At 72.7% G+C, this 57,671-nt stretch carries 50 protein-coding genes (1 of these 50 running past the window's edge); 32 read left to right on the forward strand and 18 right to left on the reverse strand.

Features of this window, described 5'->3' with window-relative positions; genetic code table 11:
• Positions 1–463: Hsp70 family protein (locus K7G61_RS08695; RefSeq protein WP_225846119.1), on the forward strand; the 463-nt coding region annotated here is incomplete at its 5' end.
• Positions 460–1,119, forward strand: coding sequence for a nucleotide exchange factor GrpE (grpE, locus tag K7G61_RS08700; RefSeq protein ID WP_225846120.1), 660 nt, complete (start codon positions 460–462; stop codon positions 1,117–1,119). The genes K7G61_RS08695 and grpE, both read left to right, overlap by 4 nt.
• A 418-nt stretch (positions 1,120–1,537) precedes the next feature.
• Here grpE and K7G61_RS08705 read toward each other — a convergent pair whose 3' ends face one another.
• On the reverse strand, positions 1,538–1,900 hold the full coding sequence (locus tag K7G61_RS08705; RefSeq protein ID WP_225846121.1) for a hypothetical protein: 363 nt from the start codon (positions 1,898–1,900) through the stop codon (positions 1,538–1,540).
• Positions 1,901–2,477: 577 nt separating this feature from the next.
• On the opposite strand from K7G61_RS08705, the gene K7G61_RS08710 reads away from it, so the two are divergent.
• Complete coding sequence (locus K7G61_RS08710) at positions 2,478–4,673, forward strand: glycosyl hydrolase family 18 protein (protein WP_308190609.1); 2,196 nt, start codon at positions 2,478–2,480, stop codon at positions 4,671–4,673.
• A gap of 87 nt (positions 4,674–4,760) precedes the next feature.
• Here K7G61_RS08710 and K7G61_RS08715 read toward each other — a convergent pair whose 3' ends face one another.
• On the reverse strand, positions 4,761–5,903 hold the full coding sequence (locus K7G61_RS08715) for a glycosyltransferase (RefSeq protein WP_225846122.1): 1,143 nt from the start codon (positions 5,901–5,903) through the stop codon (positions 4,761–4,763).
• Complete coding sequence (locus tag K7G61_RS08720) at positions 5,900–8,779, reverse strand: CDP-glycerol glycerophosphotransferase family protein (protein WP_225846123.1); 2,880 nt, start codon at positions 8,777–8,779, stop codon at positions 5,900–5,902. Before K7G61_RS08720 ends, K7G61_RS08715 begins: the two co-directional genes overlap by 4 nt.
• A 466-nt stretch (positions 8,780–9,245) precedes the next feature.
• On the opposite strand from K7G61_RS08720, the gene K7G61_RS08725 reads away from it, so the two are divergent.
• Complete coding sequence (locus K7G61_RS08725) at positions 9,246–11,177, forward strand: PIG-L family deacetylase (protein ID WP_225846124.1); 1,932 nt, start codon at positions 9,246–9,248, stop codon at positions 11,175–11,177.
• 338 nt (positions 11,178–11,515) lie between these two features.
• Complete coding sequence (locus K7G61_RS08730) at positions 11,516–12,313, forward strand: ferritin-like domain-containing protein (RefSeq protein ID WP_225846125.1); 798 nt, start codon at positions 11,516–11,518, stop codon at positions 12,311–12,313.
• A 36-nt stretch (positions 12,314–12,349) separates the two neighbouring features.
• On the opposite strand, the gene K7G61_RS08735 is transcribed toward K7G61_RS08730, so the two are convergent.
• Positions 12,350–13,264 carry a LysR family transcriptional regulator gene (locus K7G61_RS08735; protein ID WP_225846126.1) on the reverse strand — a complete coding sequence of 305 codons (915 nt, stop codon included), beginning with the start codon at positions 13,262–13,264 and terminating at the stop codon, positions 12,350–12,352.
• Between the two features lie 124 nt (positions 13,265–13,388).
• Here K7G61_RS08735 and K7G61_RS08740 point away from each other — a divergent pair, with 124 nt between their 5' ends.
• Positions 13,389–14,216 carry an oxidoreductase gene (locus tag K7G61_RS08740; protein ID WP_225846127.1) on the forward strand — a complete coding sequence of 276 codons (828 nt, stop codon included), beginning with the start codon at positions 13,389–13,391 and terminating at the stop codon, positions 14,214–14,216.
• Positions 14,217–14,314: 98 nt separating this feature from the next.
• On the opposite strand, the gene K7G61_RS08745 is transcribed toward K7G61_RS08740, so the two are convergent.
• Complete coding sequence (locus K7G61_RS08745; protein ID WP_225846128.1) at positions 14,315–15,346, reverse strand: tetratricopeptide repeat protein; 1,032 nt, start codon at positions 15,344–15,346, stop codon at positions 14,315–14,317.
• A 177-nt stretch (positions 15,347–15,523) separates the two neighbouring features.
• On the opposite strand from K7G61_RS08745, the gene K7G61_RS36905 reads away from it, so the two are divergent.
• The 9 genes from K7G61_RS36905 to K7G61_RS08790 all read left to right on the forward strand — a co-directional run bounded on the left by K7G61_RS36905 (position 15,524) and on the right by K7G61_RS08790 (position 27,842).
• Positions 15,524–16,450: a DUF4190 domain-containing protein gene (locus K7G61_RS36905; protein ID WP_225846129.1), complete on the forward strand. Its 927-nt coding sequence runs from the start codon at positions 15,524–15,526 to the stop codon at positions 16,448–16,450.
• A gap of 108 nt (positions 16,451–16,558) precedes the next feature.
• The gene (locus K7G61_RS08755) at positions 16,559–17,311 is read left to right on the forward strand and encodes a GntR family transcriptional regulator (protein ID WP_225846130.1); all 753 of its coding nucleotides are present in this window, start codon (positions 16,559–16,561) and stop codon (positions 17,309–17,311) included.
• Between the two features lie 250 nt (positions 17,312–17,561).
• Positions 17,562–18,008 (forward strand): RpiB/LacA/LacB family sugar-phosphate isomerase, encoded by a 447-nt coding sequence (locus K7G61_RS08760; protein WP_225846131.1) that lies wholly within the window; start codon positions 17,562–17,564, stop codon positions 18,006–18,008.
• On the forward strand, positions 18,005–18,184 hold the full coding sequence (locus K7G61_RS08765; protein ID WP_225846132.1) for an SPOR domain-containing protein: 180 nt from the start codon (positions 18,005–18,007) through the stop codon (positions 18,182–18,184). Before K7G61_RS08760 ends, K7G61_RS08765 begins: the two co-directional genes overlap by 4 nt.
• A 12-nt stretch (positions 18,185–18,196) precedes the next feature.
• A complete protein-coding gene (locus K7G61_RS08770) occupies positions 18,197–18,634 on the forward strand; it encodes a (deoxy)nucleoside triphosphate pyrophosphohydrolase (RefSeq protein ID WP_308190610.1) in 438 nt (145 codons plus the stop codon).
• A 220-nt stretch (positions 18,635–18,854) separates the two neighbouring features.
• Complete coding sequence (locus K7G61_RS08775) at positions 18,855–21,308, forward strand: SpoIIE family protein phosphatase (RefSeq protein ID WP_225846133.1); 2,454 nt, start codon at positions 18,855–18,857, stop codon at positions 21,306–21,308.
• Between the two features lie 308 nt (positions 21,309–21,616).
• A complete protein-coding gene (locus K7G61_RS08780; RefSeq protein WP_225846134.1) occupies positions 21,617–24,178 on the forward strand; it encodes a SpoIIE family protein phosphatase in 2,562 nt (853 codons plus the stop codon).
• Positions 24,179–24,908: 730 nt separating this feature from the next.
• Positions 24,909–26,999: a TPM domain-containing protein gene (locus tag K7G61_RS08785; RefSeq protein WP_225846135.1), complete on the forward strand. Its 2,091-nt coding sequence runs from the start codon at positions 24,909–24,911 to the stop codon at positions 26,997–26,999.
• A 120-nt stretch (positions 27,000–27,119) separates the two neighbouring features.
• Positions 27,120–27,842 carry a PspA/IM30 family protein gene (locus K7G61_RS08790; protein WP_225846136.1) on the forward strand — a complete coding sequence of 241 codons (723 nt, stop codon included), beginning with the start codon at positions 27,120–27,122 and terminating at the stop codon, positions 27,840–27,842.
• Positions 27,843–27,921: 79 nt separating this feature from the next.
• Here K7G61_RS08790 and K7G61_RS08795 read toward each other — a convergent pair whose 3' ends face one another.
• The 4 genes from K7G61_RS08795 to K7G61_RS08810 form a co-directional block, all read right to left on the reverse strand.
• Positions 27,922–28,692, reverse strand: coding sequence for a succinate dehydrogenase/fumarate reductase iron-sulfur subunit (locus tag K7G61_RS08795; protein ID WP_225846137.1), 771 nt, complete (start codon positions 28,690–28,692; stop codon positions 27,922–27,924).
• Positions 28,689–30,776, reverse strand: a complete 2,088-nt coding sequence (locus tag K7G61_RS08800) for a fumarate reductase/succinate dehydrogenase flavoprotein subunit (protein ID WP_225846138.1) — start codon at positions 30,774–30,776, stop codon at positions 28,689–28,691. The genes K7G61_RS08795 and K7G61_RS08800 overlap by 4 nt, the downstream gene beginning before the upstream one ends.
• A gap of 1 nt (position 30,777) precedes the next feature.
• Positions 30,778–31,620: a hypothetical protein gene (locus K7G61_RS08805; RefSeq protein ID WP_225846139.1), complete on the reverse strand. Its 843-nt coding sequence runs from the start codon at positions 31,618–31,620 to the stop codon at positions 30,778–30,780.
• Between the two features lie 204 nt (positions 31,621–31,824).
• On the reverse strand, positions 31,825–32,112 hold the full coding sequence (locus tag K7G61_RS08810) for a hypothetical protein (RefSeq protein WP_225846140.1): 288 nt from the start codon (positions 32,110–32,112) through the stop codon (positions 31,825–31,827).
• A 500-nt stretch (positions 32,113–32,612) separates the two neighbouring features.
• Between K7G61_RS08810 and K7G61_RS08815 the strand changes: the two genes are divergently transcribed.
• The 3 genes from K7G61_RS08815 to K7G61_RS08825 all read left to right on the forward strand — a co-directional run bounded on the left by K7G61_RS08815 (position 32,613) and on the right by K7G61_RS08825 (position 35,250).
• Positions 32,613–34,430 (forward strand): ABC transporter family substrate-binding protein, encoded by a 1,818-nt coding sequence (locus K7G61_RS08815; RefSeq protein ID WP_225846141.1) that lies wholly within the window; start codon positions 32,613–32,615, stop codon positions 34,428–34,430.
• A 158-nt stretch (positions 34,431–34,588) separates the two neighbouring features.
• Positions 34,589–34,945, forward strand: a complete 357-nt coding sequence (locus tag K7G61_RS08820) for a type II toxin-antitoxin system RelE/ParE family toxin (protein ID WP_225846142.1) — start codon at positions 34,589–34,591, stop codon at positions 34,943–34,945.
• Positions 34,942–35,250, forward strand: coding sequence for a helix-turn-helix domain-containing protein (locus K7G61_RS08825; RefSeq protein WP_225846143.1), 309 nt, complete (start codon positions 34,942–34,944; stop codon positions 35,248–35,250). Before K7G61_RS08820 ends, K7G61_RS08825 begins: the two co-directional genes overlap by 4 nt.
• 44 nt (positions 35,251–35,294) lie before the next feature.
• Here the strand turns inward: K7G61_RS08825 and K7G61_RS08830 are convergent, their stop codons facing one another.
• The 3 genes from K7G61_RS08830 to K7G61_RS08840 form a co-directional block, all read right to left on the reverse strand.
• Positions 35,295–36,527 (reverse strand): hypothetical protein, encoded by a 1,233-nt coding sequence (locus K7G61_RS08830; RefSeq protein ID WP_225846144.1) that lies wholly within the window; start codon positions 36,525–36,527, stop codon positions 35,295–35,297.
• Between the two features lie 97 nt (positions 36,528–36,624).
• Positions 36,625–36,828, reverse strand: coding sequence for a DUF397 domain-containing protein (locus K7G61_RS08835; protein ID WP_225846145.1), 204 nt, complete (start codon positions 36,826–36,828; stop codon positions 36,625–36,627).
• The gene (locus tag K7G61_RS08840) at positions 36,825–37,649 is read right to left on the reverse strand and encodes a helix-turn-helix transcriptional regulator (RefSeq protein ID WP_225846146.1); all 825 of its coding nucleotides are present in this window, start codon (positions 37,647–37,649) and stop codon (positions 36,825–36,827) included. Before K7G61_RS08840 ends, K7G61_RS08835 begins: the two co-directional genes overlap by 4 nt.
• Before the next feature lie 168 nt (positions 37,650–37,817).
• On the opposite strand from K7G61_RS08840, the gene K7G61_RS08845 reads away from it, so the two are divergent.
• The 5 genes from K7G61_RS08845 to K7G61_RS08865 all read left to right on the forward strand — a co-directional run bounded on the left by K7G61_RS08845 (position 37,818) and on the right by K7G61_RS08865 (position 40,719).
• Positions 37,818–38,210 (forward strand): ATP-binding protein, encoded by a 393-nt coding sequence (locus K7G61_RS08845; protein ID WP_225846147.1) that lies wholly within the window; start codon positions 37,818–37,820, stop codon positions 38,208–38,210.
• 221 nt (positions 38,211–38,431) lie between these two features.
• Positions 38,432–38,821, forward strand: a complete 390-nt coding sequence (locus tag K7G61_RS08850) for a type II toxin-antitoxin system RelE/ParE family toxin (RefSeq protein ID WP_263984133.1) — start codon at positions 38,432–38,434, stop codon at positions 38,819–38,821.
• The gene (locus K7G61_RS08855; RefSeq protein ID WP_225846149.1) at positions 38,818–39,159 is read left to right on the forward strand and encodes a helix-turn-helix transcriptional regulator; all 342 of its coding nucleotides are present in this window, start codon (positions 38,818–38,820) and stop codon (positions 39,157–39,159) included. Before K7G61_RS08850 ends, K7G61_RS08855 begins: the two co-directional genes overlap by 4 nt.
• Positions 39,160–39,265: 106 nt before the next feature.
• Positions 39,266–39,640, forward strand: coding sequence for a hypothetical protein (locus K7G61_RS08860; RefSeq protein ID WP_225846150.1), 375 nt, complete (start codon positions 39,266–39,268; stop codon positions 39,638–39,640).
• Positions 39,637–40,719 (forward strand): methyltransferase domain-containing protein, encoded by a 1,083-nt coding sequence (locus K7G61_RS08865; protein WP_225846151.1) that lies wholly within the window; start codon positions 39,637–39,639, stop codon positions 40,717–40,719. The genes K7G61_RS08860 and K7G61_RS08865 overlap by 4 nt, the downstream gene beginning before the upstream one ends.
• 223 nt (positions 40,720–40,942) lie before the next feature.
• Here the strand turns inward: K7G61_RS08865 and K7G61_RS08875 are convergent, their stop codons facing one another.
• Entirely contained in the window at positions 40,943–41,866 is a 924-nt protein-coding gene (locus K7G61_RS08875) for a GNAT family N-acetyltransferase (protein WP_225846152.1), read from the reverse strand.
• A 372-nt stretch (positions 41,867–42,238) separates the two neighbouring features.
• Between K7G61_RS08875 and typA the strand changes: the two genes are divergently transcribed.
• From typA to K7G61_RS08905, 6 genes are all read left to right on the forward strand, one after another.
• Positions 42,239–44,107 (forward strand): translational GTPase TypA, encoded by a 1,869-nt coding sequence (gene typA / locus K7G61_RS08880; RefSeq protein WP_225846153.1) that lies wholly within the window; start codon positions 42,239–42,241, stop codon positions 44,105–44,107.
• 464 nt (positions 44,108–44,571) lie between these two features.
• Entirely contained in the window at positions 44,572–46,218 is a 1,647-nt protein-coding gene (locus K7G61_RS08885) for an ABC transporter substrate-binding protein (protein WP_225846154.1), read from the forward strand.
• 75 nt (positions 46,219–46,293) lie between these two features.
• Positions 46,294–47,217, forward strand: a complete 924-nt coding sequence (locus tag K7G61_RS08890) for an ABC transporter permease (RefSeq protein ID WP_225846155.1) — start codon at positions 46,294–46,296, stop codon at positions 47,215–47,217.
• Positions 47,210–48,142, forward strand: a complete 933-nt coding sequence (locus K7G61_RS08895; RefSeq protein WP_225846156.1) for an ABC transporter permease — start codon at positions 47,210–47,212, stop codon at positions 48,140–48,142. Before K7G61_RS08890 ends, K7G61_RS08895 begins: the two co-directional genes overlap by 8 nt.
• Positions 48,143–48,152: 10 nt before the next feature.
• A complete protein-coding gene (locus K7G61_RS08900) occupies positions 48,153–49,187 on the forward strand; it encodes an ABC transporter ATP-binding protein (RefSeq protein ID WP_225846157.1) in 1,035 nt (344 codons plus the stop codon).
• Complete coding sequence (locus K7G61_RS08905; protein WP_225846158.1) at positions 49,171–50,232, forward strand: ABC transporter ATP-binding protein; 1,062 nt, start codon at positions 49,171–49,173, stop codon at positions 50,230–50,232. Before K7G61_RS08900 ends, K7G61_RS08905 begins: the two co-directional genes overlap by 17 nt.
• A 142-nt stretch (positions 50,233–50,374) precedes the next feature.
• Here the strand turns inward: K7G61_RS08905 and K7G61_RS08910 are convergent, their stop codons facing one another.
• Positions 50,375–51,262, reverse strand: a complete 888-nt coding sequence (locus tag K7G61_RS08910; RefSeq protein ID WP_225846159.1) for an SDR family oxidoreductase — start codon at positions 51,260–51,262, stop codon at positions 50,375–50,377.
• A gap of 79 nt (positions 51,263–51,341) precedes the next feature.
• Between K7G61_RS08910 and K7G61_RS08915 the strand changes: the two genes are divergently transcribed.
• On the forward strand, positions 51,342–52,025 hold the full coding sequence (locus K7G61_RS08915) for a TetR/AcrR family transcriptional regulator (RefSeq protein WP_225846160.1): 684 nt from the start codon (positions 51,342–51,344) through the stop codon (positions 52,023–52,025).
• A gap of 57 nt (positions 52,026–52,082) precedes the next feature.
• Here the strand turns inward: K7G61_RS08915 and K7G61_RS08920 are convergent, their stop codons facing one another.
• The 4 genes from K7G61_RS08920 to K7G61_RS08935 form a co-directional block, all read right to left on the reverse strand.
• Positions 52,083–52,871: an oxidoreductase gene (locus K7G61_RS08920; RefSeq protein ID WP_225846161.1), complete on the reverse strand. Its 789-nt coding sequence runs from the start codon at positions 52,869–52,871 to the stop codon at positions 52,083–52,085.
• 70 nt (positions 52,872–52,941) lie between these two features.
• Positions 52,942–53,517 carry a TetR/AcrR family transcriptional regulator gene (locus tag K7G61_RS08925; protein ID WP_225846162.1) on the reverse strand — a complete coding sequence of 192 codons (576 nt, stop codon included), beginning with the start codon at positions 53,515–53,517 and terminating at the stop codon, positions 52,942–52,944.
• 45 nt (positions 53,518–53,562) lie between these two features.
• Positions 53,563–54,441: a helix-turn-helix transcriptional regulator gene (locus K7G61_RS08930; RefSeq protein ID WP_225846163.1), complete on the reverse strand. Its 879-nt coding sequence runs from the start codon at positions 54,439–54,441 to the stop codon at positions 53,563–53,565.
• A gap of 343 nt (positions 54,442–54,784) precedes the next feature.
• Positions 54,785–55,594 carry a D-Ala-D-Ala carboxypeptidase family metallohydrolase gene (locus K7G61_RS08935; protein ID WP_225846164.1) on the reverse strand — a complete coding sequence of 270 codons (810 nt, stop codon included), beginning with the start codon at positions 55,592–55,594 and terminating at the stop codon, positions 54,785–54,787.
• A 305-nt stretch (positions 55,595–55,899) separates the two neighbouring features.
• On the opposite strand from K7G61_RS08935, the gene K7G61_RS08940 reads away from it, so the two are divergent.
• On the forward strand, positions 55,900–57,528 hold the full coding sequence (locus K7G61_RS08940; RefSeq protein ID WP_225846165.1) for an ABC transporter substrate-binding protein: 1,629 nt from the start codon (positions 55,900–55,902) through the stop codon (positions 57,526–57,528).
• A 21-nt stretch (positions 57,529–57,549) separates the two neighbouring features.
• Positions 57,550–57,671, forward strand: partial view of an ABC transporter permease gene (locus K7G61_RS08945; RefSeq protein WP_225846166.1) — the start only. 802 nt of this gene lie beyond the right edge of the window; 122 of the gene's 924 nt are visible here — the first part of the coding sequence; it begins with the start codon at positions 57,550–57,552; its stop codon lies off the right edge, out of view.

Genomic DNA, 57,671 nt, shown 5'->3' on the forward strand with positions numbered 1-57,671 from the left:
CATCGACCGCATGGTGCGCGAGGCCGAGGCGCACGCGGAGGAGGACCGCCGCAAGCGCGAGTCGGCCGAGACCCGCAACCAGGCCGAGCAGCTCGTCTACCAGACCGAGCAGCTCCTGAAGGACAACCCCGACAAGATCCCCGAGGACGTGGCGGCGGAGGTGCGGGGCGCGCTCGGCGAGGTCAAGGAGACCTTGAAGGGCGAGGACGTGGCGGCCATCCGTACGGCTACCGAGCGCGCGCAGGCGGCGGCGCAGAAGGCCGGCGCGGCGATCTACGCCCAGGCCCAGGGCGCGCAGGCGGGTGCCGCGGGTACGGGTGCGGGCGGCGACGGCGGTACGGCGGGTCCGTCCGCAGGACCCGCGGGCGCCTCGGACACGGGCGGCTCCGCGCAGGCCGACGAGGACGTGGTCGACGCGGAGATCGTCGACGACGAGGACGAGAAGAAGGGCGGCACCGGATGACGGACGCGGACGAGCGGCGTCCGCCGCCCGCGGTCGTGCGCAACCGGCGCCGCGCCGGTCCGGCGGCCCTCCCCGGCCCGGTGCGCCGGGCGGCGGTGGTCGGACCGGCCGCGGACCCGGGAGCGCCGTCCGTCGCGGAGCCGCCGGGGCCCGCCGGCAGGCCGTCGCCGCCGTCCGAGGCGCCCGAGGACGCCGGCGCCGGCGTCGGCGGTGCGCCCGTCGGGGCGGACACCGTCGGTGAGCTGCTGCGCGAGCGTACGGCCGACCTGCAGCGGGTCAAGGCCGAGTACGACAACTACCGCAAGCGGGTGCGCCGCGACCATCTGGCCGTCCGCGAGATCGCCGTCGCGAACGTCCTGACCGGCCTGCTTCCGGTCCTCGACGCGATCGACGCGGCCCGCGGACAGGGCGCGGTGACGGACGGCTTCGCGCTGGTGGCCGACGCGCTGGAGGGCCGCCTGTGCGCCCTGGGACTCGCCGCTTTCGGTACGGAGGGTGACCGGTTCGACCCGTCCCTCCACGAGGCCGTGGCCCACGTCCCGGCTCCCCCCGGCACTCCCCACCCCGTGTGCGCGAAGGTCCACCGCCCCGGCTACCGCGTCGGCACCCACCTCCTGCGCCCCGCCGAGGTCACGGTGGCGCAACCGCCGGACTGACGCGCCGGGCCCCCCTCGGGCAGAAAATCATCCGATACCTCTTGACATGGGCGATAAGAGGTGGATCGTTGTTATTAGACCGTAATACCGGAAGAGCGGCGAAGCCGGTGACGACGTCCAGCCGGCGGAACCACTCGGACAGGATGCGGTTCAGGCCCCCGGCAAGCCGGCGCGACACCGAGGCAGCAGTGACGACTGAGGCTTCAGGACACGCGCAGCACTACCGGGGACTGTGTCGTCTTGAAAGCCCTCGTATCCGCCCGACCGCGGTACGAGGGCTTTTCGGCTGCGCGCCCCGGGGATCCTGGAGCGCCAGGCGCCAGGCGCCAGGCGCCAGGCGCTCCGGGCCGCTCCGGGGCGCGCCCATTCGCTCCGGGACCGGCATCCCGTCGAGCCGCCGCCGGCGGCGGGACAGCTCTCAGCCGAACGCCGCGAAGGTGCACGCGGTTATCGCAACCCGCGAGTTCACGCCGAGGCCCGACAGTGAGAACACGCACTGGGTATAGGCATGCGACGAATTGACCACTGCCAAGAGTGTCGTCGATATGCAGACCGCTTTCGTCGCGGAGGTGAGTTCACCGAAGTTGTCGAGCACTGTCACGCAGTCCGACCAGCCGCCGTCGGGCGTCACTTGAGACCTTGGCGCGGCGGTGGAAGGAGAGGCCGCGGTGGCCGTGTCGGCTGATGCGGCCGGCGCCATCGCCAGACCTCCGCCGACGAGGGTGACGGCCGTCAGTACGGCGGCGGCGCCGATGCGGCGGCTGGAGAACGGTTTCCTCACGATGTACTCCTTTTCTCGAAGGGGTGCCATGGGCATGGCAATCTCACCCGGGAGTCGGCAGTGGGGCCCCTCGCGACCGGTGAAGGCGGCGGCGTGGGCGGCGCCCGCGGGCCCTAAGCGGGCCAGGGCGCGACTGCGATTGCGGAACCGGCAGCGGCCACGGCGGAGCGCGCAACACGGCGTGTGGACATGTGACTTCCCCCGTCGGTCCGAGCATGTTCCTCATCCGGTGCCAGGAGAAAGTAGTTTCACGGGTCCTTTGTTCGTCCTGTGTCCGTCCTTGGGACCGAGGCAGGGCCGGGCCGGGGTCCGCCAGGTGGCACGACGCGTGCCGATGACGCCAACCGCCGCCCCGGCGAACTCCGCGCCCGGCCCGCTGGTTCCGCGGCCCGAGCGCGTCGGCGGCTCGACCCGTCGCGCGCATGCGGGGCGGTCCGGTATCGGATTGGTCTAGGCCAACCTCTTGACCCGGGTCGTGCGCGCGGCCACCATCGGAACGACCCTGTCGTGTCTATGTCACGCCTGGTCGGGCCGAGGGCGGCCTGCCTGGCCGGCGTCCCGTATCGGGAGGATGCCCATGCGCGCCACCTTTCGCCCGGCCGGCCAGTTGAGACGGTTGATGCGTCCGGCCGGAACCACCGCCCCGCGCCCGTACCCGTACGACCGGTACCGGTCGAGGGCGATCGGCCTCACCGCCGTCGTCGCCCTGCTGGTGGGGGCCCTCGCCGTCGTCCTCAACGGGCCGGCCGCACAGGCCACCCCCGCGGCGAAGACGCAGACGGCCGCCGCCACCAGCGGCGGCATCAAGGTCGCCTACTACGACCAGTGGAGCATCTACCAGAACGCCTTCTACCCCAAGGCCCTGGACACCGAGGGCCTGGCCGGCAAACTCGACTACCTGATCTACGACTTCGAGAACATCGACCCGGCCAACCTGACCTGTTTCGAGGCCACCAAGGCCACCGACCCCGACCCGGGCGGCGAGAGCGACCCGAACGCGGGCGACGGCGCCGGCGACCAGTTCGCCGACTACCAGAAGACCTTCGACGGCAGCATCAGCGTCGACGGCAGCAGCGACACCTGGAACCAGCCGCTGGCGGGCAACTTCCACCAGCTCCAGGAGCTGAAGAAGAAGTACCCGCACCTGAAGATCCTGCTCTCGCTGGGCGGCTGGACGTACTCCAAGTACTTCTCCGACGTGGCGGCGACCTCCGCCTCCCGGCAGAAGTTCGTCTCGTCCTGCGTCGACATGTTCATCAAGGGCGACATCCCGGCCTCCGGCGGCTACGGCGGCCCCGGCACCGCGGCCGGCATCTTCGACGGCTTCGACATCGACTGGGAGTACCCGGCCTCCCCGGCCGGCCACCTCGGCAACCACTACAGCCCGAACGACACCGCGAACTACACGGCCCTGCTGGCCGAGTTCCGCAGCGAGCTCGACGCCCAGGGCGCCGCTGGGGGTACCTCCCAGGCCGGAGGCTCTGGGGGAGGCAAGCGCTACACGCTGAGCGCCGCGCTGCCGGGCGGCCAGGACAAGGCCGCCAAGGTCCAGACCGACCGGATCGGCCGGTACCTGGACTTCGCCGACCTGATGACGTACGACATGCACGGCGCCTGGGACACCACCGGCCCGACCAACTTCCAGGACCCGCTGTACCCGTCGGCGAGCGACCCGTCGGGCACCATCCCGCCGGGCGGCGAGAAGTACGACATCGACTCCGTCGTCAAGGGCTACATCAACGGAGACAGCGCCTACGGCATACCCGGCGGCTTCCCCGCCGCCAAGATCAACCTCGGCATCCCCTTCTACTACCGCGGCTGGACCGGAGTGCCGGCGGGCGGCGACCACGGCCTCTACCAGAGCGCCACCGGCCCCTCGGCCGGCCACACGCTCAGCGGCAACGTGCCGGGCGTGGCCATGTACAAGGAACTCACCGGGGTCGTCGACAACCCGTCGGACACCTTCTGGGACCCCACCACCCAGTCCGCCTGGTTCTACGACGGCACCAACTTCTACGGTGGCGAGTCCCCCCAGTCCGTCCAGGCCCGCGCCGACTACATCCACTGCAACGCGCTCGGCGGGGCGATGATGTTCTCCCTGTACGACCTCGACCCCTCCGCCAAGCTCTTCAACGCCGTGGTCGACGACGTCAACGGCTCCGCCGCGACCTGCTCGGGCGGCGGCGGTACGACGGGTGGGACGACCTCCGGCGGGACGACGACGGGTGGGACGACCACCGGCGGTACGACCACGGGCGGGACCACGACGGGTGGTACGACCACGGGCGGCACCACGACCGGCGGTACGACCACCGGAGGCACCACGACGGGCGGCACCACCACCGGAAGCACCACCGGCGGCACCGGAGGCGGCGCCATCGTCGTCAACGGCGACTTCGAGTCCGGCGCCCTGTCGCCGTGGACCTGCACGGGCGGCACCGGCAGCGTCGTCTCCTCGCCCGTGCACGGCGGCGCCCACGCCCTGGCGGGCGCGGCGAGCAACAGCGACGACGCCCAGTGCTCGCAGACCGTCACCGTGCAGCCGGGCCACACGTACACCCTGTCCGGCTATGTGCGGGGCTCCTACGTCTACCTCGGCGTGACCGGCACGGGCACCACCGACACCAGCATCTGGACCCCGGGCACGGGCGGGTCGTACGCCCAGCTCAAGACCGCCTTCACCACCGGGGCGAGCACCACGTCCGTGACCGTCTGGGTGCACGGATGGTACGGCCAGGGCACCTACTACGCGGACGACATCGGCGTCGCCTGACCCGAGGCCCGCGGCGGACGACCGGCCTCCGTGACGTGCCCTCCGCGTCACGGGGGCCGGCCCCGCGTACGGCGGACGGGCCCGGGCCTACAGCTCCAGGAAGTCGAACAGGTCCTCCCAGCGCCGGACGATCTTGTCGGTCGTGTAGCGCTTGACGCTGACCGCGGCCCGCTCGCCCATGGTGTCGCGCAGCCGCTGGTCGCCCATGAGCAGGGCGAGCTTCCCGGCGAAGGCGTGGATGTTGCCGGGAGCGGCCAGGAAGCCGTCCTCGCCGTCGGCGATGATCTCGCGCACGCCCGGGGCCACGTCGAAGGCGACGCACGGCAGCCCCGTCGCCATCGCTTCGAGCAGGGTGAGCGGGAACCCCTCGGCGCGGGAGGGCAGGGCGAACACCGAGGCGGCGCGCAGGGCGCCCGGCACGTCGTCGGTGCGGCCCGCCCACTCCACCGAGCCGTCCAGTTCCAGCCGGGCGGCCTGCCGCTTGAGGAGCTTCTCGTCCTCGCCGGCCCCGTGGATCCGCAGCACCCAGCCGGGGTGGTCCGCGACGGCCACGGCCCAGGCGTCCAGGAGCATGTCGATGCCCTTCTCCTGGGACAGCCGCGCGACCGCGGCCACGGCCTTCTCCGAGCGCGGCGAGGTGGACCGCGGCACCCAGGGCAGGGCGTTGGGCATGAAGCCGGCGTTGTTCATGCCCTGCCGTGCCCACAGGTCGGCGTCCTCGCGGGTGAGCGTCAGGAAGCGGTCGCAGTCCTTGTAGTGGCGCTGCACCCGCTCGAAGCGCGAGGACGCCCGGCAGGCCGCGAACGACTCGTGGCTCATGCCGATCACCAGCATCCCCGAGGTGTCGGCGAGGTTCACCCATTCCATGGCCCACACCTGGGCGCAGATCACCACCGCGCCCGGGCCGGCGGCGCGGAACAGCGCGGTCATCCGCGCGGCCTTCTCCCGCATCCCCGCCCGCCGCCGCGACCGCCCGATCCGGGCCGGGACGTTGGCCAGGTCGGTGAGGGTGCGCGGGCTCCACGCCGGCGGCGGGTGCTCCTCGTACAGGGTCGTCGTGGCGTACGGCAGCCGCTCGGACGTGCGGTGGTCCACGTGGGAGGGGGTGATGCCGATCATGTGCACGCGGTGGCCGCGCTCGGTGAGGAGCCGGGCCATCTGGCGCGACCAGGTGGTGACGCCGCCCAGTTCGTCCAGGCTGTTGGTGACGATGAAGATGTCGCGGCTCACTCGCTGCTCCCCGGACGGAAGAACCTGTCCACGATCTGGCGGGCGGCGTCGCCCTTGTCGTACTCGCCGAACTCCGCCACGAACTGCTTGCGGCGCGGCGCCCATTCGCTGTCGGCGTCCGGAAGGCCGCCGTCCAGCACGCGGTAGAGCCCCTCGACGTCGCGCACCACCGGGCCGGGGGCGTGCTTGACCAGGTCGAAGTACGTGCCGCGGTCGTCCTTGACGTACTCGTCGTAGTCGTAGGCGAAGAAGACCATCGGCCGGTCGAGGAGGGCGTAGTCGAACATCACGGACGAGTAGTCGGTGATCAGCGCGTCGGCGGCCAGGAACAGCGGGGTCACGTCGTGGACGGACGTCACGTCGACGACCCGGCCGCGTACGGACGGCGGGAGCACCACCGTGTTGAGGTAGTGGGAGCGCACCAGCAGCGTGCAGCGGTCGCCGTACCGGTCGGCGAACTCGTCGAAGTCCAGCGGCGGTTCGAACTTGGCGACGCCGCCGGTCGCGGTGCTGCGGAACGTCGGCGCGTACAGCAGGATCCTGCGGTCCTCGGGGATGCCCAGCTCGCGTACGATGCCGGGCCGCACCCGCTGCCCGCTCAGGCGCTCGGCCTCGCGGGCCGCGACCAGGGCGTCGTTGCGCGGGTAGCCCGAGCGCAGCACCACCTCGTCCCTGAGGCGGAAGGCCGGCACCAGGGTGCGCGCGTCGTGCTCGGAGCGGATCAGGAAGTGGTCGAACCTGTCCAGGATCCGCTGGTAGTCGGCCTGCTGGTCCTTGGTCCGCACCCGCAGCTGGGGGCTGTCGAAGCCCATCTTCTTCAGCGCCGAGCCGTGCCAGGTCTGGATGTACGTGGTCTCCGGGCGCTTGGTGAGCTTCAGCGGGAAGCCCTGGTTGTCGATCCAGAACTCCGCCTGGGCCAGCGCCCGCAGATAGGGGTACGACCAGCGTTTGACGAGGGTGGCGTCCGGCGGGAAGTCCTCGGGCCGGTCGGCGTAGGCCCAGATCGCGGTGAACTCCACGCCCTGCCGGCGCATCTCCTCGTAGATCGCCCGCGGACTGTCGCTGTACTGCTTGCCGAGGTGGCTCTCGAAGACCACCGTGCCCTTCCTGACCGGCAGCCTGCTGAAGACGTCGTGGTACACGCGGATCTTGCTCTCGCCGGAACGCGCGTACCTGCGGGCGTTCTTGGCCTTGCGCAGCCCGCCGCGGGCCACCGTCCCGGGCACGCCCCGCAGGGCCCGGTCCAGCCCGGCCCGGCTGCGGCGGCTCACCGCGCCCTGCGCGGCCTGGACGAACGCCAGATGGCCCCGGCCGGACGTCTCGGCCTCCAGGCGGTCCGCGACCAGCCGGGACAGGCGCGGGCGGATCCGCAGCGGCACCGAGGTGTCCAGCTCGGCGTCGCCGACGGTGAGCGGCATCGGCATGGCCGCCGTGCCGTCCACGGTCAGCAGCAGCTGGATGTCCCAGACCGGGTCCAGCAGGCCCAGCGGGCGCAGGGTCCCGCTGATGTCGGCGTCCGCGCTCCACTCCAGGTGGTCGCCGGCGTGCCGCACCTGGACGCCGGGGAAGGCGAACGCCCGCACGCCCTTGCGCCGGGCGCGCAGCTCCAGGGCCGCCTCCAGCCGCGCGCCCGGGGCGATCCGGCCCAGCGGGTTGACGACGGAACCGGCCAGCGAGATCCCGGTGCCGGTCTGCCGGTAGCGGTCCAGCTTCGCGCGCAGGGTGAGCTGGTGCAGCGGCCTGGAGTGGTAGCCGAGATCGGTGACGTCGAGGACGGCGCGGGCCCGCTGCTCGTCCAGATGCTCCTCGCACCAGTAGACCCGGCCGTCCCGCTCGACCAGCGGCACCGACAGCTTCTGCCGGTTGATGAGGGTGTCGATCGCCGGGTTGAGGTTGGCCCAGTCCTCCTCCATGAGCAGGTAGGCGCAGATCCGGTGGATCGGCTCCAGCCCCTCGTACGCCTCCTGGGAGATCCGTGTCATGTACTCGCGCGCCATGCGGGCGAACTGGTGGCGGTAGCCGTCGTCGAGGAACGGCAGGTCGCGCAGGTGCAGTACCAGGTCGTGCTTGAGGAACTTGGTGTCCTTGTGCAGCTTCAGCCCGTCCAGGCCGCGTTCGCGGAAGATCGCGTCGATCTCGCGGTGGATCCTGACCCGGTGGGCGAAGTTGTCGACCTCGTGGCGGCGGTTGCTGATCGAGCGCCTGGTGCCGCTGTCGTCCACCATCCAGTTGTAGACGTGGTGGGGGATCAGCGTGATCCGCTCGGCGGCCAGGTAGGCGCGGGCGGAGAACAGCAGGTCCTCGTAGTGGATGCCGACCGGGAAGAGCAGGTCGTTGCCGAGCAGGAAGTCGCGCCGGTAGCACTTGTTGGTCGACAGGGTGTCGTAGACCAGCAGGTCGGGCAGTTCCATGATCGACTCGATGGTCCGGGTCGAGGTGTACAGCCACGGGTACCAGTCGACCGCCTTGCCGGTACGCGTCTGCACCCGCTTGGTCAGCCCGGACACCATCTGGGCGCCACCGGCGCGGGCCGCGTCGAGGAAGTTGCGGCAGGCGTGGCGCTCCAGGGTGTCGTCGCTGTCCAGGAAGACCAGGTACTCGCCGCGTGCCTCGGCGATGCCGCGGTTGCGCGGGCCGCCGCAGCCGCCGCTGTTCTCGTCGAGCCGGAACGCCCGCACCCGGTCCGGGTGCCGCTCCGCCAGGCGCTCGGCCGCCTCGTAGCTGCCGTCGGTGCTGCAGTCGTCGACGATCACCACCTCGACGCCGCGCAGCGACTGCTCCAGCGCCGACCGGACCGCCGTGGGCAGGCGCTCCGCGTCGTTGTAGACGATGACCACCACGCTCAGGGCAGGTCCCGGCTCCGTGTTCATCCGCATGCCGTCCAACAGTAGGGGGTCGGTTCCTCGTCTCTGTCATGAAACGTCTCGTACGAGTGACGCGTCCCGGGATGTCGCCCCCGCGTGGCGCGCGAGCACCGTACGCACCCCCGGCGGTCGCTCGGTTGTCCGCTTCACGCGGTACTGGCGAGGGAAGGGCCGTGGAACCCGCCGGCGGCGTTCCCCCTCTTACCCGTCGGAGACGTCCGCACCCGCCGAGAACGCCGAGAACGGCCGGGGCGCCCGGACGCTCGTCCGCTGATCGCGGGATCGCGGGATCGCGGGATCGCGTGACGACAGTCATTTCTTGTTGGGGGGAACATTGCCTGCCACCCGCAGGCGCGTGCTGACCTACGCGCTGTCCGGTGCGGCTGCGCTGGCCACGGGGGGATGCTCGTCGGCCGCCGTCCACGGACACACGAAGCCGCTCGCCGGTCCCGCGCCGGGTTCGGGATCGGGGGTCGCCGTGACCGCGGCCCCCGGCACCTCGGTGGTGCAGATCGTCGCCCACCCGGACGACGACCTGTACTTCATCAACCCGGAGACCTCGCAGTTCCTGCGGGCGGGAGTACCGCTGACCACGGTGTACCTGACCGCGGGCGAGAGCACCGGCCTCGGGCGCAGAACCTACGCCGTGCGCCACGGCGAGGTCCCGGTGCTGGACCGGGCGCACTTCGCCGCCGAGCGCTTCAACGGGTCCCGCCGCGCGTACGCGCGCATGGCCACCGGCGACATGGACAGCCCGTGGGACCGCTCCGCGCGGGTGCTGGCCTCCGGCACGGTCGCCGAAGTGGCCGTCCTGCGCGCCGCCCCGCACGTACGGCTCGTGGTGCTCGCCATGCTGGAGGCCGGCGACCGGCGCCGCGAGTACCGCGGCCGCAGTCTGGCCGGCCTGGTGGCGGGCACCACCCTCAGCGTTCCCACCCTGGTGATGCCGGACTCGCCCGTCACCAGCCAGTACGCCTACACCCGCGACAAGGTGCTCGCCGCGCTCGACCACGTGCTCACCGACGCCCGCCCGACCCTGGTGTGCACGCTGGACCCCGACCCCGAGCACAAGCGGGGCAGGCACGGCAAGGGCGCGGCCTCCACCGACCACGCCGACCACACCGCGAGCGCGCAGCTCGCCGTCACGGCCGTCGAGCGCTACCGCCCGCCGGCCGGGTCGCCCGCCCCGGTGCTGCAGTCGTACCGCGGCTACGCCAACCAGCTCTACCCCGCCAACCTCGACCCGTTCACCCTCGCCGCCAAGACCGCCACGCTGGTCACCTACTCCGGCCACGGCCTGCCCTGCGCGGTGCCCTACGGCTGCGGCGACCACCAGGTGGACCTGCTGCGCCTGACCAGGAAGCGTTTCGACTCCACCCAGCACCGCCACCGCGGCGACGTGCACTGGCTGCGGCCGCTGCCCGACGGGCGGCTGACCGCGTTCACCGTGGCGGGCGGGCAGGTGGTGCAGTGGACGCAGAAGACACCCGGCGCCGCCGCCTGGGCCGACCCGGTGCCGCTGCCCGGCGGCGACCTGTTCGGCCACGTGTCCGCGGTGTCCCTGCCCGACGGGCGCGTACGGCTGTTCGCCCTGAGGCACGGCGGCCTGGCCGGTGCCCCCGCCGCGCAGCGGCGGCAGGTCGTCACCACCGTGCAGGAGGCGCCCGGCGGCCGGTTCGGGCAGTGGCAGGACCTGGGCGGTCCCGACGGCGTCCGCGGCCCGAAGGCGCGGGAACTCGGTCTGCCGTACGCGGCGGTGGACCGGCTCGGCCGCGTGCACGTCGTCGTCCGCACCTACACCCGCGCCCTGGCCCTGCGCACCTTGTCGGCGACCGGCCGGTGGGGCCCCTGGCGGCGGCTGCCCGGACCGGCCGACGTCCAGGACGGGCTGTTCCTGCTGCCGCGCGCCGACGGCAGGACCGAGATCTACGCCGGCACCCGCACCCACCTGTACCGGTGGACGCTTCCCCCGCACGGCCGCGCCACCGCCGCACGGCTGCCGCTCCCGGTGCCGTCCTGCGCCCCCACCGCGGTCGAACTGCCCGGCGGCGGGACCCGGCTGTTCCTGCGCCCGGGCGGGTCGGGCACCGTCCACGTGCACGACGAGCGCAAGGGCGGCGTCTGGACGCCGGCCGCCGCCTACCCGGCCGGCGGGTACGGCCCGGTGGCGGTGGCCGCCCTGGCCGGCGGCGGGCACGTGACGGCCACCCGCAACGACGCGGGCGCGGTCAGCACGCGCGCCTGGGCCGCCGGATCCGCCGCGGCGCCCCGGCCGGCCGAGCACGCCGTGCTGCTGACCGGCGTGCCCTCGCTCGCCCGGGACCGGGCCGGCCGCACCTTCCTGGCCGTCCAGGGCGCGGACGGCATGCTCGGCCTGGTCCGCGCCGACCGGCTGGAGCCCAAGGCATGACCCGGCGGCCCCCCCACTCCCGGGGCCGTATCGCGAGCGGCGGCCCCGGCCCCCCGGGCCAATCCCGTCCGGCAGACGCCCTTCGCGCGGCTGCCGGGCGAAGGGCCGTGCTTCGGCGGGGGAGCCGTCGCCCACCGCGCCGCAGCCCGCGGCCCCGGCGCGGGGGGAGCGGCGGCGGTGCGGGGGCGAGTGGCGGCGGTGACGGTGTGTGGTCCGATCGGCCCATCGCGCGGCGGCACCGGTTGCGGTGACCGGAAAGCCCGCTTTGACTCGTGGGGCAGGCGCGGCACGCCGCTGAGGCGGCGGGGCGGCGGGCACCCGGTGAGAGGAGCGATGTGGTGTTGTCGGCGCGCACCCTGTTCACGGAGATTCTCGACGACGACAGGTCCTTCAGGCTCTTCTGCTCGATCGCCGCCGGCGGCGAGGCGCAGGGCGGCTGGGAGAACGGCCGCATCGCGGCGCTCGTCCCCGCGTCGCAGCGGGCCATGGCCCCCAAGATCGCCCGGCACGGCACGGACGAGGACAAGCACGGCCGCATCTTCACCGCCCTGCTGCGCAAGCGCGGGCTCGACGCGGTACCCGTGCCGCCCGACACGGACTACACCATGCTGCTGGAGCGCGGCGGAATCGGCCTCGCGCACTCCCGCCTGAAGCGGGACGAGCCGCTGACCGAGGCCGACATCGTCACCTACCTGGCCCACAGCAGGGTCACGGAGCAGCGCGCCTCGGAGCAGATGCGCCTGCTCCTCAAGCACTTCGAAGACCATCCGGAGGTCGGCAAGGCGGTCCGGGCGATCTCGCGCGACGAGGACAACCACCTCGCGTACTGCCACGAGGAGTTGCTGCGCCTGTCCGCGATCGGCCACGCCGACACCATCCGGCGCATCCTGCGGGAGGCCGCGCACGCGGAGATCCGCATCTACCGCGACGTCAGCCTGGCCGTGATGGCGCACATGGGCCGCATCCTGGGCTGGTCCGCGCCCAGAGCCCTGGCCCTGCGGCTCGGCATCCACGCGGTGTACCTCTACGAGCGGTGCGGCGGCTGGCGGCGGATGGTCACCCTGACGATGCCCGAGCGCCGCAACGCGATGGGCGGGCCGGCCCAGGAGGACGACGCGGCCCTGGAACCGGCGTAACCCCCGCGGCCCCCGGAGCAGTCCCCGCGGCCCCGATCAGTCCCCCGCGCACACCCGGCGGCACGCCTCCACGTAATCGCGCGTCAAGGGGCCGGCGGCCGTACGCGGCCAGGCGAGCGCGAAGCGGCTGGGGGACAGGCCGCGCACCGGGCGGGCCGTGACACCGCCGAGCGAGACCAGCGGGACGTTGCCCGAGGCGACCAGGACCACGCCGAGGCCGGCGGCGAGCGCCTCGTACGTCTCCTCCGTGCTCGCGACCTCGGCCCCGATCGCCGGCGGGCGCCCGCCGCGGGCGTCGAGGGCGAGCCAGTAGTCCCGCAGCGGCCCCGCGGCGGCGGGAAGCGCCAGGAACGGCTCGTCCATCAGGTCGGCGAAGTCCACGGCGGACCCGGGCGGGGTGCGGACGGCGATCGGGTGGTCCTCCCGCAGGGCGACCAGCCGGGGCTCCTCGGCGACGACCACGTGGTCGTACCGCTCCTGGCCCGGCAGCGGCAGCCACACGAAGGCGACGTCGCTCGTGCCGTCCGCGAGCCCGGCGGTCGGGTCGTCCCAGCCGACCTGGCGCAGCAGCGGTGTGGCCTCGGGGTGGGCGGCGCAGAAGCGCGAGCGGACCGCGGGCAGCAGCCCGCCCCGGCCCGGGCTCGTACTCATACCGACCACCAGCGTGGCGCGCTGCGCTGCCTTCGCGCGCTCCACCGCCGCCCGGCCCGCGTCCCACTCGGCCAGGACGCGGCGGGCGTACGGCAGCAGTTGCTCGCCGGCCGCGGTGAGGGCGACGCCCTGGCGGCCGCGGTCGAACAGTTCGGCCCCGAGCTGCTTCTCCAGCGCCCTGACCTGCTTGCTCAGCGCGGGCTGGGAGACGAACAGCCGCTCCGCCGCCCGGGTGAAGTGCAACTCCTCGGCGACGGCGACGAAGTAGCGCAGATCCCTGCCGTGGACATCCATAACCATCGGCTATCACGAAGGGTCTTGGACGGGCAAGGCGCGCCCCGGGCACGCTTGATCACAGCAACGGCAGGACAACGCGGAGCACGCGGGACACACGCGAAACACCCGCGGGACAACGGGAGTGGACATGAACAAGGTCTGGCTGGTCACCGGCGCGGGCAGCGGTTTCGGACGGGCGATCACGCAGGCCGCGGTCGCGGCCGGTGACGTGGTGGCCGCCGCGGCCCGGCGGCCGGAGACCCTGGACGACCTGGTGGCGGCGCACCCCGACCAGGTGGACGCGGTGCGGCTGGACGTCACCGACGTCAAGGCGGCCGAACGCGCGGTCAGGGACGTGATCGCGCGCCACGGCCGGATCGACGTCCTGGTCAACAACGCGGGCCGCACGCACGTCGGCGCCTTCGAGGAGACCACGGACGAGGAGCTGCGCTCCCTGTTCGACGTGCACGTCTTCGGCCCGGCCGCGCTGGTGCGCGCGGTGCTGCCGCACATGCGGGCCCGCCGTTCGGGCGCGATCGTGCAGATGAGCAGCATGGGCGGGCAGATGTCCTTCGCCGGCTTCTCCGCCTACAGCGGCACCAAGTTCGCGCTGGAGGGCATGACCGAGGCGCTGGCCGACGAGGTCGGCCCGCTGGGCATCAAGACGCTGATCGTGGAACCGGGCGCCTTCCGCACCTCGCTGATGGCCAAGGGCAGCGCGAGCGCGGAGCTGCCCGACTACGAGGCCACGGTCGGCGCCACCCGCAAGATGGCCGCGGAGGTCGGGGGCAAGGAGCCCGGCGATCCCGCCAAGGCCGCCGCCCTCGTCCTGGCCGCCCTCGAAGCCGAGGACACCCCCCTGCACCTCCCGATGGGCGACGACGGCGTGACCGCCGTCCTGTCCCACCTGGACGAGGTCCGGGCGCAGATCGCCCCCTGGGAGGACCGGGCACGGGCGACGGCCTTCGGCGAGTGACGGCCTTCGACGGGTGACGGCCTTCGGTGAGTGACGGCTTTCGACGGGTGGCGGCCCGGGCCGTCACGGCCCCGGATGTGACCGCCGGGCGTCGCCGCTCAGCCCAGGCGCACGGCGGCCCAGGCCGCCCGCGCCCGCGGGTGGTCGGGGCCGAAGTGCTCGGTCCACGCGGAGGCCACCGCGTGCATCTCGTGCGGGGAGCCGTGGACGAGGGCCAGCAGGGTGCGGGTGCGCAGGATCCGGTGGTGGATCGGGGCCAGCCGCGGCCCGGCCTCCTCCAGGGCGCGCAGCGCCTCGGCCTCCGCGTCGGCGAGCCGGCCCAGTCCGTACAGCGCCTCGGCCCGCACCAGCGAGCGCGAGCCCGGCTGGGCGGCCGAGAACGCGGGCAGCCACTCGGCCTCGGCCAGCGCCTCCTCGTGCCGGCCCTGGCCGACCAGCCCGGTGAGCAGGTTCAGCCGCAGCCCCTGGGCGAAGTCGCTGTGCCCGCCGAGCAACTGCTCGGCCTCGGCCAGGGATCCGCGCGCCCAGCGCTCGGCCTCGACGGGCATACCGCACTCCGCGTACGAGAACGCGAGGCCGTTGGCGACCGCGAGCCGCACCACCGCCGCGTTCGGATCGCCCCGCTCGGCCAGGGAGGCGGCGATCGCGGCCAGCGCCGTGCCCTCGGCCTGCGCCTGCGCGAAGCGGCCGAGCAGGGCCAGGTGCTGCGCGCGGTTCACCCGGCTCACGAGCACGTACGGATGGTCCGTGCCCAGCTCCCGGGCGGCAGCCGGAAGCACCGCCTCGCTCACGTCGATCGCCTCGCGCACCCGGCCGGCCTGTGAGAGCACCTTGGCGAGCTGCATGTGGGAGCGGTGCCGCGGCATCGCGAACCCCGCGTCGGCGTACGCCTTCGCGCCGTAGGCATGGACCAGCGCCCGCGCCTCGGCCTCCCCCTCGGCCAGCCGCCCCGCCGCGATCAGCGCGTCCACCACGTCGGCGCGCGCCTCCAGCGTCCGCGGGTGGACCCCGCCGTGCTCGCGGCGTGCCTGCTCGGCGACCGCGGCGAACACCCCCAGCGCCTCCTCCGCCCGGTCCAGCGCGAGCAGGTGCCGCCCGTACTCCAGGTCCCCGCCGGCCTGCGCCGCCATTCCTGCCTCCCCGTTCGCGAAAGTGCGCCCCGGCGGGAAAACCTACCGGCCGCGCGGGGCCCGGCGGTCCCCGGCGGGACGAGTTGCGCCCGGCCGCCCCCGGGGCAGGGCCGGGGCGCCCGGACGCCCTGGTGGGCGCCTTCCTGGCCGCGGACCGCGGGATCGTAAACTCCTGCGGTGGACATACCGCCGCCGCCTCCGCCGCCGTCCCCCGAGGACGCCCCGCCACCCGGGCCGGCTCCGTTCGGACCGCCGCCTCCGCCCCCGCCGCCTGCGCCCGCCCCGTCGCCGTACGCCGCGCCCTCGGCGTACGAGACCCCGGCCGCGTACGGCGGCCCCCCGCCCCCGCCCCCGTACCAGGGCTACCCGCAGGGCCCTTACGGGCAGCAACCCCCTTACGGGCAGGGCGGCTACCCCGGTTACGGCTACCCGCCGCCCCACCCCGGAGCGCCGCAGGGCTGGTACGCCGCCGAGCGGACCACCAACGGGTTCGCCATCGCCTCCCTCATCATGTCCTTCACCTGCATACCGCTGCTGGGCATCGTCCTCGGCGTCGTGGGTCTGCGGCAGGTCAAGCGGCGCCCGCAGCGCGGCCGGGGGCTGGCCGTCGCGGGCGTCGTGCTCAACTCGCTGGGCACGGCGGTCCTCGCGCTGATCGTCACGCTCGGGGTGATGGGCGTCTTCGACGACGGCAACACGCGGGTGCGGGACCTCGCGGTGGGCGACTGCTTCAACACCGTCGACCACTCGCTGTCCGACTACGCGGGCGGGGGCGCCCGTTCGACCACCGTCGACGTGGTGCCCTGCGGCGACGACCACGACGCCGAGACCTACGCGGTGTTCACCGTCGGCTCCGACTTCGGCTCCGGCTACCCCGGCGTCGACCGGATCTCGCGGCTCGCCGACAGCAAGTGCGCCTCGTACGCGCACGACTACCTCGACGGCGACGAGGTGCCGGACGGCGTCGACGTCTACTACTACCTGCCGCCCAAGGCGGGCTGGGACCGCGGCGACCGCGACGTGACCTGCTTCTTCGGCGGCGCCTCGGGCAAGCTCACCGGATCGGTGAAGGGGGGCCACGACTCCTCGGGCGTCGGCGTCTGACACCCGCCCCCCGGGCGCCGCGCGGAGGGTGACGCTCGGGGGGGAGCTTGCGGACGGGTACCCAGGGTTGCGAAGCTGTCGCTGACAGTCAACCCCTGGGAGGGGCACGTGGCCTTCGGTGAGCAGCCCGCCTACCTTCGCGTGGCCGGTGACCTGCGGCAGAAGATCCTCGACGGCACCTTGCCGCCGCACGCGCGGCTGCCGTCACAGGCGAGGATCCGGGCGGAGTACGGCGTCTCCGACACGGTCGCGCTGGAAGCCCGCAAGGTCCTGATGGCCGAGGGCTACGTCGAGGGCAGGTCGGGTTCTGGGACGTACGTGCGCGAGCGGCCGCGGCGCCGGCGCATCATCCGCAGCGGCTACCGGCCGACCGGCCTGTCCTCGCCGTACCGGCAGGAGCAGGCCGACGAGGGCAGCAAGGGCACGTGGGAGTCCCGCAGCGTGCAGGACGTGGCCTCGGCGGACGTCGCCGAGCGGCTCGGCATCGAGCCCGGCGACCGCGTCATGCGCACTCGCTACCTCTTCCGCACCGAGGGCGAGCCGTCGATGCTGTCCACCTCCTGGGAGCCGCTGGCCATCACCGCCCGCACCCCGGTGATGCTGCCCGAGGAGGGGCCGGTCGCCGGGCAGGGCGTGGTGCCCAGGATGGCGGCGATCGACGTCGTCGTGGACCACATGGCCGAGGAGGTCGGGGCGCGGCCCGGGCTCGCCGAGGAGACGGCGGCGCTCGGCGGAGTGCCGGGACACCTCGTCATCGAGATCCGGCGGACCTACTTCGCCAGCGGCCGCCCGGTGGAGACGGCCGACGTGGTGATCCCGGCGGAGCGGTACCGGGCGGTGTACCACCTGCCCGTGCGGTGATCCTTGTCGCGCCCCGTGCGTCGGCGGCGTCCGGCGCCCCGGCGGTGTCCGGAATACGCCGACGGCGGTAGGCCGCGGCGGCCCCCGATAGGCGCCGGCCCCCGATAGGCGCCGGCCCCCGATAGGCGGCGGGGGCCGGCCGGGCGGTCCCGGACGGCCGATCGGCTTCTGGTCGCACGGGTGGCCGGAACCGTACCTCTTCGTGTCATCGCGTACCCGCGCGGTGAACCTCGGGCGTAGGGTCGGGCATATGCGCATCGCCGTTTCCTCGGACATGGACGAACCGGTCGCCCGTCAAGTCGTCGACGACCTGCGGCGCCGCGGGCACACCGTCCTCACCTTCGGGGCCCTGCGCCCGGGTGACAGGGCCGACTGGGCCTGGAGTGCCGGGGCGGCGGCGCGGGCCGTGGCCGAGGGGGCCGCGGACCAGGCGGTCGTCTGCTGCTGGACGGGTACGGGCGCGTCCATCGCGGCCAACAAGGTGCCCGGGGTGCGTGCCGCGCTGTGCGCCGACGCCTACACCGCGGACGGCGCCCGCAAGTGGAACGACGCGAACGCGCTGGCACTCAGCCTGCGCGCCACCTCCGGGCCGGTGCTGGGGGAGATCCTGGACGCCTGGTTCGCGGGCGAGCCCAGCGCGGACGCGGAGGACCGGGACAACGTGGCGCGGCTGAGCGCGCTGGAGGGGACGTCGTGACGTCGGAGCTGGTCTGGCTGTTGATACGCCAGGACGACGACGCAGAGAATCGCTACCGGGTGGGGCGTTACGCGACCAGGGCCGAGGCCGAGCGGGTCGCGGACGTGCTGGACCGGGAGCGGCGGAAGATGTACGTGATCGAGCGGGCGCCGCGGGGTGCGCAGGCGCAGACATGAGGGCGTGACGACGTGAGGACGGGGACGGGCACGGGTACGGGGGCCGGGGTGGGCGCGGTGGGGACGGGGCTGGTGGTCGGCGGTGCGCTGATCGGCGGCGGACGGCTGCTGGCCGCGCGCCGCACCGCGCCCGCCGCCCTCGCCGGGCGCTGGGAACTGCCCGGCGGCAAGGTGGAGCCGGGCGAGTCCGCGCCCACCGCGCTGGTGCGCGAGTTGCGGGAGGAGCTCGGCGTGACCGTCCGCCCCCGCCTGCGGATCCCGGGCGAATGGGCGCTCCCGGGCGGGCGGGTGCTGCACGTCTGGACCGCCGAACTCCTCGCCGGCGAACCGCGTCCGCTGCAGGACCACGACGTGGTGCGCTGGCTCGGCCCGGAGGAGGCCCTCGTCCTCGACTGGCTGGAACCGGACCGGCCGGCCGTCGGGTGGGCGGTGCGCCACCTGCGCGGCTGAGCGCGCGCTTCCCCGTCTCCGCGGGGCCTTCACGGCCGGGGGTCCGCCTTCCGGCCCGGCCTCTTCCCTGTCCGGGCGCCCGCCCTCCCGCAAGGCCCTCCGCCCGCCCTTCCCGTCGCCCGCGTATCCCGCCGTCCGGCCGGTACGACAGGGGAGAAGGGCGGCAAACCGGGTAAGGGTGAACAAAGGGGCCCGGAACCCGGTCAGGGATGTGCAGGGGATGAGTGGAAGCGGTGATCCGGCGGGGGAGGCGAGAGCGGGGGAGGGGCAGGCGCGGCCGACGCCGACCGGGGCGCTGCTGGACACGTTGCGCCTCGCCGTCGTGATGCTCGACACCTCGGGGCGGGTACTGCTGTGGAGCCCCCTGGCGGAGGACGTGCTGGGGTGGTCGGGCGAGCACATCGTGGGCCGCCGCGTCGGGGGGCTGCTCGGAGCGCCGGAGGAGGGCGGCGAGATCCTCGCCGAGCTGCTGAGGACGGGCCGCTGGCAGGGGATCGTGTCGCCGCGCCACCGCGACGGGTACACCGTCCAGGTGGAGGCCAGGGCCAGCCTGCTGGTCGACGGGGACGGCCGCCCCTTCGTACTGGCCTCGATGGTGGAGACCAGCCGGCTGCGGACCCTGGAGCACGACCTGGCCGCGCTGGACTCGCTCTTCGACTCCTCCCCGCTGGGCGTCGCGATCTTCGACACCGAGCTGCGCTACGTCCGGGTCAACCCCGCTCTCGCCGCGATGAACGGCAAGACGGTCGGCGAGCACCTGGGCCGTACCGTCGCCGACGTGCTCGACCCGGAGACGGCCGAGCGGGTCGCCCCGCTGCAGCGGGACGTCCTGGCCACCGGGCGGCCGGTCGTCGACCTGGAGACCCGCGGACCGCACGGCCGCGGCCACCGCTCGCTGTCGTACCACCGGCTGGTGGACCGGGCCGGGCGGGTGCTGGGCATCAGCGCCACCGTCATCGACGTCACGGAACGGGTGGAGGCCGCCGGGCGGGCCGAGCGCGCCCGGCAGCGGCTGGCGCTGCTCAACGACCTCGGCTCGCGCGTCGCCGGCGTGCTCGACGTGCGCCGCGCCGCGGAGACACTGGCCGGCGCCCTGGTCCCGGCGTTCGGCGACTACGCGGGAGTGATCCTGCACGCCGGCGTGGCCGAGGGCGGCGACCTGCCCACCGGCTCGTACGGCGAGCACACCCCGATGCGCCTGGCGGGGGCCGCGGCGGTGCGGTGGACCCCGGCGGTCGAGCGGATGCTGAGGGCCGGGCAGCCCGTCGACTTCACGGTCGGGTCCGTGTTCGCCGGCGTGCTGGCCGCCGGCCGGCCGCGGGTGCTCTCCTCCGAGCGGGAGCTGCGGGAGGCCACGTACCCCGACGACCCGAGGGTCCGCGCCGCGCTGGAACTCGGCGTGACATCGATGCTGGTGGTGCCGCTGCGGGCGCGCGGTGTGGTGCTCGGGCTGCTGGCGGTCGCCCGGGCCGACCCGCGCGAGCCGTTCGACGGCGACGACCTGGCGCTGGGCACGGAGGTCGCCGACCGCGGCGGCGCCGCGCTGGACAACGCGCGGCTGTACGTACGCGAGCGCGAGGGTGCCCTCATGCTCCAGCGCAGCCTGCTGCCGCAGACGCTGCCCGGCATGCCCGGCGTCGAGGTCGCCTTCCGGTACCTGCCCGGCAGCAGCGGCGCCGCGGTCGGCGGCGACTGGTTCGACGTCATCCCGCTGGCCGGTGGCCGGATCGCGTTCGTGGTCGGCGACGTGATGGGCCACGGGCTGCGGGCCGCGGCCACGATGGGCCGGCTGCGCACCGCCGTGCGCACCCTCGCGGGACTCGACATGCCGCCCGACGAACTCCTGCGCCGCGTCAACGACCTCGGCGACGACCTCGCCCAGAGCCAGGCCGAGGGCTGGATGGCCACCGCCGTCTACGCGGTGTACGACCCCTCGACCCGCCGCTGCGCCCTGGCCCGGGCCGGGCACCTGCCGCCGGTGCTGGTCGAGGGCCGCGGCGGCCCCGGCGGCTGCCGCGCCGAACCGGTCGAGCTGCCCAGCGGGGTGCCGCTCGGGGTGGGCGGGGTGCGGTTCGAGAGCGTGGAACTCGACATCGAGGACGGAGCGGTGCTGGTCCTCTACACCGACGGGCTGGTCGAGTCCCGGCTGGGCGACATCGGCACCGGCATGGACCGGATGTGCCGGACCCTGTCCCGCGGGGTCGACTCGCTGGAGGACGCCTGCGACGAACTGCTGGCCATGGTGGAACCCGGCCGCGAACCCGACGACGTGGCACTGCTGATGGCCCGCTTGGGCGGACTGCCCGCCGGGTCCACCGCGCACTGGACGTTCCCCGCCGAGGCCGGCTCGGTCCGGCTGGCCCGCCGCAGCGTCGCCCACACCTTGCGCACCTGGGACCTGGAGCCCCTGCGCGACATCACCATGCTGCTGGTCAGCGAGCTGGTCACCAACTCGCTGCGGTACGCCCACGGACCCATCGGCGTACGGATGGTGCGCGGCAGCTCCCTGCTCGTGGAGGTCTCCGACCCGCTGCCCGACCCGCCGCGCGAACGGGTCGCGGGCGAGGAGGACGAGGGCGGCCGCGGCCTGCAACTGGTGGCCCGCGCCTCACGCCGGTGGGGGACCCGCCACGGGCCGCTGGGCAAGACCGTCTGGTTCGAACTGCCCCTGTGACCGCCGCTCCCGGCCCACGGCCCGCCCGGGCGCGGTGCCGGCACCCGGCCGCGCGCCCCCTGCCGCCGGGAGCGCGCGCCCACCCGGCCGCCTCCCACCGGACGATGGTTCGACCGTGCCCGGCAGGGTATGCCGAAGGGGCGGGAGCGACGGGGTGCCCGTGGTGGCCGGGGGAAGGTCCCCGCACCCCGGGAGCCGAGATGATGCTGTGATCGACAAGACCGTGTGCTGGACGGTCTTCATGCTGAATACTCGGCTCCAACCGGTCCATGTGTGCTGAGCTGGAGGGGTCGGGCAAGGTGAGCGACATGCCAGCGGGGGCGGTTCCGCCCGGGTCCGCGTCCGAGGACGACGCGGAGGCGAACAGGCGCGCCCCGGTGTGGCAGTCGAGCCCGCCCGGCTCCCTCTACGACTACATACGCGTCGCCTCCTTCTCGCTGGACAGCGAGGGCCGCATCGACCAGTGGAGCCGCCGCGCCGCCGAGTTCTTCGGCGTCCCCGCCGAGAAGGCGCTCGGCCAGGACCCGGTGACCGCCTTCGCCCCGCCGGACGTGCAGGAACGCGGCCACGAGCGGCTGCGCGACATCCTCGGCGGGAGCGAGTGGACCGGCCTGGTGCCGTATCACGACGCCGCCGGCACGCACGGCTTGGCCGAGGTGTACGTGATGCCCGCCGACCAGGGCGCCCTGTGCATCGCCGTCGACGTCGCCACGCTCCGGCAGATCGAGACGGACCTGGCTGCCTCCCAGGCGGTGTTCGGGCAGTCCCCGATGGGCTTCGTGCTGTTCGACACCGAGCTGCGGCTGATCCGGGTCAACGACCGGTTCGCCACCGTCTTCGGCCGGCCCGCCGAGCAGCACCGCGGCCGCGGCCCGCACGACTTCCTGTCCCGGGTGGAGGCCGACCGGCTCAGCGCCGCGCTGCGCCAGGTGATGGAGACCGGCGAACCCGTCCTGGACATGCCCCTGATCGGCACCGTCCCCGGCGACCCGGCCCGGCGCCGCTGGTCGATGTCGCTGTACCGGCTGCACAGCGGCGCCGGGCGGCCGATCGGGGTCGCCGGCCTGGCCATGGACGTCACCGGCCGCCAGCGCGCCGAGCGCGAGGCCGCGCACGCCCGCCGCAACCTGCAGCTGCTCAACGAGGCCGGCTCCCGTATCGGCACCTCGCTGGACCTGGAGACCACCGCCAGGGAACTGCTCGACGTCGCCGTACCGCACTTCTGCGACCTGGCCTCCGTCGACCTCTACCAGGCGCTGCTGTCGGGCGAGGAGGACCTGACCGCGACCACCGACGGCAGCGGCCAGGTGCGCCGGGTGGCGTTCGCCAGCGCGGTGTCCGACGCGCCCGTGGCGATGGCCGGCGACGACGACGTGTCGCCCGCGGACGGCCCGGTGAAGGTCGGCGCGGTCCACCGCTACCGCTTCAGCTCGGCCGGCGCCCGCGCGCTGCGCACCGCCCAGCCGCAGGTCCTCGACAGCGACAGCCTCGACACGGACCTGGCCGGCACCCTGGTGCAGTCCACCCTCGTGGTGCCGATGGTCGCCCGCGACACCGTACTGGGCCTCGTGCAGTTCTCCCGGGCCAAGGGCAGCGAGCCGTTCGTCGAGCGGGACCGGATGCTCGCCGAGGAACTCGCCGCGCGCGCCGCCGTCTTCATCGACAACGCCCGCCTGTACCGTCGCGAGCACGAGCGCGCCCTGATACTCCAGCGCAGCCTGCTGCCGCCCGACGACCCCGAGGCGGCCGGCCTGGACATCGCGTGCCGCTACCTGCCCGGCAGCATGGAGACCGAGGTCGGCGGCGACTGGTTCGACGTCATCGAACTGCCCGGCCACCGCACCGCCCTCGTGGTCGGCGACGTGATGGGCCGCGGCCTGCGGGCCGCCGTCGCCATGGGCGAACTGCGCACGGCGGTGCGCACGCTGGCCATGCTCGACCTCGAACCCGCCGAGGTGCTGGGCGCGCTCGACGAGGTCGTCGGCGGCCTCGGCGCGCCCGGCCGCACCCGCCGCGCGGCCAAGGACGCCGGCGACGACCTGTCCGAGGTCTACCTCGCCACATGCGTGTACGCGGTGTACGACGCCGTGACCCGCCGCTGCACCATCGCCAACGCCGGCCACCTCCCGCCGGTCGTGGTCGAACCCGGCGAGACGCCGCTCCTGCTGGAACTGCCCCGCGGCGTCCCCCTGGGCGTCGGCGGCGAGCCCTTCGAGGAGATCGAGGTCCAGCTCACCGACGGCGCCCTGCTGGCCCTCTACACCGACGGCCTGGTCGAGTCCCGCAGCCACCCGCTGGACGAGGGCCTGGACGCCTTCCGCGCCTCCCTGGCCGGCCCCGACCGCCCCCTTGAGGACGTCTGCGACCACGTCCTGGCCACCCTCGACACCGCCCACGGCGAGGACGACATCGCCCTGCTGATGGCCCGCATACGGGGCCTGACCGACGAGAAGATCGGCGACTGGACCCTGGAACCCCAGCCCACCTCGGTCGCCAAGGCCCGCGAACTGGCCCGCGGCCAACTGCTGGCCTGGGGCCTGGACAGCCTGGTCGACACCACGGAACTCCTGGTCAGCGAGCTGGTCACCAACGCGCTGCGGCACGGCTACGGCGACATCCGGCTGCGCCTGCTGCTCGACCGCACCCTGGTGTGCGAGGTCTGGGACAGCGCCCTGCTCCAGCCGCGCCGCCGCCGCGCCCGCGACACCGACGAGGGCGGCCGCGGCCTGCAGCTCGTGGCCATGCTCAGCCAGTCCTGGGGCAGCCGCCGCACCCACCGCGGCAAGACCGTCTGGTTCGAACTCGCTCTGCGCGGCGGCCAGTCCGCCAAGGCCGGGCCCTCGGTGGACGACCTGCTCAGCATGTTCTGACGGCCACGCGGACCGTCACGCGGGCCGCCGCACGGACGCCACGGACGCCCCAGGCCGCCGCACGGACGCCCTGGACCGCCGCCCGGACCGCCGGACCACCCTCCCCCGACCGCCATGCGGACCCCTTGCACCACCGCCCGGCCGTCCCGGCACCGAACCGGCCGCCGGCGCTCGATCCCGGCACCCTGCCGCGGCCGTCGGCCACCCCACCACGGGTCGCGCCCGCCTCATGCCCGCGGCACGCCCATGACCCGATCGAGCTCGCGGCCGAGGACGCCCGCCACGTGGGGGACCGTTCGCCCGTTCCCGCACGAAGGCGGGCACGAGAGCGGATCCGGCCGGCTCGCGGGCGGTGACGCGGCCGGCCTGGCGGGTCGGGCGCGTGGCGCCGGGACCGGTGATCCGGGCCGAGCCGGGTGCTCCGGCCAGGGAGAGCGCGGGCACGAGCACACCGCCGTCTCGGCCATTCGGGGCGCTTCGTGCGGCCGGCCCCCCCTCGGACGGGCTCGACGGCGCCGCCGGCCGGGACGACGCACTCGTCCGCGCGGATGCGGGGCGGGCGTGGGGCACGTCCGGGTCGGGCGCGGGCCCCGGGCGGGCAGGCGGGTGGCGGCCGGGCCCCACTCCGCTCGCGCCGCGCGCGAACCCTGCTTACGCTCCGGAAAAGGGCACCCTCGAAACCGTCGAAACCCTCGAATTCCTCGAAGCCCTGGAAAAGCGGAGGCGGCACGTGGGAAGGACACACCGGGCGGTCCCCGCGGTGTTCGCCGTCCTCGCCGCTCTCGGAATGTGCGCCGCGCAGCCGCAGGCGGGCGGCGGCGGGCCCGACCCCGTGGCGCTCACCCGCACGGGCCGCGTCACCGACCAGGTGGGCGCCCTGGGCGACCGCGCCCCCCAGGTGCGTGCCGCCCTCGACGCCCTGTACGCCCACCACCACCTGCAGCTCTTCGTGGCGTACGTGAGCGGGTTCGCCGGGCGCAGCCCGCAGGACTGGGCGAACGCCACCGCCGTGCGCAGCGGCCTGGGCCGCAGGGACGTCCTGCTGGCCGTGGCGACCCACGACCGCCGCTGGGCGGTCTCCGCCGACCAGGACGCGGGTCTGACCCAGACCCAGATCGCCGAGGTGAGCGACATCGCCGTCGAGCCCGCCCTGCGGGAGAACGACTGGGCCGGTGCCGCCATCGGGGCCGCGGACGGGTACGCCGCCGTGCTCGACGGCAAGCCGGTCCAGCCGCCGGACGTCGTCCCGGGCGTCCCCGACCCCGGCCGCGCCTCCGCCACCTCGAACGGCTCCGCCGACCTGTGGATCCCCGTCGTCGCCGTACTCGCCGCCGCGGGCGTGGGCTCGTACGCCTGGCGCAGACGCCGTACGGAGGCGGGATCCGCCGCCGCCCGGGTGCCCGCCGGCCGCCGGTACGGGCGGGGCCGGGGCGCCGGACGGGCCCTGCCGGTCACCCCCTTGCCGGAGCTGGACTCGCAGGCCCGGCTGCTGCTGGTGGAGACCGACGACGCGGTGCGCACCAGCCGGGAGGACGTCGGCCTGGCGGCGGCGCAGTGCGGCGGGACCGCCGCGGCGCCCTTCGCGGAGGCGGTGGAGTACGCCGCGAGCGAGCTGACCGCCGCCTTCCGGCTGCGGCAGGGGCTCGACGACGCCTTCCCGGAGGACGACGGGACGCGCCGTCAGATGCTGGACGAGATCCTGTCCCGCTGCACCCAGGCCAACCGGCGGCTGGACGCGGAGTCGGAGGCCTTCGACCGGATGCGCGCCCTGGAGGCCGGCGCCGGGGACGTCTTGGAACTGGCCGAGGCCCGGGCCGTCGCGCTGCCCGGCCGTGTCGCCGCGGCCGGGCAGGCACTGGCCACCCTGGCCGCCCGGTACGCGCCGGCCGCGCTCGGCCCGCTCACCGGCCACCCGGCCGAGGCCCGGGACCGCCTGGACTTCGCCCGGTCCTGCCTGGACCGGGCGCACGCGGCCCTGCGCACCGACCGCGGCCGGGCCGCGGCCTTCCTGCGTGCCGCCGAGGGCGGCCTGGTCCAGGCCGCGGCGCTGGCCGACTCGGTCCTGCGGCGCGAGCGCGAGCTGCGGGCGGCCGAGGAGGCGCTGCGGGAGGCGGCGGGACAGGCACCGCAAGAGGTGGGGGAGCAGGCCGCGGCCGGGCGGTACGACCCGCTGGGCGCCCTGCGCAGCGTCACCGAGGCGGCGGTGGGGATGGAGGAGGAGGCGCCGGCCGGCCCCGGCGAGGCGGGGGTGGCGGTGCGGCGCGCCCCGACCCTGCTCGGCTGGGCGCTGCTCACCGCGTCGAGCGAGGTCGCGGCGGCCCGGGACGTGGTCACCGCGCACCGGGGCGGCATCGGCTGCCGGGCCCGTACCCGGCTCAGCGAGTCCGAACGCCTCCTGCTGCGGGCCGAGGCGCTCGCCGCCGCCGACCCGGCCGCCGCCCGTGAGCACGCCGCCGCCGCGGACCGTCTCGCCCGCGACGCCCAGCTCCTCGCCCTGGACGACCTGGCCGGCTACGGGGCCCCGGGAACCACCGGCCGCGCGGGATTCACCGGCGAGGCGGCGGGCAGACGGGCGGACGAGGGGATGGACGGCGCCGTCCTCGGCGGGATCCTGCTCGGCGGCGTCCCCGGCGGGGGCGGCACCCGTGGCGGTCGTGCCGGCTCGGGCGGTTCGGGTGGATTCGGCGGCTCCGCCGGGTTCGGCGGGTTCGGCGGCGACTCGGGCGGGCTGGGCGGGTTCGACGGCTACGGCGCCCCGGGGAGCTTCGGCGGCGGCCGGACACGCGACCGGATGGGCGGAGGCGGTGGTCATCAGCGGTGAGCGGCGGGCGCGCCCGTACGCGTACGAGCGGCCGGCCCCGCGCCCGCGGCCGTGCCAGGGGCGGCACCCGCGCCCGCGGCCCCAGACGTACCGGAACCGGAAGACGCATCAGGAGTCCGTATGAGCAAGCAGATGATCCTCGGCCGGGTGTCCCGGCTCGGCCGGGCGGACGTCGAGGGGGTGCTCGACCAGGCCGAGGACCCGTACAAGATGGCCGACGAGCTGATCCGGGTGTACAGCGACACGATCCGCGAGGCCGACGAGGCGCTGGAGGCCGCGATCCACGACCGGCGGATGCTGGAGCAGGACCGTGCCGAGGACCTGGCTGCGGCCGCGGAATGGGGCGTCAAGGCGCGGACGGCCAGTCGCCGGGCGGACGCCCTGCGGCGCGCGGGTCAGGCTGCCGAGGCCGGGCGGTTCGACACCCTGGCGCGCTTCGCCCTGAGCCGCGAACTGCAGTGCGAGCACGACGCCATCGAGGCCGAGCCGGTCATCGCGGTGCGGACCGGCACGGCCGACAGGCTCAAGACGGGCCTGGACCGGATGAGGTTCCGCCTCACCCAACTCCAGAACCGCCGCGACGAGTTGGTCACCCGCTCGCGCGGTGTGCCGGGCCACGCCCCCAAGGCCGACGCGATCCGCGCGGTCGACCTGCTCGACCCCACCGGCGACCTCGGCCGGTTCGAGGACAAGGTCCGCCGCGAGGAGGCGCGCGCCTCCGGCACCGAGCAGCTCGCCCCCTCGGCGCTCGACGGCCGCTTCGAGTCCCTGGACCCGTTCGCCGACGAGGCCGAGGTCGACGCCCGCCTCTCCCGTCTGAAGTCCGCCTCGCATTCCGCCTGACGCCGCGCCCGCCCGCCGCCGCGCCCGGCGGCGCGGGCCGGGCCGGCGGCCCCCGCCCGCGCCGCCGGCCCGGCCCGCGCTACTGGCCGCGGCGTTTGATCCTGTTGCCGAGCCAGACCAGCGGGTCGTACTTGCGGTCGGCGACCCGCTCCTTCATGGGGATCAGCGCGTTGTCGGTGATCTTGATGTGTTCCGGGCAGACCTCGGTGCAGCACTTGGTGATGTTGCACAGGCCCAGGCCGTGGTCGTCCTGGGCGGAGGCCGCGCGGTCGATACCGGAGTCGGCGGCGGCGTCCAGGGGGTGCATGTCGAGTTCGGCGACGCGCATGAGGAAGCGGGGGCCGGCGTAGGCCTCCTTGTTCTCCTCGTGGTCACGCACGACATGGCAGACGTTCTGGCACAGGTAGCACTCGATGCACTTGCGGAACTCCTGGGAGCGCTCGACGTCGACCTGGGCCATCCGGTACTCGCCGGGGGCCACGCCCTTCGGGGGGACGAAGGCCGGGACCTCGCGGGCCTTGGTGTAGTTGAACGAGACGTCGGTGACCAGGTCGCGGACGACCGGGAAGGTGCGCATCGGGGTGACGGTGATCGTCTCGTCGCGGGAGAAGACCGACATGCGGGTCATGCACATCAGGCGGGGCCGGCCGTTGACCTCCGCGCTGCACGAGCCGCACTTGCCCGCCTTGCAGTTCCAGCGCACCGCCAGGTCCGGCGCCTGCGTGGCCTGGAGGCGGTGGATGATGTCGAGCACGACCTCGCCGTCGTTCACCTCGACCTCGTAGTCCCGCAGGCCGCCGCCGTCCGTGTCACCGCGCCACACCTTGAAGTGGGCCGTGTAGGAAGTCACGCGTCGAGCTCCTCGTCCGTCAGGTATTTGAGCAGTTCGTCCCGTTCGAAGAGGGCGAGCAGATCGGCCCGGATGGGGTCCATCGGCCGGGGCCGTACGACCACCCGGTCACCGGAGGAGCCGGACGCGCCGGACGAGCCGTCGGCTCCGGCGGGCGACCCGGCCGGCGGGACCTCGGACGATCCCGCACCGCCGGCCGGATCGGCGGCCGCGACGACCGCCTCGGCCGCCGCGGCGACCGCGGACCCGGCCGTGACCGGGTCCGCCGCGCCGTCGGCGAGCGAGCACACCAGGTTGACCTTGCGCCACGTCCGGTCCATCCCCGGGTAGTCGTCGCGCGTGTGCCCGCCCCGGCTCTCCGTCCGGGTCAGTGCCGCCTTCGCCACGCACTCGCTGACCAGCAGCATGTTCCGCAGGTCGATCGCCAGGTGCCAGCCGGGGTTGAACTGCCGGTGCCCCTCGACGCCCGCGCGCGCCGCGCGCTCGCGCAGCCCCGCCAGCCGCTCCAGCGCCTGCCGCATCTCCGGGCCGCGCCGGATGATCCCCACCAGGTCGTTCATCACCTGCTGGAGCTCCTGGTGCACGGTGTACGGGTTCTCGGGCGGGCCGCCCGCGTCCTCGCCCGCGGCGGCCCCGCCGGGGACGGCCGCCGCCGCGAACGGCCGCAGCGCCTCCTCGGCCGCCGCCTCGATCTCCGCCTCGCCGGCCGCCGGCCGCGCCCCGCCGTCGAGCCCGGCGGCGTACCGCGCCGCGTACAGCCCCGCCCGGCGGCCGAAGACCAGCAGGTCGGACAGCGAGTTCCCGCCCAGCCGGTTGGAGCCGTGCATGCCGCCCGCGACCTCTCCGGCCGCGTACAGCCCCGGCACACCGCGCGCGGCGGCCGTGTCGGGCTCCACGTCGACCCCGCCCATCATGTAGTGGCAGGTCGGCCCGACCTCCATCGGCTCGGCGGTGATGTCGACGTCGGCGAGTTCCTTGAACTGGTGGTGCATCGACGGCAGCCGCCGCTGGATCTCCTCGGCCGGCAGCCGTGTGGACACGTCCAGGTAGACGCCGCCGTGCGGGGTGCCGCGGCCCGCCTTGACCTCGGAGTTGATGGCGCGGGCCACCTCGTCGCGGGGCAGCAGCTCAGGGGGACGGCGGTGGTGGTCCGGGTCGGTGTACCAGCCGTCGGCCTCCTCCTCGGTCTGCGCGTACTTCTCCTTGAACACGTCCGGCACGTAGTCGAACATGAACCGCTTGCCGTCGCTGTTGCGCAGCACCCCGCCGTCGCCGCGTACCGACTCGGTGACCAGGATCCCCTTGACCGACGGCGGCCAGACCATCCCCGTGGGGTGGAACTGGATGAACTCCATGTTGATCAGCGGGGCCCCGGCCAGCAGCGCCAGCGCGTGCCCGTCGCCGGTGTACTCCCAGGAGTTCGAGGTGACCTTGAAGGACTTGCCGATGCCGCCGGTGGCCAGCACCACCGCGGGCGCGTCGATGACGAACAGCCGGCCGGACTCGCGCACGTACCCGAACACCCCGGCCACGCGGCCGTCGGCGGACTTCAGGATCCGGGTGACCGTGCACTCCTGGAAGACCTTCAGCCGGGACTCGTAGTCCCCGCTCTCCGCGAAGTCCTCCTGCTGCAGCGAGACGATCTTCTGCTGGAGGGTGCGGATGAGCTCCAGGCCGGTGCGGTCGCCGACGTGCGCGAGGCGCGGGTACTCGTGGCCGCCGAAGTTGCGCTGCGAGATCTTGCCCTCGGGCGTGCGGTCGAACAGCGCGCCCCAGGTCTCCAGCTCCCACACCCGGTCCGGCGCCTCCTTGGCGTGCAGTTCCGCCATCCGCCACTGGTTGAGGAACTTGCCGCCGCGCATCGTGTCCCGGAAGTGCACCTGCCAGTTGTCGTTGGCGTTGACGTTGCCCATGCTGGCCGCGATGCCGCCCTCGGCCATCACCGTGTGCGCCTTGCCGAACAGCGACTTGCAGATCACCGCCACGCGCATGCCCTGCTCGCGCGCCTCGATCGCCGCGCGCAGGCCGGCGCCGCCGGCGCCCACGACCACCACGTCGTAGGCATGCCGTTCCACATTCGTCATCTCAGAAGAACCTCGGATCGTCGAAAGCGCCGCTGGCCACCAGGTACACGTACAGGTCCGCGATCCCCACGCTGATCAGCGACGACCAGGCCAGCAGCATGTGGCGGCGGTTGAGCACCCCGACCCAGTTCCACATCCGGTAGCGGACCGGGTGCTTGGAAAAGTGCCGGAGCTTGCCGCCGACGATGTGCCGGCAGGAGTGGCAGGACAGGGTGTACAGCCAGATCAGCGTGATGTTCGCCAGCAGGACCAGGGTGCCCAGGCCCATGTGGCCCCACCGGCCGGCGGAGTCGCGGAAGCCGAGCGCGGTGTCGTAGGTGAGGATGCCCGCGACGACCAGCGCGACGTAGAAGAAGTACCGGTGGATGTTCTGCAGGATCAGCGGGAAGCGGGTCTCGCCGGTGTACTTCGCGTGCGGCTCGGCGACCGCGCAGGCCGGCGGCGAGGCCCAGAAGCCGCGGTAGTACGCCTTGCGGTAGTAGTAGCAGGTCAGCCGGAAGCCGAGCGGGAAGATCAGCACCAGCAGCGCGGGTGACAGCCCCCACCAGGGGCCGAACAGGTGCCAGTCGGCGCCGCCCTTCATGTCGGTGCAGTTCGAGGCGAGGCACGGCGAGTAGAAGGGCGAGACGTACGGGGCGGCGTAGTAGTTGCCGTTCGCGAACGCCCGCCAGGTCGAGTAGCCGACGAAGGCGGCCAGCCCCAGCGCGGTGACCAGCGGTGGCACCCACCACCGGTCGGTCCGCAGGTGCGGGGCGGAGATCGCGGCCCGTCCCGGGGCGCGGATGCCCCGGCTCTGCGGCTGCGTCGGCGGGGAGGTGGGGGTGGGGGTGGTTCCGGTGGCCAAAGAAGACTCCGAACGAGCGGGGATGGGGGCGCGAGGCCGGTACGTGGGGCTCCCCGGCGTGAAGCCGCGGGGGAGGGCGCGCCGATCGCGGGGACCGACGGGCCGGGTGTACGGGGCCGCGCGCGTTCCTGGGGAGGTTTCCGCGGCGCGTACGGGGCCGCGCACGCGGGGCGTGCGGGGCGTACCCGCCGCCGGGGGCGCGCGTCAGGGCGCGTGCCGGTACGGCGAGCCCAGCCCCTCGTCCTCCGCGTCCGCCCACAGCCGCCGGTCGTACGGCGCCTCCGGGATCGTCACCATCTCGACCACGCGCCCGTTCGCGGCGGCCGGCGCCGCGGCGCACAGCAGCTCCAGGCTTTCGCGCAGGTGGCCCGCGTCGGTCCGGACCCGGCGCATGTCGAGGCTGTCCCCCGCGTGCTCGTCCAGCCGGGCCACGCAGCGCATCAGGTCGTCGAGCCTGCGCTGTACGGAGGTCAGGTCGTCTTGCATGGCCATTCGGTGCTGCCCTCACCATCTGCGGCGTGCGACGGGTGTCGTGACATGACGTGGTGACGTCGAGTGGTGACATCACGTGATGACGTGGTGGTGCGGTGGTGACGTGGTGGTGCGGTCGGAAGGAAAGGGTGTGGCGGGTGCCGCGGATGCGAGTGTTGCGCGTCACACCGTGTCTTGTGAAGACGGCTGCACGGAATACCACCCCAGGTGGTAGCGGCATTCGGCCGGGGTGGGCCGGACGGGTGGTCCGGTCGGGTGCGGGCGGCGGGTCGGCGGGCCGGAGCGGCGCCCGTGGGATGCGATGAGCCGTGGAAATCACCCGAAAAACGGCACATCACATGGGATGACCACGCCGACGGCGCCCCGCCCCGGGCCGCGCCCGGCGGGTGCCGAGGCGACTGAGGGCCGGCGAGGCCGCGGAGGTGTTTCGACGTATGGATGCGAAGCCTGTTTCCGGGGCGCGCGCGGCCGGGCGGGGACACGGGCGGGGGTACGGGTGGGTGGACGGGCCGGGGGTCGGGGCCGGGCACACGCGGCGGCCCGCGGGCGGACCCGGCCCTCGCGGGCGGCTCGCCGTACGCGCCGCGGCCGTCGTCACGGCGGCCGTCACCGCCGGTACGGCCCTCGCCGCCTGCTCCTCCGGCACCCCCCACGCGGCGGGCACGGCCGGCACGGACGTGGCGACCGTCGCGCGGGCCGGGGTCCGCGACGGCGGCACCCTGCGCTGGGCCGTCGACGCGATGCCGCGCACGCTCAACGCCTACCAGGCCGACGCCGACTCCGGCACCGAGACCGTGGCCGGTGCCGTGCTCCCCTCGATGTTCCGGCTCGACGCCCACGGCAACCCGCGCACCGACCCCGACTTCGTGACCAGCGCGAAGGTGACCGCGCAGGAGCCGCGGCAGGTGGTCACGTACAAGCTGAACCCGAAGGCCAGGTGGAGCGACGGGCGGGCGCTCGGCGCGGCCGACTTCGCCGCCCAATGGAAAGCGCTGAACGGCAAGAACACCGCGTACTGGACCTCGCGCAACGCCGGCTACGACCGGATCTCCGACGTCCGCCAGGGCGCCGGCCGCACCGAGGTCCGCGTCACCTTCGCCACGCCCTACGCCGACTGGAAATCGCTGTTCAGCCCGCTCTACCCGAAGTCCGTCACATCCGACCCGGACGTCTTCAACGACGGCTCCCGCACCGAACTGCCCGCGGCGGCGGGCCCCTTCGCCCTCAAGGCGGTCGACGCCAAGGCCGGTACGGTCACGCTGGTGCGCAACCCCTCGTGGTGGGGGGCGCGCGCCAAACTGGACGCGCTGGTGCTCACCGCCGTACCGCGCGGCAAGCGGGTCGCGGCGCTCGCGGCCGGGACGCTCGATCTGGCCGAGATCGAACCCGGGTCCCTGGCCGCGGCCCGCCGCACCCGCGGGGTCGGCGTACGCAAGGCCCCCGACGCGGCCTACGCGCAGCTCGCCATCAACGGCAGTACGGGCCCGCTCGCCGACGAGCGGGTGCGGCACGCCGTGGCCCGCGCCATCGACCGCAAGGCCATCGCCAAGGCGGTGCTCGCCCCGCTCGGGCTGCCCCCCACCGCGCTGGGCAACCACCTGGTCCTGCCCTCCCAGGACGGCTACGCCGACCACTCCTCGGCGCTCGGCACGGGCGGCCTCGCCCAGGCCAAGGCGCTGCTCGCCGACGCCGGGTGGCAGCGGCCGGCCGTGAAGGAGGGCGAGAAGGCGGCCGCGGGACCGGGCCGTACCGCCGTCTCCGGCGCGGTCACCGTCGTCGAGCCCGCCGACGCGGTGCTGAAGAAGGGCAAGGAGCTCTCGCTGCGGTTCGTGCTCCCGGCGAACTCGCCCACCCTGGACGACGTGGGCAACCGGATCGCCCGGATGCTGTCCGGGATCGGGGTGCGCACGGAGCTGAGGCGGGTGGACGACACCAGTTTCTTCCAGGACCACGTGGCCTCCGGCGACTTCGACCTGGCCCTGTACTCCTGGCCCGGCACCCCCTTCCCGGCCACGGACGACGCCCCCATCTTCGCCAAGCCGGTACCGGCACCCGACGGCTCCCTGGCCGTCGCCGAGAACTACACCCGCGTCGGCACCGACCAGATCGACCAGCTCCTGGCCCGCGCGGGCACCGAACTCGACCCGGCCGAGTCCCGCGCCCTGACCGCCCAGGCCGACTCCCGCATCTGGGCCGCCGCGGCCTCCATCCCCCTCTACCAGCGCCCCGAGGTCGTCGCCCTGCGCACCACGGTGGTGAACGCGGGCGCCTTCGGCTTCGAGACCCCGGTGTTCCAGAACATCGGCTTCCGCAAGTAGCGCGCTGAGTTCCCCGGAGTGGCGCGGCGGCCGGCCGCGGGCGGGAAGGCCCCCGCCCGCGGTCGGCCGCTTTCACCGTTTTCACCGCTTTCACCCGGGCGGGTGACAGCAGCCGAATTGGTACCGGGTTCCGGACCTGCCTGTATAGCGTCAATGCTATGGCTTGGGGTACCGTGGAACTCGAACCGGAGGTGGCGCAATGGCTCGCTGCTCTCGACGACAAGCGCTGGGCGCAGGCGCTGATGCATCTGGACCTGCTGGAGGAGCGCGGTGTGCTGCTCGGCGATCCGTATACGCGTCAGCTGGACGGCAAGCTGCGGGAGCTGCGTTTCTACTGCGGCGAGCAGCGTGTCCGTGTGACGTATTGGATCGCTGCCGGACGGCGCATCATCATGCTGACCGTGTTCACCAAGACGCGGATGCGCGAGGTGGATGAGATCGAGCGCGCCCGGCGGGCGTTGGAGCGGTGCAGGGGCGAAGGACACACCACGGACGAGGACGAGGAGGCGGTGTGAGCGAGGCAGAGGGCAGGCCGAGCCTGGCGGACGCGCGCCGGGCGCGGCGCATGACGCCGGAGATCGCAGAGGAGTACGCCGCCGCGCGGCTTCGGTTCGAGCTGGGTGAGGCGGTGAGGAAGCGGCGGCTGGAACTCCACCTGTCGCAGAGCGCGCTCGGAACGCGGGCCGGCCTGACACAGTCGGCCGTGGCGCGCTTCGAGGCCGGGGGTACGGTTCCGACCATCCCCGTGCTGGAGCGATTGGCGCGGGCCCTGGAACTGGAGCTGCGGGTGCAGTTCGTACCCTACGCCGCCTCCGCGTGACCGGGCGCCGGCTCCGCGTCCTGCTATGAAGCCGGGGCGCGCGGCTACGGGCGCAGGCGGTTCTCCGCGACGGCGATCCGGTGGAGGCCGGGGGTCAGCTCGCGGGCCCGGGCGAGGAGGTCCTGCGCCTTCCCGGGCCGGCGGAGAAGAGACAGCGCCATCGCGCGAGTGGCCAGCGCGGCGGCACGGCCGAGGGCGTCGGGGGCGACGCGGGCGGCACCGGCCGCGAGGCGCTGGGCGCGGGCCATGTCTCCCCGCAGGAGCGCCTCCATCGCGGTCAGGTCGGACAGCCCGCCGGGAACCGGCCGGCTCTGCAACGCGGTCCGGACCGCGCCGATCTGGGGGAGTACGACCTCGGGCGCCCACAGTCCGGCGGCGGCGCCGTCCGCGAGCGTCAACGCGTACAGCCGCAGCGCCGCGGCCTTGAGCTCTGCCGCCTCGCTGTCCGCGTACAGCTCCATCGCCTGGTGTGCGGCCTCGTCAAGGCGGCCTTCCGCCCAGGCCAGTACGGCGGTCACGGCCCGGCGGCGCTGCCCCGCGTACGGCGCGGCGGCGTCCAGTGCCCGCCGCGCCTCATCGAGCCGGCCCGCGCTCATCGCGCGGACCGCGGCCAAGCTCGCCGGATCGAAGACCCATTCCGCCAGCCGCGGTGTGCCGTCGTTCCGATGCGGCCGGAACAGCAGCGACCACGCGGAGGTCGCGCCCCGCGGGTTCAGTACGAGCAGCATCACCGTGAAAGCGGCACACCCGTACCCCGCGAGCCGGAGTCCGTCCCCGCCCGACGCGATCAGCACGGCCGAGACGCCCACGAGGACCAGCAGGCGGGCCGCGGTCGTCAGCCGCATCCAGCGGGGCAGACCGGGCCGGTCGAGGAAGGCCAGATGCGGTACGAGCAGCAGCACGGGTACCGGCCGCAGGGTCACCATGACCCCGCGCACAACGGCGGACCCCAGCCTGGGCCCCACGCCCACCGACAGTGTCAGCAGTCCCGTTCCCGCCGGCTGGGCCAGCGCCACGAACAGCAGCGTGGACAGATTCAATCCGAGCGCGAATCCGCCCAGGAACCACCACGGCCCGTTGCCGCCGTCGGGGAACCCGTTCACGGCGGCGGCCACGCCGGCAGCCCCGGCCACCACGAGGGGAACCCAGCGTGTCGCCCGCCCGCCGCCCGCCGGGACGATCACCCCGGGTGGCAGCAGCGGCGGCACGGGCGGCGTGTCGCCACCCGCCGCCGGCTCTTGTCCCGCGGGCCCGTTCGCATCCTCTGACGTGTGCACGGCACCGGATCCTGACAGAGCCCGGGCGGTGCGGCCAAACACGTCCCGCCCCGCCCGCACCCCGACTCCCCGCCGTGCCACGCCATTTGGGGGCGCGTCAGCCCGCGAGCGTCCCGTTCCCGACCGCGGTGACGAACGCGGCCCAGTCAGCCGCCGGGAAGACCAGGACGGGCCCCTCGGGGTCCTTGGAGTCGCGGACGGGTATGAGCCCGGGGACGCCGTCGGCGACTTCGAGGCATTCGCCGCCTTGGCCACCGCTGTAGCTGGACTTGCGCCAAGTTGCCTGTTGCAGGTCGGTCATGTCGCTAGGTCCTTCAGCGCAGATCGGATGAGGTCTAGAGACCTGTCCCGCGGCAAGGCGGCGGCCACCAGAAGATCGTAGGCCACCCGCGTGGATTCCACGTCCGCTTGGCGTTGAACGATATTGCCGGTGAACAGAGCCTCTACGTACAGCACATCATCGCGGTCCGCGTAGCTCCAGAGGGTGAACGAGCCATCTGTGGCCGCATGAGCGCCCGTCGCGAACGGGAGAACCTGGATCACGACGTTCTTGTGCTCGGCCATGTCGAGCAGGTGCTCCAACTGGCCGAGCATGACGGCCTTCCCTCCGATGGGCCGCTTGAGCACTGCTTCGTCCAGCACCGTCCAGAAGAGCGGTGGAGCAGCGCGGGTGAGGATCGACTGCCGGTTCCGCCGTGCCGCGACGTCGGCCTCGATTCTTTCAGCGCTCTCCCGTGGCCGCGCCTCGCGCATCAGCGCCCGCGCGTAATCCTCGGTCTGCAACAACCCGTGCACCACCTGGGACTGGTACGTGCAGATCCGCGTCGCGCGCGCCTCCTCCCGCGCCGCGCCCTGCCACCACGCCGGAAACGCCTCCATGTGCACCCGGCTCAGAATGCGTTCGAACTGCCCGCCCGTCTCCAGGGCCTGGTCCACCTCCCTCGTGAACGCCTCGGACGGGGTCCGCCGTCCCGCCTCCACGTTGTAGAGCTGCTGGAAGCTGTACGAGGTCTGGGCGGCGAGCTCGCGGACCGACAATCCCCGCCGCTCGCGGGCCTGCTGGAGTTCCTCGCCGTAGTACGTCAGCCAGGACATCCTGGGCTGGGCGTCATCCGTCCCCATCTGTGCTCATTTCCGCGTGTTCAACCGCAAGTGAACACGCCCGTGCTCTGTCACTCACCGTCCATCGGGGTCAGCCTATGAGTAACCAGTGACACTCGGTAGCGGATTGTGAAAGGTCGGACCATGGGGACCCCACTGCCAACGACAAGCGAACCTGCGTCCCCGGTGGTGAAACGGTGGCCCGCCATAGGGCGCGCGGTGGCCCGCGCCCGGCGCGACCTGGCCGCCGTACTGTCCGGCTGGGACCTGACCGCGCTGACGGATCCCGCGACCCTCGTGCTGAGCGAGCTGATGACCAACAGCGTCCGCCACGGGAGGGTGCCGGGGCGGGAGATCGAGACCAGGTACGAACGGGTGGCGGACGGCCTGCGCCTGGAGGTCCACGACGCGAACCCGGTGTGGCCGCTGATGGGCAAGCCGGCGGAGGGCGACGAGGCGGGTCGCGGCCTCCTGATCGTCGACACCCTCACCAGGGGCCAGTGGGGTGTCGCCGACCGCACCGGCGTCGGGAAAAGGGTGTGGGCGTCGATCACCGCGGATCAGGACGAGGAGACTGCGTGAGCGGGGCGCAGGATGGACCAGGTCTTGCGGAGGCTCGGCACAACGCCCATTCAGCGCCCCGATGGTGCCATGTCTGGAACCGACTGCGCTGCGGTGCACCACGGGTCCACGGACTTGCTTTTCGCAGGTCAGCGAGGCCTTTCCTGGAGTGCTCCCCGATGGGATCGAGCTTGAGTGCGGCTCTCCGGAACTTGAGTATGTCGGCGACGACATATAGCGTGATGTGCGTGAAGCCGCTGTTCGGTATCGAGCTCGAACCCGAGGTGCGTGACTGGCTGGAGGCGTTGCCGGCGAAGCATTTTCTCAAGGTTGATGAGTACGTCGGTCTGCTCGCGGAGCATGCCACCGCCCTGGGCGAACCCTACGCCCGTCACCTTGGCGACGGCGTTCGCGAGTTGCGCCCCACGCTGGACGGCGCGGACATACGGATCACGTACTGGCTCACGCCGGACCGCACCGCGGTGTTGCTGACGGTCTTCCGCAAAACCCGCATGCGCGAAGACATCGAGGTCGAGCGCGCCAAGCGGGCGAAGAAGACATGTGAGGCCGAGCACGGTCCGGCGCACGATGAGTTCGTCCGCAGCGTCCAGGAAGGTGAGATCGAACGATGAGTCACAGCCGGTACAGGACATTGCGTGAGCGCAAGCTCGCCGAGGGTTTCACCGAGCCCACCGAGGTCGCCGAGGCACGCCGCGAGATTCGCATGTCCATGGCCCTGGCCAAGGCCGTCTACGACCGCCGCACGGAACTCGGCCTCACCCAGGGCGAACTCGCCGAGCGGGCCGGACTCACCCAAGCGAAAATCTCCCGTATCGAGGGCTCGGACACCGTCCCCACCCTTCCGCTCCTGGCCAGACTCGCCGAAGCCCTCGACGCCACCCTCAACATTGCCTTGGACGATGGCGACACCCGTGTCACCTTCACCGCCCACCGTCAGGAAGCAGCCTGAGTCGAATCCCCGCAGTCGCGAGCGCTGAGGTTGACGGTGGCTGCGCGACGGCCGCCGGAACGGCGTTCCCACCCATCTGGTCGACCCGGAAGAAAACGACGACTCGGTGCGGCTGACCGCTCACCTGTTCCAGGAATGGATACCCAAGGCGTACGAGGTACGCCTGACAGCCGTCGGCCGTAAGTTGTTCGCGGCCGAGATCCATGCCGGCTCGGAAGCAGCCAAGGTCGACTGGCGAAGCGACTACGACGCCTTGGAATACGAGGTCGCCGCAGTACCGGACCCGGTGCGCCGAGCTGTCCTGGGCTGGATGCGGCACTTCGGGTTGACTTTCGGTGCCTTCGACTTCGCCGTAACGCCTGAGGGTGAGTGGGTGTTCTTCGAGTGCAACCCCTCCGGGGAATGGTCGTGGATACAGCAGAGGACGAACCTGCCCATCGCCGCTGCCGTCGCCGCACTGCTCATGGGAGAAGCATCATGACTGAGACCGTGGAGGAGCGGGCCCGGGTACTGCGCCAGCGGCTTGCGGCGGAGCTGGAGGAGCGGGGCAGTCTCGTGGCCGCTTGGCGAAAGCCGTTCGAGGAGGTGCCGCGGCACGTCTTCGTGCCGGAGGTGTGGGCCGGGCCGGACAGGCTCGTCACCGCCGCCGACCCGGAGTGGCTGGAGCTGGTGTACGCCGATGACGTGCTCGTCACGCAGCTCACGGAAGGGGTCGCGACATCGTCTTCGACGGCTCCCGGGCTGATGGCCGCCATGCTGGGCGCTCTGGACGTACAAGAAGGGCACCGCGTGCTGGAGGTCGCCACCGGCACGGGGTACAACGCCGCGCTGCTCGCCGCGTTCGTCGGGGCCGGCAACGTGACGTCGGTCGAGGTGGATCCGCGGTTGGCGCGGCTGGCCGCAGAACGGCTGCGAGGCGCCGGGTATCCGGTCACCGTCGTCACCGGGGACGGCAGGGCCGGGCATCCGGCCGGCGCACCGTACGACCGGCTCATCGCGACCTGCGGCCTTCCCGCCGTGCCCCGGGACTGGATTGCGCAGGTACGTCCAGGGGGGATCATCGTCTGCCCCATCGGCTCGGGCACGGTGCGGCTCATTTTGAGCGCGGGCGGCGAAGCGCGCGGGCACTTCCTGCCGACGCCGTCGTACTTCATGGGCGTACGGGCCAACAAGGACGACACTGGTTCCGCCCGCTACCCCGGCGAGCCCGGGGACCCCGTCGAGGGCACCTCCAGCCTGGCTGCCGAGGCGCTGTTCTGCACGGACGCGTTCCTCTTTCTGCTCTCCCTCGCGCTGCCGGGCTTGGTGCTCGCCTCCGAGACGGACGAGGACGGGAATCTCACCGGCGCTCGGTTATGGACAGCCGAGGGCTCCTGGGCGCATGCCGAGGGGCACGCGGTCCGCCAGTCCGGCCCGCGGCGACTGTGGTCGGTGGCGGAACGGGTCCACGAGCTGTACGAGGGCCAGGGACGCCCCGAGCGGCAACGTTTCGGACTGAGGGTCACCGCGGAGGGCCAGGAGCTGTGGCTGGACGAGCCCGGCAACGTAGTGGGGCTGTGATTTCCGGGGGAGGCGCGGCGGCGAAGCTCGGGGCCGCGCCAAGCGGCGCAAATCTCCCGTATCGAGGGCTCGGGCATCGTCCCCACTCCTCCGCTCCTGGCCACACTCGCCGAAGCCCTCGACGCCACCCTCGACATCGCCCTGGACGGGCGAGGTCGATCCCCGGCGGGCTTGTGCCCCGCACCGGACTCCGGTGACGGGTACCAGCCCGCCGGGCACGGCCTCACAGCGGGCGGGTGAACATCTTCCGGTTGGCGAAGTTGCGGTAGCCGGCGCGCTGGAACGCCTTGGCCATGCCGATGTTGCCCGCGTCGCAGTCCCCGCGGATCTCGCCGAAGCCCGCTTCGACCAGCACGTGCGTACCCCGGGCGACCACGGCTGTGGCGTAGCCCCGGCCCCGGCCGGCCCTCGCGACCGCGACCAGGCCGATCACCGCCGAGGTGACCGTACGCGCCGGCATGCTGAGCGCCACGGGCGTGTCCGCCGGGTCGTAGCCGATCTCGAACCAGCCGGGCCGGTGGTCCATCTCCAGCATGTCGGCCACGTTGCGTTCGGCAGCGCCGCGCAGGCCGTGCTCGGCGATCTCGGCCTGGAAGATCGAATCCGCGGTGTCGGTGAACGTGTCGGCCAGCAGCTCCACGAACGGCTCCTCGCCCAGGTCGGCCAGGGAGCGCCAGTGCAGCCGCTCGTCCTGGGCCGGCATCGGGTCGCCCGCGGTCCATGCGAATCGGCGGCCGTCGCGGGCGACGGTGAAACCGGCGTCGGCGAGCAGCGTCTCGCGCAGCCGCGGATCCCGTTGGAACTGGGGGGCCTGGGCCGGCGTGTCCAGCACGTGTCCCTGGACCTTCGCGCCGAGTTCGCGGGCCTGCTGGGCGGCGTACGCCAACAGCGCCCGGCCGGTGTCCGGGCCGCCCGGTTCCAGCAGCACGATGTCCGTCGGAACGTTTCTTCCGGGGATCGTCCACAGCACCACGTTGCCCGCCACCCTGCCGTCGTGCTCGGCCACCAGACACCACTCGGGCCGGGTGCACCCGCTCTCCAGCAGACTCGTCAGGTAGGCGGCGGTGGCGGCATTGCGTTCACCGTCGTCCGCGAAGGCCGTCAGCGCGGGCAGCTCGTCGGGCCGGGCGGTACGGATTGTCAGCATGGTCGGCTTCCTTCCTCATCGCTCTCCGCAGAACAGGCAGGGTACGTAGGGGGAGGAGGAAGCAGGGGAAGGGGTGCGGGTCAACGCCGGCCAGGCACAGGCGAGCAGGACCGCCGCCTGCTTGCCCCGCGTGAGCCAAGGACCGGTACGGCTCACCGCCCCTCCGGTTCGTCACCCGGAGTGCATCGGTGCGTATCGTCGGTTACGCGGTGGCCCGCGCGCCGCCCGTACCGCCTCGTTCGGTGCGAGAGCGGGCCCCGCGCCGCGCCCCGTACCATGGGGGGCAAGGCCGTGGCGGGAGGTTGCCCGGCGGGCGAGCGCTCACGAGGGGCGCGACGCCGACCCACGAAACCCCGGGAGAAGCGCCGCAGCATGTCCACGCGCCACGACATTCGAAACGTCGCCATCGTCGCCCACGTCGACCACGGGAAGACCACGCTGGTCGACGCCATGCTCAAGCAGGCCGGGGCCTTCGCCGCGCACCAGCACGTGGACGACCGCGTGATGGACTCCAACGACCTGGAGCGCGAGAAGGGCATCACCATTCTCGCCAAGAACACCGCGGTCAAGTACCACCCGAAGGACGGCGGCGACCCGGTCACCATCAACATCATCGACACCCCCGGCCACGCCGACTTCGGCGGCGAGGTCGAGCGCGGCCTGTCCATGGTGGACGCGGTGGTCCTGCTGGTCGACGCCTCCGAGGGGCCGCTGCCGCAGACCCGCTTCGTGCTGCGCAAGGCGCTGGCCGCCCGGCTCCCGGTGATCCTGTGCATCAACAAGACCGACCGGCCCGACGCCCGTATCGACGAGGTCGTCAACGAGACGTACGACCTGTTCCTCGACCTGGACGCCGACGAGGACCAGATCGAGTTCCCGATCGTCTACGCCTGTGCCCGCGACGGCGTCGCCAGCCTCACCAAGCCGGACAACGGCACGGTGCCGGCCGACTCCGACAGCCTGGAGCCGTTCTTCTCCACCCTGCTCGCCCACGTCCCCGCGCCCACGTACGAGGAGGACGCGCCGCTGCAGGCGCACGTCACCAACCTCGACGCCGACAACTTCCTCGGCCGCATCGCGCTGCTGCGGGTCGAGCAGGGGCACCTGAAGAAGGGCCAGACCGTCGCCTGGATCAAGCGCGACGGCACGATCCAGAACGTCCGCATCACCGAGCTGATGATGACCGAGGCGCTGACCCGGAAGGCCGCGGAGACCGCCGGCCCCGGCGACATCTGCGCGGTGGCCGGCATCCCGGACATCATGATCGGCGAGACGCTGGCCGACCCGGAGAACCCGGTCGCGCTGCCGCTGATCACCGTGGACGAGCCCGCGATCTCGATGACCATCGGTACGAACACCTCGCCGCTGGTCGGCAAGGGCGGCAAGGGCCACAAGGTCACCGCCCGCCTGGTCAAGGACCGCCTGGACCGCGAACTGGTCGGCAACGTGTCCCTGCGGGTGCTGCCCACCGAGCGCCCCGACACCTGGGAGGTGCAGGGCCGCGGCGAGCTGGCGCTGGCCATCCTGGTGGAGACCATGCGCCGGGAGGGCTTCGAGCTGACCGTCGGCAAGCCCGAGGTGGTCACCAAGGAGATCGACGGCAAGGTGCACGAGCCGGTCGAGCGGATGACCATCGACTCGCCCGAGGAGCACCTGGGCGCGCTCACCCAGCTCATGGCCGCCCGCAAGGGCCGCATGGAGACCATGACCAACCACGGCTCCGGCTGGATCCGGATGGAGTGGATCGTGCCGTCGCGCGGCCTGATCGGATTCCGGACGGAGTTCCTCACCCAGACCCGCGGCACCGGCATCGCCCACTCGATCTTCGAGCGCCACGAGCCGTGGTTCGGCGAGCTGCGCACCCGCAACAACGGCTCCCTGGTCGCCGACCGGTCCGGCGCCGTGACCGCGTTCGCGATGACCAACCTCCAGGAGCGCGGTGTGCTGTTCGTGGAGCCGGGCACCGAGGTCTACGAGGGCATGATCGTCGGCGAGAACTCGCGCTCCGACGACATGGACGTGAACATCACCAAGGAGAAGAAGCTCACCAACATGCGGTCCTCGACCGCGGACGTGACCGAGTCGATCGTGCCGCCGCGCAAGCTCTCCCTGGAGCAGTCGCTGGAGTTCTGCCGGGACGACGAGTGCATCGAGGTCACCCCGGAGACCGTGCGCATCCGCAAGGTCGTCCTGGACCAGAAGGAGCGGGGCCGGGCCGCGGCGCGCGCCAAGCACGCGTAGCGCCCCTTCGGGGCGCGGTGACCGGGCGGGGTTCGCCCGGAGGACCCAGGGGCGCGGGGTCCCCCAGAGCTTGATGCCTGGGGGGACCCCGCGCTCCTGTTTCGCGGCCCTGACGGGCCGCACTCTGTCCGAATAACGGACACCCACTCCGTCATTTCGGCGTTAGAAACCTCACACTGTCCGTTTGCTTCCGGTCTGTATACGTTCCAAATTGTCCGGATTTGGACCGTCTTTGACGGGGTCGCCGTAACCGGAGCGAGACCAAAGGGGTCAAAGGCACCTCCGGGTGTGCCCGATAGTGGGACGAGTTGAGCTCGGGTCAATGGGTCACGCCCGCCGCACAGGCGATCGCGCCGACTCACGAGCACGGGACGGCCAGGCCGCTGTCAGGGGTGTCAGCGCCGCCGAGCCGGTCCCTCACACGTCGAGACACATATCGAAGTGACTCCTGAGGAGGCAAACCCATGCGTGGTGCCAAGAGCGCCAAGTGGGTCGTAGGCGCGGCAGTGGTCGCCCTGGCGGCGACGGCCTGTGGTGCCGGAGGTTCGGACACCAAGGCGGGCGGATCGGACGACGGCGTCGTCCGGGCGTGGTGGGGCGACCCCCAGAACCCGCTGGAGCCGGCGAACACCAATGAGGTGCAGGGCGGCAAGGTCCTGGACATGATCTTCATGGACCTCAAGGAGTACGACCCGAAGACGGGCAAGGCCGACCTGGCCGCCGCCCAGTCCATCACCACTCCCGACCAGCAGAACTTCACCATCAAGCTCAAGCCGGGCCTGAAGTTCTCCGACGGCACCCCGGTGACCGCGTCCTCCTTCGTGGACGCCTGGAACTACGGGGCCCTGGTCACCAACAAGCAGCTGAACTCGTACTTCTTCGCGGACATCGAGGGCTACGACGCCGTCCACCCGGAGGCCGAGGGCGCCGCCCCGACCGCCAAGACGATGTCCGGCCTGAAGGTCGTCGACGACACCACCTTCACGGTCAAGCTGAAGCAGAAGTTCTCCACCTGGCCGGACCGGCTCGGCTACAAGGCGTTCGCGCCGGTGCCGAAGTCGTTCTTCACCGACCACGCCGGCTACCTCGACAAGCCGGTCGGCGACGGCCCGTACAAGATCGTGTCGTACACCAAGGGCAGCAGCATGAAGCTGGTCCCGAACCCGTACTACACCGGTGCGAGCAAGCCGAAGAACAAGGGCGTGCTGCTCAAGGTCTACACCGACAGCGCCACCGCGTACGCCGACCTGCAGGCGGGCAACCTGGACGTCCTGGACGACATCCCGGCCGAGGACCTGACGCACGTCAAGGCGGACATGAACGGCCGCTACCTCAACCAGCCGGCCGGCATCCTCCAGACCATCTCGTTCCCGCTGAACAAGAAGTCCTGGAACGCGCCGGGCATGGAGAAGGTCCGCCTCGGCCTGTCGATGGCGATCGACCGCAAGACCATCACGCAGAAGATCTTCCAGGGCACCCGCACCCCGGCCGCCGACCTCACCTCGCCGGTGCTGGGCGCGGCCGGCGGCTACGACCCGGGCATCGCCGGCCAGGCCGTCGCGTACGACCCGGCCAAGGCCAGGGAGCTCATCAAGGCGGGCGGCGGCATCCCCGGCGGCCACATGACCATCGGCTACAACGCCGACTCCGGCTCCCACAAGCAGTGGGTGGACGCGGTCTGCAACAGCATCAACAACGTGCTGGGCGACAACAAGGCCTGCGTGGGCGCCCCCACCGGCACCTTCGCCGACTTCCGCAACCAGATCACCAAGGGTGAGATGACCCAGCCGTTCCGTTCCGGCTGGCAGATGGACTACCCGCTGATCGACGACTTCCTGACGCCGCTGTACGCCACCGGCGGCAGCTCGAACGACTCGCACTACAGCAACCCGCAGTTCGACCGGCTGATCAGCCAGGCGAACGCGGAGCCGGACACCGCCAAGGCGACCGCGCTGTACAAGCAGGCCGAGTCGCTCCTGTTCAAGGACATGCCGGTCATCCCGCTGTGGTACCAGAACGGCGGCGCCGCCTGGTCCTCCCGGGTGTCCAACGTGACGGAGAACGCCTTCAGCTACCCCGTCTTCACCGACATCACGGTCACCAACGGCTGACCTGATGCCGCGGACGCCGGCCGGGGGGCAACCCCCCGGCCGGTTTTCCGCCTGATCTTCGACCCTGGAGGGCAGATGGGGCGCTACGTCATCAGGCGACTGCTCCAGATGGTTCCGGTCTTCATCGGCACCACCTTTTTGATCTTCGTAATGGTCTACGCGCTCGGCGACCCGGTGGCCGCCATGTTCGGCGACCGCGCGCCGGACCCCGCCACGGCGGCGCAGATCAGGCACGCCCTGTATCTCGACCACCCGCTGCCGCTGCAGTACCTGCACTACATGGGGCAGATCTTCACCGGCGACTTCGGTACGTCGGCCACCGGGCAGCCGGTCACCCAGCTCATGGGTACCGCGTTCCCGGTGACCCTGCGGCTGACCCTCGTCGCGTTCGCCATCGAGGCCGTGGCCGGCATAGGTCTCGGCCTGCTGGCCGGCATGCGCCGCGGCCGGTTCGCCGACTCCGCCGTACTGGCGTTCACGCTGCTGGTGGTGGCCGTCCCGACGTTCGTCACCGGCTACCTGCTGCAGTACTTCGCCGGCGTCAAGTGGCACCTGGCCAACCCGGCGGTCGCCGACGGCGCCCCCTTCGGCGACCTGATCCTGCCCGGCGTGGTGCTGGCCGGCGTCTCGCTGGCGTACGTGGCCCGGCTCACGCGCACCGCCGTCGCCGAGAACTCCCGCGCGGACTACCTGCGCACGGCCGTCGCCAAGGGCCTGCCCCGGCGCCGGGTGGTCACCGTGCACCTGCTGCGCAACTCGCTGATACCCGTGGTCACCTTCCTCGGCACCGACATCGGCGGCCTCATGGCCGGCGCGGTCGTCACCGAGCGGATCTTCAACATCCACGGCGTCGGCTACCAGCTCTACCAGGGCATCCTGCGGCAGAACCCGCCGACCGTGGTCGGCTTCGTCACCATCCTGGTGCTGATCTTCCTGGCCGCGAACCTGCTCGTCGACCTGCTCTACGCGGTCCTGGACCCGAGGATCCGGTATGCCTGACATGACCGACTCCCAGAGCCTGGTGGACGCCGTGCCGACCACCGCGGCCGGCCCCGTCGACCCCGCCGTGTCCCGCGACAGGCCGCGCAGCCTGTGGAACGACGCCTGGCACGACCTCAGCCGCAAGCCGATGTTCTACATCTCCGGCGCGCTGATCGTCTTCCTGGTGCTCATCGCGATCTGGCCCAAGCTGGTCGCGAGCGGGGACCCGCTGGCCTGCGACCTGTCCAAGTCCCAGCTGGGACCGACCGGCGGCCACCCCTTCGGCTTCGACCAGCAGGGCTGCGACGTGTTCACCAGGACCGTGTACGGGGCCCGCGCCTCGGTGTCGGTCGGCATCTTCTCCACCGTCGGCGTCACCGTGCTCGGCTCGCTGCTCGGCGGCCTGGCCGGCTACTTCGGCGGCTGGCTGGACGCCATCCTGTCCCGGGTCAGCGACATCTTCTTCGGCATCCCGATCCTGCTCGGCGGCGTCGTCTTCCTGTCCGTGGTCAAGGGCGGCAGCGTCACCACCGTGTCGCTGTTCATGATCCTGCTGGGCTGGCCGCAGATCGCGCGCATCGCCCGCGGCGCGGTGATCACCGCCAAGCAGCAGGACTACGTGCAGGCCGCCCGCGCCCTGGGCGCCGGCCACACCCGGCTGCTGCTGCGGCACATCGCGCCCAACGCGCTCGCGCCGGTGATCGTGGTCGCCACCATCGCCCTGGGCACGTACATCTCGCTGGAGGCGACGCTGTCCTACCTCGGCGTCGGCCTCAAGCCGCCGGCCGTCTCGTGGGGCATCGACATCTCCGCGGCGTCCAACCAGATCAACAACGCCCCGCACATGCTGCTGTGGCCGGCCGGCGCGCTGAGCGTCACCGTACTGGCGTTCATCCTGCTCGGCGACGCGGTCCGCGACGCCCTCGACCCGAAGCTGCGCTAGGAGGGCGTACGTGACTGTCATCGACGAGACCAGTGCCGCCGCGCCCGTCGCACCGGTGGCCCCGCTGCTGGACGTGCGGGACCTGCACGTGGAGTTCCGCACCCGCGACGGCGTGGCCAAGGCCGTCAACGGCGTGAACTACTCGGTGAACGCCGGCGAGACGCTGGCCGTGCTCGGCGAGTCCGGCTCCGGCAAGTCGGTCACCGCGCAGGCCGTCATGGGCATCCTCGACATGCCGCCCGGCCGCATCCCCCGCGGCGAGATCCTCTTCCACGGCAAGGACATGCTGAAGATGTCCGCCGAGGAGCGGCGGAAGATCCGCGGCTCGAAGATCGCCATGATCTTCCAGGACGCGCTGTCCGCGCTCAACCCGGTCCTCACGGTGGGCTACCAGCTCGGCGAGATGTTCCGGGTGCACCAGGGGATGTCCCGCAAGGACGCCAGGCGCAAGTCGATCGAGCTGATGGACAGGGTGCGCATCCCCGCCGCGAAGGAGCGGGTGGGGGACTACCCGCACCAGTTCTCCGGCGGCATGCGCCAGCGCATCATGATCGCGATGGCGCTCGCGCTGGAGCCGGACCTGATCATCGCGGACGAGCCGACCACCGCGCTGGACGTGACCGTGCAGGCCCAGGTGATGGACCTGCTCGCGGAGCTGCAGCGCGAGTACCACATGGGCCTGATCCTCATCACCCACGACCTCGGCGTGGTCGCCGACGTCGCCGACAAGATCGCGGTGATGTACGCGGGCCGGATCGTGGAGAGCGCCCCCGTCCACGACATCTACCGGGCGCCCGCCCACCCGTACACCAAGGGTCTGCTCCAGTCGATCCCGCGGCTGGACCGCAAGGGCAAGGAGCTCTACGCGATCAAGGGCCTGCCGCCCAACCTGACCCGTATCCCGTCCGGCTGCGCCTTCAACCCGCGCTGCCCGATGGCCACGGACCTGTGCCGTACCGAGGTGCCCGTGCTGCACCAGGTCGGCGCCGGGCGCGGCAGCGCCTGCCACTACTGGAAGGAGACTCTCGGTGACCTCGCAGAGTGACGCCGGCGCCGTGCGGGACGGCGAACCGATCCTCCAGGTGCGCAACCTGGTCAAGCACTTCCCGCTGACCCGCGGCATCGTCTTCAAGAAGCACGTCGGCGCGGTCAAGGCCGTGGACGGCGTCTCCTTCGACCTCCACCGGGGCGAGACGCTGGGCATCGTCGGCGAGTCCGGCTGCGGCAAGTCCACCGTCGCCAAGTTGCTGATGAACCTGGAGCAGGCCACCTCCGGCGAGGTGTTCTACAAGGGCCAGGACATCACCCGGCTGTCCGGCAAGGCCCTCAAGGCCGTCCGCCGGAACATCCAGATGGTCTTCCAGGACCCGTACACCTCGCTCAACCCGAGGATGACGGTCGGCGACATCATCGGGGAGCCCTTCGACATCCACCCCGAGGCGGCGCCCAAGGGCTCGCGGCGGGCCCGCGTGCAGGAGCTGCTCGATGTCGTCGGCCTCAACCCCGAGTACATCAACCGCTATCCGCACCAGTTCTCCGGCGGCCAGCGCCAGCGCATCGGCATCGCCCGCGGCCTCGCGCTCAACCCGGAGATCATCATCTGCGACGAGCCGGTGTCCGCGCTGGACGTCTCGGTGCAGGCGCAGGTGGTCAACCTGATGGAGAAGCTGCAGGACGAGTTCGGGCTGTCGTACGTCTTCATCGCGCACGACCTGTCGATCGTGCGGCACATCTCCGACCGGGTGGGCGTGATGTACCTGGGCCGGATCGCGGAGATCGGCACCGACACCGAGATCTACGAGCACCCGACCCACCCGTACACCCAGGCGCTGCTGTCGGCGGTGCCGGTGCCGGACCCCGAGGCGCGTGAGGCGAGGGAGCACATCATCCTCAGCGGTGACGTGCCGTCCCCGGCCAACCCGCCCTCCGGCTGCCGGTTCCGTACGCGCTGCTGGAAGGCGCAGGCGCGGTGCGCCGAGGAGACGCCGCTGCTGGCCGTCCCCTCCGTCTACGCGGGCAGCGGCACCCCGGCCGCCCACGAGTCGGCGTGCCACTTCGCGGCCGAGCGGGACGTGGTGGGCGCGGCCTGACCGCCCGTCGCCGTATGGCGTATGCCGTAAGGGGCGCTCTCCATGGAGGGCGCCCCTTACGGCTTTTCTGTCGGTGTCTCGGCGTCTCGGCCTGTCGGTGTCTCGGCGTCTCGGCGTCCGGCCTGTCCGGCGTCCCGGCCGGTCAGACCGCGAAGTAGTGCCCCTTGTCCAGGTCCTCCAGCAGGCCCGGGCCGGTCGGCCGCCAGTCCAGGAGCTCGCGGGTCAGCGCGGCCGAGGCCGGCTGGTCGACGGACAGGACCGTACCGAGGAAGCCGAAGTCCTCCGCCGGGCGGTAGACCGCCGGCACGCCGAGGTGCCGGCCGATCACCTCGGCCATGTCGCGGATCGCCACACCCTCGTCGCCGACCGCGTGCAGCATCGTTCCCGCCGGGGCCCGCTCGACGGCGAGGCGGAACAGCCGCCCGGCGTCGGACACGTGGACCGCGGGCCAGCGGTTGGAGCCGTCGCCCACGTAACCGGCCGACCCCTTGTCCCGGGCGTCGGCGACGAGCCAGGACACGAAGCCCTTGTCCCCTTCGCCGTGCACGGTCCTGGGCAGGCCCACGACGGACGAGCGGACGCCGCGCGCGGCCATGTCCAGCACCGCCGCGGCGTTCGCGGCCCGGCCCGCGATGGGGGAGCCGGCCGGGTACCGCGGCCGGTCCCGCTCGGTCGCCACCTCGCCCGGGACCGCGGGCGTACCGGAGGCGATGACCAGCGGCTTCCCCGTGCCCTCCAGCGCGGCGCCGAAGGCCGCGATCGCGCGGGCGTCGGTCTGCACCGAGGCCTCGAACCGGGAGAAGTCGTGGACGAAGGCGAGGTGGACGACCGCGTCGCACTCGGTCGCGCCGGTCCGCAGGGTGTCCATGTCGTCGAGGCCGCCGCGCAGCACCCGCGCGCCCCTGGCGGCGGCGACCTCGGCCGAGGAGTCGGACCTGGCCAGCGCGAGAACCTGGTGGCCGGCGCCGATGAGCTCGGGCACGACGGCCGATCCGACCCAGCCGGACGCGCCTGTGACGAATATCCGCATGGGAACCTCCCTGATGTCAGTAACTGTCATCAGAGTAGCACGAGTGATGCCAGGGACTGTCATCACGTATGATCGGCCCATGGGGAGATGGGAGCCGAACGCGCGAGGACGCCTGGCGGAGGCGGCCATGAGGCTGTACGCCGAGCAGGGATTCGAGCGGACCACGGTCGCCGAGATCGCCGAGGCGGCGGGGCTGACCGAGCGGACCTTCTTCCGTCACTTCGCCGACAAGCGCGAAGTCCTGTTCTACGGAACGGAGATGGCGCTGGACATGCTCACCCGCGCCATCAGGCAGGCCCCGGCCTCGGCGTCCCCGATGGACGCGGTGGGTGCCGCGCTGGAGTCGTTCGGCGCCTTCTTCGAGGAGGACCCGGAGCGCGTCCGGCGCCGGGAGGCCGTCGTCTCCACCAGCACGGAGATGCGCGAACGCGAGCTGGTCAAGCTGGACGCCTTCGCCTCGGCGATGGCCGGGGCGCTGCGGGAGCGCGGCACCCCCGAGCCGACCGCCGTCCTGGCCGCGGAGGCGGGCATGGCGGCTTTCAAGGTCGCCTACGCCCGCTGGGTGGCTGCCGCGCCCGGTGCCGCGCCCGCCGCCGCGTCCGGCGACTCGGGCGCGGCGGGGGAGGCGGAGAGCCGGGACGGCGCGGGCGGCGCGGGCGGAACGGATGGTGCGCCAAGCGGTGGCGAGCGGGATCTGCCGGGCCTCTTCCGCGCCTCGCTGGCCCGGATGGGGCAGATCCTGGCGGACCGCGCGTCGGCGTAGCGGCGCGCGCCCCCTTCGAGCCGCCGCCGCCAACGCCGGCCACGCGGTTCGGGCCGCTTACGCCGCCTTCAAGGTGCCGCCGTCGATGACGTGGTCGGCGCCATGGATGTTGGCGGCCCGCTCCGAGAGCAGGAAGGCGACCAGGTCGGCGACCTCCTCGGGTTCGGAGACACGGCCCGAGGCGATGCCGAACTGTGCCGGGATGCCCGTGAGGAGGTCGGCGTGGGGGACGCCGAAGGCCTCGGCGACCCTGCCGCCGAAACCGTTCGGGTCGGTCCACAGCGGGCTCGCGACCACGCCCGGCGAGACGGTGTTGACGCGCACCCCGCGCGGCGCCAGTTCCTCGCTCAGCCGCTTGCCGAACATGGTCAGCGCCGCCTTGGCCTCGGCGTAGCCGACCGGCGAACCCGTGGACACGCGGGCGTTGATGGACGAGATGTTGACGATCGCGCCCTTGCGTTCCAGCAGGCTGGGCAGCGCCGCCTTCGTCGTCCATACCGCGCTGAACAGGTTGAGGTCGAAGACCGCCTGCCACTGCTCGTCGGAGGTGCCCAGGAAGCCGCCCAGGGACAGCCGGTCCGGGTCGCCCGCGCCCACGTTGTTGACGAGGAAGTCGATCCCGCCGACCGCCTCGACGGCCCGCTCGACGACCTGCGTCGCGCCCTCGCGGGTGCTGAGGTCGACCGCCACGGTCGCGGCCGCGGCCTTCTCCAGTTCGGGGGTGACGGTACGGGCGGCGCCCACCACCCTGACGCCCTCCGCGGCCAGGGTCCGTGCGACGGCGAGTCCGATGCCGCGGCTCGCGCCGGTGACGAGGGCGGTCTTTCCATTGAGTGCGAGGTCCATGACGACCCTTTCTTGAACTCTAGGTCAAAAACTTGGGTACGAAAAAGGCCCCGGTCGGGGCCCGGTTACGTCACAGGCAGGCCAGTGCGGTGTCGATGATCCCGTAGAGGTCCGCCCGGTCGAGGGTCTTGGTCATGACGCGCAGGCCCGCGATGGTGTTCATCAAGAAGCGCGCCTGCGCCTTGGCGTCGACGCCGGGAGCGACGTCGCCGTCCCGCCGGCCCCGCTCGATGCGGGCCGTCAGCAGCTCGATGGTGCGCTCCTCCATGCGGCGGACCGCTCGGGTGGCCTCCTCGTCCTGCCCGCCGAGCTCCAGCGCCGTGTTGACGGCGAGGCAGCCGCGCCTGACCGGCCCGTCCAGGTCCGCGTCCACGAGCAGGACGAGGTAGGCGCGGATGCGCTCCCTGGCCGTGCCGGGCCGGTCGAGGCACTCCTCGGTCAGCTCGGCGCCGGCGCGGCTGTAGTGGTCCAGTGCCTTGCCGAACAGTTCGCGCTTGGAGCCGAAGGCGTTGTAGAGGCTGCCCTTGGCCACGCCGGTGGCCTCCGCGAGGTCGGCGGGGGATGTGCCGGCGTAGCCGTTCGTCCAGAACGCCTCCATCGCCCGCGCGACCACCGTGTCCGCTTCGAAGTTCCTCGGCCTGCCCATGTACGTACCGTACGAGTATTTGACCCTGAGGTCAAGAAGGTGTGATCACGAGCACGGACCGGCGTCGTGCCGGGCCGTGCTCCGCGGCCTCGCCCAGGAGGCCAGCAGGCGCAGCGCGGTCTCCGACGGCGAGCCCTTCTCGACGGTGTGCGCCACCAGCGCCTGGTCCGGGTCGTCGGCCAGCCGCAGCGTCTCGAAGGCGAGTTCCAGCTCGCCGACGACCGGGTGGCGGTAGACGTACCGGCCGTGGGTCTTGTCCTTGAGCCGGTGCTGCGCCCACAGGGTGCGGAACTGCGGGCTGGCGGCCTGGAGCTCGGCGATCAGCTCGACGGTCCGCGGGTCGTCCGGATGGCGGGCCGCGTCGAGCCGCAGGTAGGCGGCCACGGCGGCGGCCTTTCCCGGCCAGTCGGCGTACAGGCCGCGCATCCCCTCGTCGAGGAACACCAGCCGGGCCATGTTGCGCTCGCGCGGCGGCAGCGCCCCGAAGTCGGTTATCAGGGCCGCCGCGAGCGGGTTCCAGGCGACCACGTCGGTGTTGCGGCCGAGCACGAACGACGGAACCTCGGACTGCTCCAGCAGCCGCCGCAGCCCCGGACGCACTGTGCAGGGCGTCGGCTTCCCGCCCTCCGCGGTCTCCGGCCAGGGCCGGGCCAGCCGGTACAGGTGCGAGCGCTCCACCGGGTCCAGCCGCAGGGCGCGGGCGACCGCGTCCAGCACCTCCTCGGAGAAGTGCAGCGTACGGCCCTGCTCCAGGCGCACGTAGTGGTCGACGCTCACCCCGGCCAGCCGGGCCAGCTCCTCGCGGCGCAGCCCCGGCACACGGCGGCGCCCCCCGCAGTCGCGCAGCCCCAGTTCCTCCGGTCGCAGGCGTGCCCGGCGCGATCGCAGGAACTCCCCCAGTTCGGCGCGTCGGTCCAGTGTCATGCCGCCAGTATTCCGGGCGCCGGGCGCACCCTGCCATGCCCAGCCTGGTCATGCCGTGCCCAGGCACGGGCCGCCTCTGGCTGAGCACGGCGGCGCGGAGCATGGTTGGTGCGCCGGGACGTCCTCGACGGGGGACGGGGACGTCCCCGGCCCGGCTTTCCGTACCCGGTGCGCGAAGGGGGACCGATGAGGCGCTGCGGCGGTCGGGCGCGGACCGGATCGGCCTGCGCCAGGTGCGCCGGCCGGAGACCGGCGACCCCCTGGAGCACGGTCGGCAGGCTCCGCGGGTGGTGCCCGCGCACGCCGCCGCTGCGCCGGCGCACCGGCGGGTGAGGGCGCGGGCTCAGACGGTGCCGTCCTCCCACCACCAGGACTGGGCGCCGTACGCGTACTCGACCCGGCTGTCCATGTGCTGCCAGGAGTGGGAGTACGACTCCAGGCCGGAGAAGCCGCTGCGCTCGCCGATCTCGTAGAGGGTCTTGGTGGCGACCCCGGACACCACGATGTCGGCGGCGATGCCGTACTGGTGCTGGGAGTTGGTCGCGTAGCCGTAGATGCTCGTGTTGTAGGCGACGCTGCGGAAGCCGGAGTTGACGGTCACCGGCTTGCCGCCGGCCTTCTTGCGGACCGCCTCCAGCTTGTACATCAGGCGGCGGACGTTCGCCTTGACGGTGGCCGAGCCGACCTTCCCGCCGGAGAAGCCCGAGCCGTCGTGGCTCCAGAACTCCGACCAGTCGAAGTGCGCGGTCGAACCGTCGCTCTTCTCCAGGGAGTTGAGCACCGACTGGGTCTGCGGGCCGACGACGCCGTCCGCGCTCAGTCCGTACGCGGCCTGGAAGCGCTTGACGGCGGCGGCCGTACCGGGCCCGAAGTCGCCGTCGACGGCGACGTAGGAGTGCGAGGCGGAGTCGGCGGCCCAGCCGGCCACCCGTATCTGCAGTTCCGTCACCGCCGCCCCGCTCGACCCCTGCTGCAGGGTGCCGCCCCAGCCGTACGCGGCGGCCGGCCCGGCCAGCGCGAGGCCGGAGACGGCGGCCAGCCCGGCGCCGGTCAGCGCGCCGGCGCCGTAGCGCAGCAGGGAGCGGCGGTCCAGGCGGGCCGGCACGGGCGTCAGGGGCGTCAGGGGCGAAGGGGTGTCGCTCACGTCACTCATGAGGGTTCCTCGAAGGGTTCGCGGGCGGGCTGCTCTCCGGCCGCGGCGCGGCCGTCCCCATTCTTGACGCGGTCCGGTCAGTTCATGCATCGCGCGTAGATGAACTTCCGGCGGAGGCGGCGCAGCGACGTGGCGACGTGGCGACGTGGCGACGTGGCGGCGCGGTGGCGCGGTGGCGCGGTGGCGCGGTGGCGCCGGGCCGCGCGAGGGGCGACACGGTGACCGGTAAATGACCGCTTGCCGTATTTGACGGGTTATGTGGTTTACGTTCGTGCTGCTCCCTGAACGGAACGAGGAGGCACCCGATGCGCGCAGCCATGCGCTTGAAGTGGGCCGTCGCCGCCGCGGCGATCGCGCTGGCCGCGGTGGGCTGCGGCGGCGGCAGCAGCGGCGGCGGCAGCGACGGGGTGGTCAGGGCCTCCTGGGGCGACCCGCAGAACCCGCTGGAGCCGGCCGACACCAACGAGGTGCAGGGCGGCAAGGTGCTCGACATGATCTTCCGCGGCCTGAAGAAGTACAACCCCAAGACCGCCGCCGCCGAGAACATGATCGCCCAGTCGATCACCACCACCGACTCGCAGAACTTCGACATCAAGCTGAAGCCGGGCTGGACCTTCTCCAACGGCGAGCCGGTCAACGCCGACTCCTTCATCAACGCCTGGAACTACGGCGCCGCGCTGAAGAACGCCCAGCTCGACGCCAGCTTCTTCAGCTTCATCGCCGGGTACGACAAGGTCCACCCGGACACCCCCGGCGCCCAGCCCACCGCCCAGACGCTGTCCGGCCTGACCAAGGTGAACGACCTGGAGTTCCTGGTCCGGCTCAACCAGAAGTTCTCGCTGTTCCCCGACACCCTCGGGTACAACGCGTACTACCCGCTGCCCAAGTCGTTCTTCACCGACCACGCCGCCTGGCTGGCCAAGCCGGTCGGCAACGGCCCGTACCTGATCTCCTCGTACACCAAGGGCACCGGGATGAACCTGGTGAAGTGGAACGGCTACAAGGGGCCGGACGCCGCCGTCAACAAGGGCGTCGACCTGCGGGTCTACACCGACAGCAACACCGCGTACACCGACCTGCAGGCGGGCAACCTCGACCTGGTCGACGACATCCCGGCCAACCAGCTCAGGAACGTCAAGGCCGACCTCGGCAGCCGGTACATCAACGAGCCGGCCGGCATCATCCAGACCATCGCCTTCCCGCTGTACAGCCCGCGCTGGTCGTCGGCGAACTCCGCGAAGGTCCGGCAGGGCCTGTCGATGGCGATCAACCGGGACCAGATCACCAAGCAGATCTTCCAGGACACCCGCACCCCGGCCAGCGACTGGACCTCGCCCGTGCTGGGCGACGCGGGCGGCTTCAAGAAGGGCCTGTGCGGGACCGAGTGCACCTACGACCCGGCCAAGGCCAAGGCGATGATCCAGCAGGCCGGCGGCCTCCCCGGCGGCTCGATCACCCTCTCGTACAACGCCGACACCGGCTCGCACAAGGAATGGATCGACGCGGTCTGCAACAGCATCAACAACGCCCTGGGCAACAACCGCGCCTGCGTCGGCGCCCCGGTCGGCACCTTCGCCGACTTCCGCAACAAGATCACCAACAAGCAGCTCAACAGCCCGTTCCGGGCCGGCTGGCAGATGGACTACCCGCTGATCCAGGACTTCCTGGAGCCGCAGTACTACACGAACGCCTCCTCCAACGACTCGCACTACAACAGCCCCGCCTTCGACAAGCTGGTCAACGAGGCCAATGCCGAGAGCTCCACCTCAGCGGCCGTCGCGAAGTTCCAGCAGGCCGAGATGGAGCTGGTCAAGGACATGCCGGCGATCCCGCTGTGGTACCAGAACGGCAGCGCCGGCTACTCCTCGAACATCAGCAACGTGACGCTGAACCCCTTCAGCGTCCCGGTCTACAACGAGATCAAGGTCGGCTGACACCCGCCGGAGGGCCCCCTGATGGGACGCTACGTGATCCGGCGGCTGCTCCAGATGATCCCGGTGTTCATCGGCAGCACCTTCCTGATCTTCTTCATGGTCTACGCCCTCGGCGATCCCGTCGCCGCCCTCTTCGGCGACCG

Source organism: Streptomyces sp. HPF1205 (genome assembly GCF_020400825.1).
GTDB lineage: Bacteria > Actinomycetota > Actinomycetes > Streptomycetales > Streptomycetaceae > Actinacidiphila.

Bases quoted from the DNA above. Each gene is read 5' to 3' on its own strand.
- grpE (WP_225846120.1), top strand. From the start codon at position 460: ATGACGGACGCGGACGAGCGGCGTCCGCCGCCCGCGGTCGTGCGCAAC.
- K7G61_RS08710 (WP_308190609.1), top strand. From the start codon at position 2,478: ATGCGCGCCACCTTTCGCCCGGCCGGCCAGTTGAGACGGTTGATGCGT.
- K7G61_RS08720 (WP_225846123.1), bottom strand. From the start codon at position 8,779: ATGCGGATGAACACGGAGCCGGGACCTGCCCTGAGCGTGGTGGTCATC.
- K7G61_RS08735 (WP_225846126.1), bottom strand. From the start codon at position 13,264: ATGGTTATGGATGTCCACGGCAGGGATCTGCGCTACTTCGTCGCCGTC.
- K7G61_RS08740 (WP_225846127.1), top strand. From the start codon at position 13,389: ATGAACAAGGTCTGGCTGGTCACCGGCGCGGGCAGCGGTTTCGGACGG.
- K7G61_RS08745 (WP_225846128.1), bottom strand. From the start codon at position 15,346: ATGGCGGCGCAGGCCGGCGGGGACCTGGAGTACGGGCGGCACCTGCTC.
- K7G61_RS08760 (WP_225846131.1), top strand. From the start codon at position 17,562: ATGCGCATCGCCGTTTCCTCGGACATGGACGAACCGGTCGCCCGTCAA.
- K7G61_RS08775 (WP_225846133.1), top strand. From the start codon at position 18,855: ATGAGTGGAAGCGGTGATCCGGCGGGGGAGGCGAGAGCGGGGGAGGGG.
- K7G61_RS08780 (WP_225846134.1), top strand. From the start codon at position 21,617: ATGCCAGCGGGGGCGGTTCCGCCCGGGTCCGCGTCCGAGGACGACGCG.
- K7G61_RS08790 (WP_225846136.1), top strand. From the start codon at position 27,120: ATGAGCAAGCAGATGATCCTCGGCCGGGTGTCCCGGCTCGGCCGGGCG.
- K7G61_RS08800 (WP_225846138.1), bottom strand. From the start codon at position 30,776: ATGACGAATGTGGAACGGCATGCCTACGACGTGGTGGTCGTGGGCGCC.
- K7G61_RS08810 (WP_225846140.1), bottom strand. From the start codon at position 32,112: ATGGCCATGCAAGACGACCTGACCTCCGTACAGCGCAGGCTCGACGAC.
- K7G61_RS08820 (WP_225846142.1), top strand. From the start codon at position 34,589: ATGGCTTGGGGTACCGTGGAACTCGAACCGGAGGTGGCGCAATGGCTC.
- K7G61_RS08835 (WP_225846145.1), bottom strand. From the start codon at position 36,828: ATGACCGACCTGCAACAGGCAACTTGGCGCAAGTCCAGCTACAGCGGT.
- K7G61_RS08840 (WP_225846146.1), bottom strand. From the start codon at position 37,649: ATGGGGACGGATGACGCCCAGCCCAGGATGTCCTGGCTGACGTACTAC.
- K7G61_RS08850 (WP_263984133.1), top strand. From the start codon at position 38,432: ATGTGCGTGAAGCCGCTGTTCGGTATCGAGCTCGAACCCGAGGTGCGT.
- K7G61_RS08855 (WP_225846149.1), top strand. From the start codon at position 38,818: ATGAGTCACAGCCGGTACAGGACATTGCGTGAGCGCAAGCTCGCCGAG.
- K7G61_RS08865 (WP_225846151.1), top strand. From the start codon at position 39,637: ATGACTGAGACCGTGGAGGAGCGGGCCCGGGTACTGCGCCAGCGGCTT.
- K7G61_RS08875 (WP_225846152.1), bottom strand. From the start codon at position 41,866: ATGCTGACAATCCGTACCGCCCGGCCCGACGAGCTGCCCGCGCTGACG.
- typA (WP_225846153.1), top strand. From the start codon at position 42,239: ATGTCCACGCGCCACGACATTCGAAACGTCGCCATCGTCGCCCACGTC.
- K7G61_RS08885 (WP_225846154.1), top strand. From the start codon at position 44,572: ATGCGTGGTGCCAAGAGCGCCAAGTGGGTCGTAGGCGCGGCAGTGGTC.
- K7G61_RS08890 (WP_225846155.1), top strand. From the start codon at position 46,294: ATGGGGCGCTACGTCATCAGGCGACTGCTCCAGATGGTTCCGGTCTTC.
- K7G61_RS08895 (WP_225846156.1), top strand. From the start codon at position 47,210: ATGCCTGACATGACCGACTCCCAGAGCCTGGTGGACGCCGTGCCGACC.
- K7G61_RS08910 (WP_225846159.1), bottom strand. From the start codon at position 51,262: ATGCGGATATTCGTCACAGGCGCGTCCGGCTGGGTCGGATCGGCCGTC.
- K7G61_RS08915 (WP_225846160.1), top strand. From the start codon at position 51,342: ATGGGGAGATGGGAGCCGAACGCGCGAGGACGCCTGGCGGAGGCGGCC.
- K7G61_RS08920 (WP_225846161.1), bottom strand. From the start codon at position 52,871: ATGGACCTCGCACTCAATGGAAAGACCGCCCTCGTCACCGGCGCGAGC.
- K7G61_RS08925 (WP_225846162.1), bottom strand. From the start codon at position 53,517: ATGGGCAGGCCGAGGAACTTCGAAGCGGACACGGTGGTCGCGCGGGCG.
- K7G61_RS08930 (WP_225846163.1), bottom strand. From the start codon at position 54,441: ATGACACTGGACCGACGCGCCGAACTGGGGGAGTTCCTGCGATCGCGC.
- K7G61_RS08935 (WP_225846164.1), bottom strand. From the start codon at position 55,594: ATGAGTGACGTGAGCGACACCCCTTCGCCCCTGACGCCCCTGACGCCC.
- K7G61_RS08940 (WP_225846165.1), top strand. From the start codon at position 55,900: ATGCGCGCAGCCATGCGCTTGAAGTGGGCCGTCGCCGCCGCGGCGATC.